The organism is Agaribacterium sp. ZY112, assembly GCF_041346925.1.
GTDB lineage: Bacteria > Pseudomonadota > Gammaproteobacteria > Pseudomonadales > Cellvibrionaceae > Agaribacterium.
Genome location: NZ_CP166840.1, coordinates 229,599 through 287,269, shown reverse-complemented (window position 1 = coordinate 287,269; position 57,671 = coordinate 229,599). Strand labels below are relative to the sequence as shown.

Annotated in this window: 54 protein-coding genes (2 of these 54 cut by a window edge); 36 read left to right on the top strand and 18 right to left on the bottom strand. The window is 44.2% G+C overall.

Features of this window, described 5'->3' with window-relative positions:
* From rimP to AB1S55_RS01220, 19 genes are all read left to right on the top strand, one after another.
* Positions 1-442, top strand: partial view of a ribosome maturation factor RimP gene (gene rimP / locus AB1S55_RS01310; RefSeq protein ID WP_370979972.1) — the 3' portion only. The gene continues 20 nt to the left of window position 1, outside the view; the window shows 442 of its 462 coding nt (coding positions 21-462); the start codon falls outside the window, past its left edge; it ends in the stop codon at positions 440-442.
* 10 nt (positions 443-452) lie between these two features.
* The gene (nusA, locus tag AB1S55_RS01305) at positions 453-1,934 is read left to right on the top strand and encodes a transcription termination factor NusA (protein ID WP_370979971.1); all 1,482 of its coding nucleotides are present in this window, start codon (positions 453-455) and stop codon (positions 1,932-1,934) included.
* A gap of 58 nt (positions 1,935-1,992) precedes the next feature.
* On the top strand, positions 1,993-4,743 hold the full coding sequence (gene infB / locus AB1S55_RS01300) for a translation initiation factor IF-2 (RefSeq protein WP_370979970.1): 2,751 nt from the start codon (positions 1,993-1,995) through the stop codon (positions 4,741-4,743).
* Positions 4,743-5,144, top strand: a complete 402-nt coding sequence (rbfA, locus tag AB1S55_RS01295; RefSeq protein WP_370979969.1) for a 30S ribosome-binding factor RbfA — start codon at positions 4,743-4,745, stop codon at positions 5,142-5,144. Before infB ends, rbfA begins: the two co-directional genes overlap by 1 nt.
* On the top strand, positions 5,144-6,079 hold the full coding sequence (gene truB / locus AB1S55_RS01290; RefSeq protein WP_370979968.1) for a tRNA pseudouridine(55) synthase TruB: 936 nt from the start codon (positions 5,144-5,146) through the stop codon (positions 6,077-6,079). The genes rbfA and truB overlap by 1 nt, the downstream gene beginning before the upstream one ends.
* A gap of 134 nt (positions 6,080-6,213) precedes the next feature.
* On the top strand, positions 6,214-6,474 hold the full coding sequence (gene rpsO / locus AB1S55_RS01285; RefSeq protein WP_370979967.1) for a 30S ribosomal protein S15: 261 nt from the start codon (positions 6,214-6,216) through the stop codon (positions 6,472-6,474).
* Positions 6,475-6,644: 170 nt separating this feature from the next.
* Positions 6,645-8,768 carry a polyribonucleotide nucleotidyltransferase gene (gene pnp / locus AB1S55_RS01280; RefSeq protein ID WP_370979966.1) on the top strand — a complete coding sequence of 708 codons (2,124 nt, stop codon included), beginning with the start codon at positions 6,645-6,647 and terminating at the stop codon, positions 8,766-8,768.
* Between the two features lie 237 nt (positions 8,769-9,005).
* On the top strand, positions 9,006-9,842 hold the full coding sequence (locus AB1S55_RS01275; RefSeq protein WP_370979965.1) for a MipA/OmpV family protein: 837 nt from the start codon (positions 9,006-9,008) through the stop codon (positions 9,840-9,842).
* A 551-nt stretch (positions 9,843-10,393) separates the two neighbouring features.
* Entirely contained in the window at positions 10,394-13,348 is a 2,955-nt protein-coding gene (locus AB1S55_RS01270; protein WP_370979964.1) for a hypothetical protein, read from the top strand.
* A gap of 17 nt (positions 13,349-13,365) precedes the next feature.
* Positions 13,366-17,019 (top strand): DUF637 domain-containing protein, encoded by a 3,654-nt coding sequence (locus AB1S55_RS01265; protein ID WP_370979963.1) that lies wholly within the window; start codon positions 13,366-13,368, stop codon positions 17,017-17,019.
* 10 nt (positions 17,020-17,029) lie between these two features.
* Positions 17,030-17,341 (top strand): hypothetical protein, encoded by a 312-nt coding sequence (locus AB1S55_RS01260; protein WP_370979962.1) that lies wholly within the window; start codon positions 17,030-17,032, stop codon positions 17,339-17,341.
* Between the two features lie 116 nt (positions 17,342-17,457).
* A complete protein-coding gene (locus tag AB1S55_RS01255) occupies positions 17,458-18,456 on the top strand; it encodes a transposase (RefSeq protein ID WP_370979961.1) in 999 nt (332 codons plus the stop codon).
* A 272-nt stretch (positions 18,457-18,728) separates the two neighbouring features.
* A complete protein-coding gene (locus AB1S55_RS01250; protein ID WP_370979960.1) occupies positions 18,729-19,082 on the top strand; it encodes a hypothetical protein in 354 nt (117 codons plus the stop codon).
* Between the two features lie 126 nt (positions 19,083-19,208).
* Positions 19,209-19,553 carry a hypothetical protein gene (locus tag AB1S55_RS01245; protein ID WP_370979959.1) on the top strand — a complete coding sequence of 115 codons (345 nt, stop codon included), beginning with the start codon at positions 19,209-19,211 and terminating at the stop codon, positions 19,551-19,553.
* Between the two features lie 288 nt (positions 19,554-19,841).
* Positions 19,842-20,159 carry a hypothetical protein gene (locus AB1S55_RS01240; RefSeq protein ID WP_370979958.1) on the top strand — a complete coding sequence of 106 codons (318 nt, stop codon included), beginning with the start codon at positions 19,842-19,844 and terminating at the stop codon, positions 20,157-20,159.
* 113 nt (positions 20,160-20,272) lie between these two features.
* Positions 20,273-20,614: a hypothetical protein gene (locus tag AB1S55_RS01235; RefSeq protein ID WP_370979957.1), complete on the top strand. Its 342-nt coding sequence runs from the start codon at positions 20,273-20,275 to the stop codon at positions 20,612-20,614.
* A gap of 20 nt (positions 20,615-20,634) precedes the next feature.
* Positions 20,635-20,970 carry a hypothetical protein gene (locus AB1S55_RS01230; protein ID WP_370979956.1) on the top strand — a complete coding sequence of 112 codons (336 nt, stop codon included), beginning with the start codon at positions 20,635-20,637 and terminating at the stop codon, positions 20,968-20,970.
* A gap of 24 nt (positions 20,971-20,994) precedes the next feature.
* Complete coding sequence (locus AB1S55_RS01225; RefSeq protein ID WP_370979955.1) at positions 20,995-21,336, top strand: hypothetical protein; 342 nt, start codon at positions 20,995-20,997, stop codon at positions 21,334-21,336.
* Between the two features lie 143 nt (positions 21,337-21,479).
* Positions 21,480-21,806 (top strand): hypothetical protein, encoded by a 327-nt coding sequence (locus tag AB1S55_RS01220; protein WP_370979954.1) that lies wholly within the window; start codon positions 21,480-21,482, stop codon positions 21,804-21,806.
* A 129-nt stretch (positions 21,807-21,935) separates the two neighbouring features.
* Here AB1S55_RS01220 and AB1S55_RS01215 read toward each other — a convergent pair whose 3' ends face one another.
* Positions 21,936-22,325, bottom strand: coding sequence for a hypothetical protein (locus AB1S55_RS01215; protein WP_370979953.1), 390 nt, complete (start codon positions 22,323-22,325; stop codon positions 21,936-21,938).
* 84 nt (positions 22,326-22,409) lie between these two features.
* Here AB1S55_RS01215 and AB1S55_RS01210 point away from each other — a divergent pair, with 84 nt between their 5' ends.
* From AB1S55_RS01210 to AB1S55_RS01180, 7 genes are all read left to right on the top strand, one after another.
* Positions 22,410-23,951 (top strand): esterase/lipase family protein, encoded by a 1,542-nt coding sequence (locus AB1S55_RS01210; protein WP_370979952.1) that lies wholly within the window; start codon positions 22,410-22,412, stop codon positions 23,949-23,951.
* A gap of 78 nt (positions 23,952-24,029) precedes the next feature.
* Positions 24,030-24,347, top strand: a complete 318-nt coding sequence (locus AB1S55_RS01205; RefSeq protein ID WP_370979951.1) for a hypothetical protein — start codon at positions 24,030-24,032, stop codon at positions 24,345-24,347.
* 62 nt (positions 24,348-24,409) lie between these two features.
* Entirely contained in the window at positions 24,410-25,006 is a 597-nt protein-coding gene (locus tag AB1S55_RS01200; protein ID WP_370979950.1) for a hypothetical protein, read from the top strand.
* 88 nt (positions 25,007-25,094) lie between these two features.
* Positions 25,095-25,439, top strand: coding sequence for a hypothetical protein (locus AB1S55_RS01195; protein ID WP_370979949.1), 345 nt, complete (start codon positions 25,095-25,097; stop codon positions 25,437-25,439).
* Positions 25,440-25,547: 108 nt separating this feature from the next.
* Positions 25,548-25,871, top strand: coding sequence for a hypothetical protein (locus AB1S55_RS01190; protein WP_370979948.1), 324 nt, complete (start codon positions 25,548-25,550; stop codon positions 25,869-25,871).
* A gap of 219 nt (positions 25,872-26,090) precedes the next feature.
* A complete protein-coding gene (locus tag AB1S55_RS01185) occupies positions 26,091-26,894 on the top strand; it encodes a flagellin (protein WP_370979947.1) in 804 nt (267 codons plus the stop codon).
* A 288-nt stretch (positions 26,895-27,182) separates the two neighbouring features.
* Positions 27,183-28,808 carry a cellulase family glycosylhydrolase gene (locus AB1S55_RS01180; RefSeq protein ID WP_370979946.1) on the top strand — a complete coding sequence of 542 codons (1,626 nt, stop codon included), beginning with the start codon at positions 27,183-27,185 and terminating at the stop codon, positions 28,806-28,808.
* 51 nt (positions 28,809-28,859) lie between these two features.
* On the opposite strand, the gene AB1S55_RS01175 is transcribed toward AB1S55_RS01180, so the two are convergent.
* The 6 genes from AB1S55_RS01175 to AB1S55_RS01150 form a co-directional block, all read right to left on the bottom strand.
* Positions 28,860-29,426, bottom strand: a complete 567-nt coding sequence (locus AB1S55_RS01175) for a hypothetical protein (RefSeq protein WP_370979945.1) — start codon at positions 29,424-29,426, stop codon at positions 28,860-28,862.
* Positions 29,427-29,495: 69 nt separating this feature from the next.
* Positions 29,496-31,523 (bottom strand): TonB-dependent receptor domain-containing protein, encoded by a 2,028-nt coding sequence (locus tag AB1S55_RS01170; protein WP_370979944.1) that lies wholly within the window; start codon positions 31,521-31,523, stop codon positions 29,496-29,498.
* Between the two features lie 181 nt (positions 31,524-31,704).
* Complete coding sequence (locus AB1S55_RS01165) at positions 31,705-33,048, bottom strand: histidine kinase sensor domain-containing protein (RefSeq protein WP_370979943.1); 1,344 nt, start codon at positions 33,046-33,048, stop codon at positions 31,705-31,707.
* Positions 33,045-33,752 carry a response regulator transcription factor gene (locus AB1S55_RS01160; protein WP_370979942.1) on the bottom strand — a complete coding sequence of 236 codons (708 nt, stop codon included), beginning with the start codon at positions 33,750-33,752 and terminating at the stop codon, positions 33,045-33,047. Before AB1S55_RS01160 ends, AB1S55_RS01165 begins: the two co-directional genes overlap by 4 nt.
* Positions 33,736-34,176 carry a hypothetical protein gene (locus AB1S55_RS01155; protein WP_370979941.1) on the bottom strand — a complete coding sequence of 147 codons (441 nt, stop codon included), beginning with the start codon at positions 34,174-34,176 and terminating at the stop codon, positions 33,736-33,738. The genes AB1S55_RS01160 and AB1S55_RS01155 overlap by 17 nt, the downstream gene beginning before the upstream one ends.
* Position 34,177: 1 nt before the next feature.
* The gene (locus tag AB1S55_RS01150; RefSeq protein WP_370979940.1) at positions 34,178-34,714 is read right to left on the bottom strand and encodes a flavodoxin; all 537 of its coding nucleotides are present in this window, start codon (positions 34,712-34,714) and stop codon (positions 34,178-34,180) included.
* Positions 34,715-35,155: 441 nt separating this feature from the next.
* On the opposite strand from AB1S55_RS01150, the gene AB1S55_RS01145 reads away from it, so the two are divergent.
* Together AB1S55_RS01145 and thiH are read left to right on the top strand one after the other, a co-directional pair.
* A complete protein-coding gene (locus AB1S55_RS01145; RefSeq protein WP_370979939.1) occupies positions 35,156-35,968 on the top strand; it encodes a thiazole synthase in 813 nt (270 codons plus the stop codon).
* An 8-nt stretch (positions 35,969-35,976) separates the two neighbouring features.
* Positions 35,977-37,113: a 2-iminoacetate synthase ThiH gene (gene thiH, locus AB1S55_RS01140; protein ID WP_370979938.1), complete on the top strand. Its 1,137-nt coding sequence runs from the start codon at positions 35,977-35,979 to the stop codon at positions 37,111-37,113.
* Positions 37,114-37,173: 60 nt separating this feature from the next.
* Here the strand turns inward: thiH and AB1S55_RS01135 are convergent, their stop codons facing one another.
* The 10 genes from AB1S55_RS01135 to AB1S55_RS01090 form a co-directional block, all read right to left on the bottom strand.
* Positions 37,174-38,580, bottom strand: a complete 1,407-nt coding sequence (locus AB1S55_RS01135) for a hypothetical protein (RefSeq protein ID WP_370979937.1) — start codon at positions 38,578-38,580, stop codon at positions 37,174-37,176.
* Positions 38,581-38,758: 178 nt separating this feature from the next.
* The gene (locus AB1S55_RS01130; RefSeq protein ID WP_370979936.1) at positions 38,759-40,198 is read right to left on the bottom strand and encodes a ricin-type beta-trefoil lectin domain protein; all 1,440 of its coding nucleotides are present in this window, start codon (positions 40,196-40,198) and stop codon (positions 38,759-38,761) included.
* 370 nt (positions 40,199-40,568) lie between these two features.
* Entirely contained in the window at positions 40,569-42,194 is a 1,626-nt protein-coding gene (ubiB, locus tag AB1S55_RS01125) for a ubiquinone biosynthesis regulatory protein kinase UbiB (protein ID WP_370979935.1), read from the bottom strand.
* Between the two features lie 2 nt (positions 42,195-42,196).
* A complete protein-coding gene (locus AB1S55_RS01120) occupies positions 42,197-42,865 on the bottom strand; it encodes an SCP2 domain-containing protein (protein WP_370979934.1) in 669 nt (222 codons plus the stop codon).
* Complete coding sequence (gene ubiE, locus AB1S55_RS01115) at positions 42,862-43,611, bottom strand: bifunctional demethylmenaquinone methyltransferase/2-methoxy-6-polyprenyl-1,4-benzoquinol methylase UbiE (RefSeq protein WP_370979933.1); 750 nt, start codon at positions 43,609-43,611, stop codon at positions 42,862-42,864. Before ubiE ends, AB1S55_RS01120 begins: the two co-directional genes overlap by 4 nt.
* Positions 43,612-43,730: 119 nt before the next feature.
* Positions 43,731-44,102, bottom strand: coding sequence for a gamma-butyrobetaine hydroxylase-like domain-containing protein (locus AB1S55_RS01110; protein ID WP_370979932.1), 372 nt, complete (start codon positions 44,100-44,102; stop codon positions 43,731-43,733).
* A 13-nt stretch (positions 44,103-44,115) separates the two neighbouring features.
* Positions 44,116-45,429: an ATP-dependent protease ATPase subunit HslU gene (gene hslU / locus AB1S55_RS01105; protein WP_370979931.1), complete on the bottom strand. Its 1,314-nt coding sequence runs from the start codon at positions 45,427-45,429 to the stop codon at positions 44,116-44,118.
* Between the two features lie 12 nt (positions 45,430-45,441).
* Positions 45,442-45,981, bottom strand: a complete 540-nt coding sequence (hslV, locus tag AB1S55_RS01100) for an ATP-dependent protease subunit HslV (protein WP_370979930.1) — start codon at positions 45,979-45,981, stop codon at positions 45,442-45,444.
* 86 nt (positions 45,982-46,067) lie between these two features.
* Positions 46,068-46,622 (bottom strand): SPOR domain-containing protein, encoded by a 555-nt coding sequence (locus AB1S55_RS01095; protein ID WP_370979929.1) that lies wholly within the window; start codon positions 46,620-46,622, stop codon positions 46,068-46,070.
* Positions 46,623-46,736: 114 nt separating this feature from the next.
* Positions 46,737-48,941: a primosomal protein N' gene (locus tag AB1S55_RS01090; protein ID WP_370979928.1), complete on the bottom strand. Its 2,205-nt coding sequence runs from the start codon at positions 48,939-48,941 to the stop codon at positions 46,737-46,739.
* A 121-nt stretch (positions 48,942-49,062) separates the two neighbouring features.
* Between AB1S55_RS01090 and rpmE the strand changes: the two genes are divergently transcribed.
* Positions 49,063-49,275: a 50S ribosomal protein L31 gene (rpmE, locus tag AB1S55_RS01085; RefSeq protein WP_370981619.1), complete on the top strand. Its 213-nt coding sequence runs from the start codon at positions 49,063-49,065 to the stop codon at positions 49,273-49,275.
* 52 nt (positions 49,276-49,327) lie between these two features.
* Here rpmE and AB1S55_RS01080 read toward each other — a convergent pair whose 3' ends face one another.
* The gene (locus AB1S55_RS01080; protein ID WP_370979927.1) at positions 49,328-51,826 is read right to left on the bottom strand and encodes a penicillin-binding protein 1A; all 2,499 of its coding nucleotides are present in this window, start codon (positions 51,824-51,826) and stop codon (positions 49,328-49,330) included.
* Positions 51,827-51,965: 139 nt separating this feature from the next.
* Between AB1S55_RS01080 and AB1S55_RS01075 the strand changes: the two genes are divergently transcribed.
* The 7 genes in view from AB1S55_RS01075 to aroB are tightly spaced (at most 9 nt apart) and all read left to right on the top strand, a layout consistent with a single transcriptional unit that may run on beyond the window.
* Positions 51,966-53,033 carry a pilus assembly protein PilM gene (locus tag AB1S55_RS01075; RefSeq protein WP_370979926.1) on the top strand — a complete coding sequence of 356 codons (1,068 nt, stop codon included), beginning with the start codon at positions 51,966-51,968 and terminating at the stop codon, positions 53,031-53,033.
* Positions 53,034-53,035: 2 nt separating this feature from the next.
* The gene (locus AB1S55_RS01070) at positions 53,036-53,599 is read left to right on the top strand and encodes a PilN domain-containing protein (RefSeq protein WP_370979925.1); all 564 of its coding nucleotides are present in this window, start codon (positions 53,036-53,038) and stop codon (positions 53,597-53,599) included.
* Positions 53,596-54,213, top strand: a complete 618-nt coding sequence (locus tag AB1S55_RS01065; RefSeq protein ID WP_370979924.1) for a type 4a pilus biogenesis protein PilO — start codon at positions 53,596-53,598, stop codon at positions 54,211-54,213. The genes AB1S55_RS01070 and AB1S55_RS01065 overlap by 4 nt, the downstream gene beginning before the upstream one ends.
* Before the next feature lie 3 nt (positions 54,214-54,216).
* Positions 54,217-54,738 carry a pilus assembly protein PilP gene (locus AB1S55_RS01060; RefSeq protein WP_370979923.1) on the top strand — a complete coding sequence of 174 codons (522 nt, stop codon included), beginning with the start codon at positions 54,217-54,219 and terminating at the stop codon, positions 54,736-54,738.
* A gap of 4 nt (positions 54,739-54,742) precedes the next feature.
* The gene (gene pilQ, locus AB1S55_RS01055) at positions 54,743-56,932 is read left to right on the top strand and encodes a type IV pilus secretin PilQ (protein WP_370979922.1); all 2,190 of its coding nucleotides are present in this window, start codon (positions 54,743-54,745) and stop codon (positions 56,930-56,932) included.
* A complete protein-coding gene (gene aroK / locus AB1S55_RS01050) occupies positions 56,932-57,444 on the top strand; it encodes a shikimate kinase AroK (protein WP_370979921.1) in 513 nt (170 codons plus the stop codon). The genes pilQ and aroK overlap by 1 nt, the downstream gene beginning before the upstream one ends.
* 9 nt (positions 57,445-57,453) lie before the next feature.
* Positions 57,454-57,671, top strand: partial view of a 3-dehydroquinate synthase gene (aroB, locus tag AB1S55_RS01045; protein ID WP_370979920.1) — the beginning only. The gene runs 874 nt beyond the window's last position; 218 of the gene's 1,092 nt are visible here — the first part of the coding sequence; its start codon is at positions 57,454-57,456; its stop codon lies off the right edge, out of view.

Genomic DNA, 57,671 nt, shown 5'->3' with positions numbered 1-57,671 from the left:
ACTAGAAACACTGATAGAGCCAGTCGCTGAAGCGCTTGGCTGTGAACTGTGGGGTTTGGAATACCAAAGCCACGGCAAGCAGATTATGCTTCGCATTTATATCGATAAAGAAGGCGGTATAGGTTTGAAGGACTGCGAGTCAGTCAGTCGCCAAGTAAGTGCCGTTCTTGATGTCGAAGACCCTATTACTGGAGAATATACTTTAGAGGTATCTTCTCCAGGCACAGATAGACCCCTTTATAAATTAAAGCATTTTGAAAAATATGCTGGTGCAAAAGTACGTTTACGATTGCGCATTGCATTTGAGGGGCAGAGAAAATTTTCCGGCCTGCTTAAAGGCGTCGAGGGAGATGAGGTTGTGCTTCAGGTTGATAAGGAAGAATACATTCTTCCTTATGAATTAATTGATAAAGCCAACGTTGTCCCCACTTTTGAGGATTAGAGGAAGCTCGATGAAAAAAGAAATTCTGTTGGTCGCAGACGCTGTATCCAACGAGAAAGGTGTAGACCGAGAAATTATTTTTGAAGCGATTGAGCTTGCCTTAGCTACGGCAGCCAAAAAGCGCTACGAAGAAGAAAGTAATATTGAAGTCACGATTGATCGCGATACTGGTGATTATGAAACCGTGCGTACCTGGGAAGTGGTTGCCGATGACGTACTGGCTGAATTGGGTACGCAGCTGACAACTGAAGAAGCTGCCGAAGCTGATTCAAACTTAAAGATTGGTGACATTCATAGCGAAGTGATTGAAAACGAAGACTTTGGTCGTATTGCAGCGCAAACGGCCAAGCAAGTAATCGTACAAAAGGTTCGTGAAGCAGAGCGTGCGCAAGTTGTCGAAGAGTATCGTGGACGCCTAGGTGAAATTCTTGCTGGCTCAGTTAAGAAAGTGACCCGCGACAATATTATTGTTGATCTTGGTGGTAATGCAGAAGGTCTACTTCCTCGCGACCAGTTAGTTGGACGTGAAGTGTTTCGCATGAATGATCGAGTTCGCGCAGTACTTAACGAAGTTAGCCCAGAAGCACGTGGTCCACAGTTGTTTTTAAGTCGCGCTGTTCCTGCAATGTTGGTCGAGCTATTTAAAATTGAAGTGCCTGAGATTTCAGAAGAAGTTATCTCCCTTAAAGGTGCAGCTCGTGACCCAGGCTCACGAGCAAAGATTGCAGTATCAACAAATGATGGTCGCATCGATCCTGTTGGTGCTTGTGTTGGTATGCGTGGTGCACGTGTACAGGCAGTTTCAAATGAGCTTGGTAATGAGCGTATCGATATTGTGCTTTGGGACGATAACCCTGCGCAATTTGTTATTAACTCAATGGCTCCTGCTGAAATTGAATCCATCGTTATGGATGAAGAGACCGGCGCTATGGATATTGCTGTTCAGCAAGATAACTTAGCGCAAGCAATTGGTCGCGGTGGTCAAAACGTACGTTTGGCTTCTGAGCTTACCGGTTGGAACATCAACGTCATGAGCGTTGATGCTTGGGAAGAAAAGCAGCAAGCAGAAAGTGGCGACTTAATGAGCACCTTTATGGATGCGCTTGATATCGATGAAGACGTTGCAGGCGTTCTTGTTGATGAAGGCTTTGCATCTCTTGAAGAGGTGGCTTATGTGCCAATGGAAGAATTCTTAGCCATTGACGGCTTTGATGAAGATATCGCTGAAGAATTGCGTAACAGGGCTAAAGACGCCCTCTTAACTCAAGCTTTAGCAACTGAAGAGCAGGCAGAAGGCGGGCAGCCGGCTGAAGACCTGCTTACTATGGAAGGCATGGACGAGCCTTTAGCTTTTGCTTTAGCGGCAAAAGCGATCTGCACAATGGAAGATCTAGCAGAGCAGAGTGTCGACGAGTTAATGGAGATCGACGGCATGACTGAAGAGCGCGCATCGACACTGATTATGAAAGCGCGCGAGCCGTGGTTTGCGTAAGTTTATGTAAACAAACGCCCTTTAACCGAATAAAACCAGAGTAGGTAAGAAAGAATTTATGGCTGACGTAACAGTAAGTGAACTCGCCAAATCGGTCGGCACCTCAGTCGATCGTATTCTGTCGCAAATGAAGCAGGCAGGCTTAACGCACACTGCTGCCGATGACTTGGTTTCTGATGAAGAAAAGCAGACCTTGTTAGGTTTCTTAAAAGCAAGCCATGGTCAAAGCGCAGAAGCCCCAAAGAAAATTACGCTTAAGCGTAAAACCACCACGACCCTTAAAACAGGCAGTGGTGGCTCACGTAAAACCGTTAATGTTGAAGTGCGTAAAAAGCGTACTTATGTGAAGCGTGATCCAGCGGAGCTTGTTGCAGAAGCTGAAGCGGCCGCAGCTGCAGAGGTCGAAGAAACTGCTAATCTAGCGCCGGAAGTTGAGGCTGTAGAACCTGAGCCTGTTGTTGAGCCTGAGCCGGTAGTAGAGCCAGAACCTGAGCCGGAACCCGAGCCTGAGCCAGAACCCGAGCCTGAGCCAGAACCTGTTGTTGAAGAGCCCGTTGTTGAAAAAGAAGCGCCACCTAAGCAAGAAGCAGTTGTTGGTGCTTATAGCGATGATATCGAATTGCTGCGTCAGCAAGCGGCTGCCCGTAAAAAGGTAGAAGCTGAAAAAGTAGCTCAAGCACGTAAAGATGCAGAAAAAGCGAAGCAAGATAAAGCCGCTGCTGATAAAGCGAAAGGCGCTAAGCCTGCTGCTAATACTGCTGCAAATAAAGGTGCTGAGAAAAAGCCTAAGCATTTAAAAGCTGCGCCAACACCTGCTGATAAAGATGAAGAGAACAGCAAACACCACAAAAAAGCGGGTAAAGCTGTTAAGAAAGTTGCAGGGCCTAAGAAGGTTAAATCAGCTCTTGATTACGCTGAAGATGCAGAAGAAGTGAATGAAGTTCTGCACATCGATAAGCGCAAGAAGGTCACTTCTCCTAAGCCTCGTAAGCAAATTAAGCTTGCTAATCAGCACGGCTTTAAAAAGCCAACAGGCAAGATTACCTACGACGTGGAAGTGCCTGAAGAAATCACTGTGAGTGATCTCGCTCAGCGCATGAGTATAAAAGCTGGTGAAGTGGTTAAGACCCTAATGAAGATGGGTACCATGGCCACTATGAACCAAAGCATTGATCAAGAAACAGCGCAGTTGGTTGTTGAAGAGCTTGGCCATAATGTCAAGCTGGTTAGTGCGACTGAAGTTGAAGACAAGTTGGCTGAGTCTGTGCAAGACGTTGACAGTGGTAGTCAGCAAGTGACACGTGCGCCTATCGTTACGGTTATGGGACACGTTGACCACGGTAAAACCTCACTGCTTGATTATATCCGTGAAGCAAAAGTTGCCTCTGGTGAAGCGGGTGGTATTACTCAGCACATTGGTGCTTATCGAGTACAAACTAGCCACGGCGAGTTGGCCTTCTTAGATACCCCTGGTCACGCCGCGTTTACCGCAATGCGTGCTCGTGGTGCCCAGTGTACCGATGTGGTTATCTTGGTTGTTGCAGCCGACGATGGTGTGATGCCGCAAACAGAAGAAGCTGTTCAGCACAGTCGTGCGGCCGGCGTGCCTATGGTTGTTGCTATTAACAAAATGGATAAAGAGTCTGCAGACCCTGATCGTGTTAAGAACGAGCTGTCTGCGAAAGAAGTTATCCCAGAAGATTGGGGTGGTGATACTCAGTTTATCCCAGTATCGGCTCATACCGGTGAAGGTATCGATGCTTTATTGGAAGCCGTAGCGCTTCAGGCTGAGCTGCTTGAGCTTAAAGCGCCTGTTGATGTTCCTGCTCGTGGTGTGGTGGTTGAATCACGTATGGATAAAGGTCGTGGTGCTGTCGCTACCGTTCTTGTTCAAGGTGGTGAGCTTAAGCGTGGTGATATCTTGCTTGCAGGTCAAAGCTTTGGTCGAGTGCGTGCGATGATGAATGAGCGCGGCGAGACGGTACAAGAAGCTGGCCCATCTACGCCGGTCGAACTACTTGGTTTGGATTCTCCGCCGCAAGCGGGTGACGAATTCCTCGTTGTTGCCGATGAGCGTAAAGCGCGTGAAGTGAGCCAGTTCCGTGCAGAGCAAGAACGCCAAGACAAGCTTAAGCGTCAGCAAGCGGCCAAACTTGAAAATATGTTTGCAAGTTTTGACGGCAGCAACGTTGGTAAGAAAGTTTTACCTGTGGTTGTTAAAACCGACGTGCGCGGTTCACTTGAAGCTATTTCGGCTGCGTTAATGGATCTAGGTAATGATGAGGTTCAAGTAAACATCATTGGTGATGGCGTAGGTGGTATCACCGAAAACGACGTAAACCTTGCCTTAACGTCTGGCGCTATCGTACTTGCGTTTAACGTACGTGCTGATAACAGCGCGAAGAAATTAGCCGAAGCAGAATCAATTGAGATTCGCTACTACAGCATTATTTATCAGCTTATTGATGAAGTGAAATCTGCGCTTTCGGGCATGCTTGAACCAGAGCGTGTTGAAGACTTCTTGGGTTATGCTGAAGTTCGCGACGTATTCCGTTCACCTAAGTTTGGCCAGGTTGCTGGTTGTATGGTGACTGAAGGCACCGTATTACGTAACAAGCCTATCCGTGTATTACGTGACAACGTTGTTATCTTCGAGGGCGAGCTTGAATCACTACGTCGCTTTAAAGATGACGTTAACGAAGTGCGCAACGGTATGGAATGTGGTATCGGTGTGAAGAACTACGACGTTAAAGTCGGCGATCAGATCGAAGTCTTTGAAGTTAAACACGTAGCGCGAGAGCTTAGCTAGTGGCACGTGAGTTTAAGCGCGCAGATCGCGTAGCCGATGCTCTGCAGCGTAGTATTGCTGAAATACTGCGCTCAGAGATGCGTGACCCTCGCATTGGTATGCCTAATATCAATGCGGTTCACGTACCTAACGATTTAACGTCGGCCAAAGTATTTACCACCTTTATTGGTTTGTATGAGCAAAAAGACATTGATGCTGCCATTGATGTGCTTAACGAAGCCGCACCTTATATTCGTACTTTAATCGCTAAAGACGTAAAAATGCGTATCGTTCCACGTGTCTTTTTTGTCTATGACAAAGTTGCCGTAGAAGGTCAGAAGCTTAGTCACAAAATCGATCAGGCCATTGCCGCTGATAAGCGTGTTGACGATGATCTTGAAGAGCAGGGCGATAAGGCTTAATGGGGCGTAGACGTAAATTTGGGCGCAAGCTCGATGGTGTGCTAGTTATCAATAAACCGGCAGGTGTGACCTCTAACGGTATATTGCAGCGCGCTAAGCGGTTATTCTTTGCCAATAAGGCTGGCCACACCGGTGCTTTAGATCCTTTAGCAACGGGCGTATTGCCCCTGTGCTTTGGTGAGGCGACTAAGTTCTCACAGTATTTACTTGATGCCGATAAAGCCTACCGCTCAATCTTTGAGTTAGGGGTGGTTAGCGATACGGCTGATGCTGATGGCGACATATTGCAAGAAACCAGTGCGGCACAAATCACCCAAGCTGCGGTCGAAGAGGCCATGCAAGCGTTTCGTGGTGAAATTGACCAAGTGCCGCCTATGTATTCAGCACTTAAAGTAAATGGCCAGCCGCTTTATAAATTGGCGCGTCAGGGCATTGAAGTCGAGCGCAAAGCGCGTACAGTAACCATTCATAGCTATGAGCTTTTAAGTTTTGAAGCTGGTGAGCGCGCTTACGTCGAAGTAGAAATTCACTGCACCAAAGGCACCTATGTGCGCAGTTTAGCTGCCGATTTAGGTGAGGTTCTTGGTGTGGGTGCTAGAGTTAAAACTTTGCATCGTATCCAGAGTGGGGCGTTTGATGAAAGCCAGGCTTTGGACTTAGATGAGCTGGAAGCCGAGCGCGGTGAGCAGCTTGCCGAGGTGCTTGATTACCACCTTCAGCCTATGGATGCCCCGGTCGCTAGTCTGCCTAAAATAGACTTAGACGAAGATGGCGCATTCTACTTTGGCCGCGGCCAACGTTTGATGGACATTCGGGTCTATCAAATTGGTGATGAAGGTGATACCGTGCGCGTTTTCGAAGAATCAGGACGTTTTCTAGGTCTAGCCCAGATAACGGACGATGGCTGCTTGGCGCCAAAGCGTTTAGTGGTCTAGATTCAGTTCTTGTTGAGCTGAATTGAACAACGACCTGCCTGTAAATATGCACGGGTAGGCCGTAGAGCCCAGCATGATTGTTTGTGCGATCGGCTGGTTTTGCATATTCACAGTAATTTTAGAGGTAAAGCTCCATGGCATTGAGCGCTCAAGAGAAACAAGCAATCGTCGCTGATAACGGCGGCCAAACTGGTTCAACTCAAGTACAAGTTGCTTTGTTGACTGCAAATATCAACAAGCTTCAAGGTCACTTCGCTGATCATAAGAAAGACAATCACAGTCGTCGTGGTTTGATTCGTATGGTAAACCAGCGTCGTAAGTTACTTGATTATCTTAAAGGTAAAGACCTCAGCGCTTACGCCGAGCTGATCAAAAAGCTGGGCCTGCGTCGCTAGGAACCGGAAATGCCCGCCTTGCGCGGGCATTTTTTGTTGTTTCATCGGGAAGTTCTGAACAGGGTTTTTAAGGCCAGTTATAGCGGCTTAACTAAGAGCACTGCTCAGAGCTTCCCAGCTTTAAAATTAAATATATAGAAGTAAAAGTAAAACTGGAAAAGGGCAAAATAGTGAATCCCGTTAAAAAGCAATTTCAGTACGGTAATCAAACCGTAACTCTAGAGACAGGGCGTGTCGCTCGTCAGGCTACTGGTGCAGTAGTTGTAAGCATTGGTGAAACTACCGTACTTTGTACTGTGGTAGCCGCTAAAAGCGCCAAAGAAGGTCAAGACTTCTTCCCGCTGTCTGTACATTATCAAGAAAAATATTACGCTGCCGGTAAAATCCCTGGTGGCTTCCTTAAGCGTGAAGCGCGTCCTTCTGAAAAAGAGACTCTGACTTCACGTCTAATCGACCGTCCTATCCGTCCACTGTTCCCGAACGGCTTCCAAAACGAAGTTCAGGTACTGTGTACCGTTGTTTCAGCTGAAAAAGACATCGACCCAGATATCTGCGCGATGATCGGTACTTCTGCAGCGTTGGCTATTTCTGGTGTTCCTTTTGCTGGCCCAATTGGTGCGGCACGTGTTGGTTACACTCAAGAAGCAGGTTACATCCTAAACCCAACTCACAGTGGCTTAAAAGAGTCTGAGTTGGACATGGTTGTTGCCGGTACTAAAGACGCGGTATTGATGGTTGAATCAGAAGCTTCTGAGCTTCCTGAAGACATCATGCTTGGCGCTGTGCTTTACGCTCACCAAGAGCTACAGGCTGTTATCGAAGCCGTTAACGCCTTGGTTGCTGAAGCCGGTAAAGAAAAGTGGGTTTGGGAAGCACCAGCTTCTAACGACGCACTTATCGCCCAAGTTAAAGATGGTTTTGGTGCTCAAGTAGCTGAAGCTTATCGTATCACTGACAAAATGGCTCGTTACGCTCGCTTAGGCGAAGTTCGCGACGCAGCTGTTGCTCAGCTTGCTTCTGAGGAAGTCGATGCTGACGAAGTGAAATCTGTATTCTCTAAAATCGAGAAGCAAACCGTACGTCGCGCAGTTATTAACGGCGAACCTCGTATTGATGGTCGTGACAACAGCACCGTTCGCGGTTTGGCAGTTGAAGCTGGCGTTCTTCCTAAGGTTCACGGTTCAGCTTTGTTCACCCGTGGTGAGACTCAAGCATTGGTTGTTGCCACGCTTGGTTCCGCTCGTGATGCACAAATCATCGACGCCCTTGAAGGCGAGCGCAAAGACCCGTTTATGCTTCACTACAACTTCCCTCCTTACTCTGTAGGTGAGTGTGGTCGTATTGGTGCAACTGGCCGTCGTGAAATCGGTCACGGTCGTTTGGCTCGTCGCGGTATTGCCGCTACGCTTCCTAGCCAAGATGACTTCCCTTACACCATTCGTGTAGTTAGTGAGATCACCGAATCTAACGGCTCAAGCTCTATGGCTTCTGTGTGTGGTACTAGCTTGGCATTGATGGATGCTGGTGTACCTGTAAGCGCGCCTGTTGCTGGTATCGCCATGGGTCTTATCAAAGAAGACGACGGCTTTGCAGTATTGACCGACATCTTGGGTGACGAAGATCACCTAGGTGACATGGACTTTAAAGTAGCTGGTACTTCAGCTGGTATCACTGCTTTGCAGATGGATATCAAGATCGAAGGCATCAACGAAGAGATCATGACCATCGCTTTAGAGCAGGCTTTGCAAGCACGTTTGCACATCCTTGCTGAGATGAACAAAGTGATCGATGCGCCTCGTCAGGTTCTTTCTGAAAACGCGCCTCAGTTCCACCAGACTAAGATCGATCCAGACAAGATCCGCGACGTTATCGGTAAAGGTGGTGCAACCATCCGCGCTATTACTGAAGAGACTCAGTGCTCTATCGATATTGAAGACGACGGTACACTTAAGATCTATGCTCCAGACGGCGACTGTTTAAGTGCAGCGATTGCTAAAGTTGAAGAAATTACAGCTGAAGCTGAAATCGGTGCAGTTTACGACGGTGTTGTTGCTCGTATCGTAGACTTTGGTGCCTTTGTTACCTTCCTTCCAGGAAAAGACGGTTTGGTTCACATCAGCCAGATCGCTCACGAGCGTGTTAAAAGCGTCAGTGACTACCTAGAAGAAGGTCAAGAAGTAAAAGTTAAGTGTCTAGATGTAGATAACCGTGGCCGTATCAAGCTTTCTATTAAAGAATTGCTAGATCCGCCAGCGGCTGAAGAATCTGCTGAAGACGAAGCTCCAGAAGCGTAATTGCCCTGTTGTTTTAAAAAGCCCGCTTCTGCGGGCTTTTTTATGTCTGTAAGAAAGTTGATAATTGAGATGCTTATTACCCTGCGCATTTAGACAACATCGATTTGCTGAAAGTAGACGAGAGCACTAGCAGCATATGGCTATATGGATACACGCCGCATCTCAGTTGTTTTTAGCAAATTCATGTTTTGCACGGTATTGATATTTCCGTCGACCTTTCCTGTTTCTGAGAAATGTATGAACAAATTTGTATTAACGTTTTTATCCTGTTGTTTGTCAGTGCCAGCGCTGGCCGTTGAAACAGGTGAGAACACAAGTGCTGACGACTACGAGCACAAACCTAAAATTGAATTAGGTGTGGCCCTTGGTGCTCAGTATCTAGCCGACTACCGAGGCTCAAAAAGTTACGGCGCCAAAGCTCTGCCGGTGCCGTATTTAATTTATCGCGGAGACCGAATTAAAATTGATAGGAAAGGCCTGCGTGGAGAGCTCATTAAAGAGCTCTACTGGGAATTTACCGTTAGTGGTGAAGTCGCTCTAAGTGGCGGCCGAGATGACAATTATCTACGCCGCGACATGCCCGAGCTAGATTCCACCTTTGAATTAGGTCCTTCATTAAATATCGCTCTCGATGGCAATGTGAATGACGACGGTTGGGTATTGCGCATGCCTGTGCGTGGTGTTTTTGGTGCAAGCCTATCCGGAGTGGAATACGTGGGTTATGTCTTTAACCCCAAAGTCACCTGGACCAAAGAGCAGCACGAAGAAAAAGATTGGCGCTACTCCACCTCCTTAGGTGTGACCTGGGCGGATGAAAGTTACCACGATTATTATTACCAAGTGGATGACGAGTTTGTCTTGCCCGATCGGCCTTATTACAACGCCAAAGCGGGTTATAGCGGAACTTACTTTAAAAGCTCTATTACTCAGCGCCGAGGCCCTTGGCGTTATGGTATTGCTTTGCGCTACGACAACCTAAGCGGAACCGACTTCGCACAAAACAGTCCGCTAGTTGAAACCAATGATTATTTTGCAGTGAGTTTGTTATTGGCTAGGACCTTTTGGACAAGGTAGTTCGGGGCTTACTTAGTGCCTCTTCTTAATTAGACCGAGTAATTTGCCAGTATCCTTATTATGCTCGTCTTAGCTTCCGCTAAGGGTTTTAATTGTGGTGATTATCTGGAAATTATTTCCTTGTCCTGAACATGAGTCTCCGCCTGCATGAGAGAGGGTGGCTGTAAGCGCTAGGATGTGCAGTAGGGTTATATGTTTCATATGGCTCCTTTCTTCTTGAGTTTGTACTTTTCTACTGCTTATTTTTATGTTCGATGTTTTATAGTTTTGCTAATTAAAGTTCTTATGAATAGTACTTTGCAGACATATTGTTAATACTATATTGGGTGTGTCGTGTCTGTTGTCTGATTGGCGTTTTTTCTTATATAATCAGATTTTCTAGGAAGGCTTGACGATCAAGGTGTGAGTGTTAATCAAAGAGCATGTTTTATGTTTTTGATTAAGATCAGGCAATATTTGTAGGGTTAGTGTTCTATTAATCTTTCTCTCCCCTTTAGTGTTTTGAAGCTATATCCGCTCTTATATTCCCCACCATAATGGACAACCCTGTTATGCCGAGCTGGTCTCACTCCCGTTTGATAATACTAGCCTTTTGTGGGTTTTTATTCTCACTTAATGCTTATGCTGTAAATTCTCCAAATGTACCTACATTTGATAGTGATGGAGATTATATAATTTCTTATGGTGGGGACAACTATATTGCTGTCCCTGAAGAAAAAGCTCCGGGAGGTGCTTGGGGAGGTATTGCAAATACATACCCAAGCCCGGATAGGCTTACTAGTATCGCAATTGATGACCGATTGCCCGGCATTTATCAATACCGGATGAGAGTTGTTTATGGCAATGGTGTTGGAACATATAGCCCTGTTGTTTCAGTGGAGGTTAGAGATAACTTGGGACAAGCTCCTTCCGTCAGTTTGGGAGGGGTGCCACAAGCTCCTGTTCTTTCAACGAACGGTTTAGCAACAACAATTACTCCAATATCTGGTGCTCGTTTTGAATCTGAGGGCATGTCTGGTCGAGATATTATTTACGTTGCACCACCTAATGAACACGGTATATCGATTAACGAGTTTTCAGATTTTGGTGTGACTTCCCCGCTCTTTATCTCTAATACGCCCAGTTATGACCGCGTCACTGGTGAAGCCATTTCGTCAGCTAAAACTATTGTTTTCTTAGTGCGTGGTGCCAACCTTTCCTCTGTGATTGATATTGTTGGCCCAGCTTCAGATCTCGTGTTTATAGCAACAGATTCAAATATGCTGGCTTGTAATAATTGTGAGATCAACAATGTCCTGCGCCTGTCATTGCTTTCAAGTGAGGGTAAGAATATTCCCTCGGACGCATCCGCCCTTGGTATATTTGATTCCGGCCCGGCTCGGATATGGCTAAAAGGACTTTATGCACCAGGAGCTATTGGTTTAGATGTTGTTGCACAAAATATAACGATCAATGGTGTGGTCGATATCAATCAGCCTGCAATGAAGAATATAAGTGGAGCTGATATTGCCTACAGCGCAGTTCCTCATGGTTCTTATAAGTTGGGTACAGGAGCTATCGATGTGGTCTCCGGCGGGTTTACATGGGAATACGAATACGCTTCTATCGTAAATCTTACTGGTGATGGAGAGACATTAATTAATGGGGTCTTAAAGGCGCCAAGAGTTAGTGTTAGTTCAGCGGGAAGTTTATTTTTTACAGGTACAGTAGATAGTCGCGTCGATGCCTTGAGTGGTGTCAGTTATAACGGTGAAATTAATCTGCCTAGCCCTGGCGTGACTTTACAGAGTTTGTCTCTGGGGGGGCGGGTTGATGTTTCAGGGCGAATTCTAGATGAGTCACACCTAGTCATTCGCTCGGCTGAGAATGCAGTACTTCGTAGTACAGCAAGAATCACGACGCCTAAAGTACAACTAATCGCGCGTGGGGCCATTAATAATTATGCAGATTTAAATGCACCAGTAGTAGAGATGGCCTCAGGCTCATTTACCAATGAAGCTAATGTTTCGGCAACAAACAGAGTATTTATAACGACAGAAGATACATTGGTCAACCAGTATGGAGGTGTGATTCAAGCCCAGTTGATTGAGCTGGAATCTTCAGGTGGTGTTGTAAGAAATGGTTCCAGAACCCCTTATCGAACGCCAATGGTAAGCTTTAATGGAATGTTGAACTTGGAGAGCTCAGAGTTTTTACAGGCTTTCCTCGCTCCCAATTCTATGATTGCATCTTATAACTATAACAGTACTGAGTTGGGGGCTTTTTATCTCGTCCCAAATAAAGTATCCGTTGTACAAAGCTCTGCGCTTACTATGGCAAGTGAAAATACCGCACACATAATCGGTCGTGATGTAAAGATTAAAGCCAAAGCGTTTGAAAATATAAACCCTTATTACTCTCGACTAGGAGAGGAGCAGTCTGCGGTTGAGTTAGATCGTAGACGTATTACTCAGGTTGCAGTTTTAGCAGATAACGAACTGGCTATAAGTGGCCCTGTTAATAGTTCTAATATTGCTACAGCAGCAGAATATATCCTGAACGCTTCAGCTATTTTATTGCAAAATGGACCTGATGGTATTGTCAATATTAATACTAAGCGTTTAATTAATCAGCGCTATCGAGTAGCTACGTATTTAACATCGAGTTTTGAAGAGCTCAATAAAGAGTATTGGGACTACGTTCAGTCGACTAAAGAAACCTATACGACAGTAACGGCTGTTTATTCACCTCCTGGATTTTTCTCGTCAATGGGGGCGGTAAATATACGGGCAAGCCACTTCTTTGCCAACATGCTTGGCTATGTAGAGTTTTTTAAAGGTGGCGCTTTAACTTCACCACTATTAAAAAGCGTAGGTTTAGAAAATCAAGGTATTAGCGAGCATAGTACAGCGGTTACTAATGATGCAAATGCAGGTGGTACACGCAGCATTGTTAAGAATCCTAGAGAGCTGGACGCCTTGTTTTCTATTGGAGGAGGATTTGACGCTGATCAATCAATTTATTCTGCAGAAACAATAAATCCATTTGAATATTTATTAAAACAAGCCTCTAACGAATACAGAATTCCTAGTCAAACGTCTAAAACAACTACTTATTATAGTGAAGCTTATATAGGCGCGCAGGGGAATATTCCAGGGAAAACTACCTTGCAGTCGCACAAATACAATGGGACGGCATATCGCTCTAGGGGGGTTACTCAATACGGTTGGGACTTTAATATGGGGCAGGCTATTAATACTGGTAGTGTGATTTTGAATGGAATAAAACAAACTACTTATACAGATACGTATTACGATGAAGATGAGGAGCTTAGTGGTCTGAATGGGCGAACTGTTAATCATGGGAGTCCTTCCGATGTTGATACAACACCATATACTGTGGCCGGTACAACAGGCGAAACAAAACAGGTGTCTGTTTTCTCATTGATTAAAGGATATTACAGCTCGGTAAAAGAGAAGTTTACCGCCGTATTTGATGAGTTTGATTGGTGGGGGCTGGCATCGTGAGTAAGGGAAACAATAACGTGAATATAGTTGCCAAAGAACAAGGTTCTGTGAGTAAAAAAATTATTAAACGTATAACCGCATATGCATTAAGTGCACTTGTGCTCATGAACCCGCTCACTCCAGCGCTAGCCCAAGTGCTTAATACACCAGTGATTCAGAGCGACTTTGCAAGCAACCCAATATACCTTGATGCAAAAAACTCAAGTTATGAATACGAAACACCACATTATTTGGAGTGGTCGAGCAGTGGTTTAAAAAGCTCGGAGTGGCTATATCAGGAAACGCTTAAAGCTAATTCAGATTTAATCAGCCCTACTACCTACGTGCCTATCGCAGTGGGCGATATCACTACGTTTATAACAACCCATAGACAGTATGATTATGTTGGCACCGTATCGGCACAGGCCCGTTATGTACGTACACAAATACAAGCATTACTTGGGCGAAGTATAAAAAGAGAATTCAGTAATGAAGCTGCCCAGTTAGATGAGCTGTATTCAAATGCCTATGACTATTTAAATAATGAGGCGCGGCCGCCACATGTGAAATATGGTGTGCCTTTAAGCCTAGATCAAACCGATAGTGGTTTAGGTAAAGACATGGTGTGGCCTGAGCTTAGAACGATTAATGGTCGTTCGGTTATTGTGCCTATTGTTTATCTCACTAAAGAAACCGTTAAAGATCAAAAGATCACAAGAAACACAAATGAAATAAGTGGTTGGGCAAACTTTGAAGCGTTTGATGCAACTAATGTTGATATTAGGACTGCTCGTAATACATTTATAAATGCTACTCAAGGTATACAGTTTACGAACTCCAGATTGACCGGTGAAGGCAACTTAAAAATTGTTGCAGGCGGAACCTTTGATAACGCATCAAGCATTATAAGTGCTAACGGTAACTTAGATATTTCTGGGAAAAGTATTCATAACCATACTATCGTATACCGTTATGATCTGGGTTATGAGCAAGGGACTTCATACGGCACGATCGCCAGCATTAACTCGACTGATGGTAGTATTACTTTAGAAAGTACAGTTGAAGATATTAAAATCCTTGGAGCAAAGGTCTCTGCAAATGAAGGCAGTGTCACTTTAAGCTCAGCTGGCGATATTGTTGTTGCTGGCTTGCCTATCTTTAGTAGTAGTTCATCTCGTTATGGTTCGGCGCAAGAGAGCCGCTCTGCTACCTCATATTTACAGTCTTATATTACCGCTGAAGATACCATCGAGTTAATGGCCGCTGGTAAAATATTAATTGATGCTTCTGAAATAATTTCCGACTCTGGGCATATTAGTTTGTTGGCCGGGATGGGGATAACTGTCCAGGATCAGTTGAGTTCAACGCAGAGTTATTATCAGCGGGGAAGTGAGACTGAAGAGGCCTACAAATCGGTTGCTATTCGATCTTTCTTAGATGCGGGTAAAGGCATCACTATTCGCAGTGAGTTTGGTGATATTACTTTAAGGGCTGCTGATATTACTTCGGTGGATGGTACCAGCGTATCTGCTGCAGGCGGTGCGCTGAAGTTATTGTTGGCTAAAGAAAATGATCATTATAGTTACAGCAATGTAAAAGAAAACTTGTTTACCACCTCAACAATAAATCGTGGTCATACACGCGAAACAGCAGTTTATAACAGTATTGTTGGAGGCTTCTCGGTTGAGGCAGCACAATCAATCCATATTCAATATGGAGGTAAAGAAGGCTTAAGCCTTAAAGATCAGGTCGATGCATTTCAAGAAATTGAGGGCATGGAATGGGTTGCTGATCTCTATTATGACGAGACAACGGGTATTGATTGGGAAGAAGTAGATGTTGTTTATAAGAGTTGGGATAAGCACGATACCTCACTGAATGCGGCAGCTATGGCAGTTATTGCCATCGTGGCTGCAGTAGCGACGATGGGGGCTGGTGCGGCTTTGGTAGGAGCAGCACATGGTATGACAGCCGCAGCGGCTGCAACCGCGCATGCAACAACAGTAGCTGTTACGCAGGCGGCGGTAGCTTCTATGGCGACCTTGGCTGCTCAAGCTTCCGCCAATGCGGCGGTAAATGGAGAGAATCCATTGGAAGTGTTTGAGGCCGCGTATGAGTCCATTCTTAGTGAGCAAGGTGCAAGAACGATAGCCACCTCCATGGTAACTGCTTGGGCTATGAACCAAGTTAGCGCCGAATTCTTCACTGAAGTTGATGTAAATAAAGTAGATGATTCATGGCTGTTTTCAGCGCCAAGAGAGTTATCGCTTACTGGCCAGGCAACTCAAGCATTTGCTAATTCTGTGGTGTCGGCGGGTGTGCAAACGGCTATTAATGAAGGTGATTTCTCTGATTTTGGCGATGCTCTAGGTCAAAGCATTGCAATGACTGCTGTCAATACGATAGGTCAGAAAATGGCTACGGCTATTGGTGATGCCGCAGAGAATGGGCATATTAATACCGCGATTCAATATGTTGCGCATGCAGGTGCAGGCTGTATATCGGGTGTTGCTAGTGCTTCTATTTCTGAGGGTGAAATAGATTCCAATATGGCTTGTCAAAGTGGAGCAGGTGGCGCTGTGGTGGGCGAGTTAGTGGGGCAATATTACAGTGAGGGCTTAGATGAGGATATGTTGGAGTGGGCTAACGAGGCTATAGGGCCCGATGGAGCCCTTCCTCTTGACGAGGTTATGTATCAGGCGGATTTACTCGTTGCTCGTGGTGCAGATATGGCTAAGCTGTCGGCTGCTGTTTCAGCATTTGTTGCTGGTATGGATGTGAATATTGCTGCAACTGCTGGATACACTGCAGCACGTTTTAATGCTCTTGATGACAGGGAAACTCTTCTGGCTGAGAAGGTTTCCAGTGGGTATAGATGGCAAGATGAAGAGGGTAAATGGCATTTTGGGAGTACTTACCCTAATGGCTACGATGTAAAAGAAGATCCCGATCTGGTGGCTAAACTGGAGGCCGCTGCAGCTGTAAAGTCGGAATCAAGAGCTCGCCACTTAGATAAGGAAACGGCATGTGCTATGAGTGGGCAGTTTAATGGTCAGCCTTGTGCCTGGACTGAGCCGGTAGGGTTTGATTTGGATACGCCAATAGTTTTTTCAGAAGGAACTCCAGGGCAGCAGGGAATGTTGGGAGCACTAAATTTTCTGGAAGATTTAGGGGAGGCTGTAGAGAGTCTTGGGGCGTTTGCTTGTGATATGACTGGGTGCTCAACTGTAGTTGAAATTAAGCGCATATCTGGGGGAGGGGCAGTAAGTTACGAGACTGTGTTGCTTGCAATTCCGATTGTTGGCAAGTTTGCGGGTAAGTTTTTTCTAAAGAGTAGTAACCAAGTTACAGATCTTAATAGCCCCGTTAATCATTATGGGGTGACTAATGAAAGTAAGGCGTTATTGAAGCGTCAGTTAAAAGCCCAGGAAGAGTCTGTAAGGCTTGCAAATGGTCATGCGTTTAAGCATGTGACTGACGATGGATACTTTCCGTTTGTTGAGACAAGGGAGGAGTTTGCAAAGCATATCGAGAAAGTTATGACATATCCTACTCATCAACGGCTTGCTAATGGAGGGCGAGAATATTTTTATGATCTTCCTACTGAAACATTTGTTGTTTTAAACCCTAGGGATCCTGATGGCGGTTCAGTATTTAAAGAGACTTTAGATTATTTTATTAATGAGCCGTAAGGGAGGCTTCATGATAGATGTTAATCCAACAAATCTTCGAAGTAAGATTGCGCTTGTTTTACAAGACCTGGAGTCTTCTGGGGACATAGTTATAACGACGGCGTTACCAAATTTAGTGGTAGACAAGTTGCTTTCTTCTATTGGTGGTGATGCCTTGTCTTTGCTCGGAGATGATGAGTTTTATGCGGTATTAAGTACGATAAACGCATTAATTCATGGTGTTCAACTGAATGAGCATGACTTCCCAAATGTTATAGGGCTTAGTAAAGAAGAGATGAGGTCTGTACAAAAAAAGTTGATTGAATTAAGAGGTAATAACTAAATAAAAGGGACCAAGAAAATAAAAGCACGAAAATAAAAGGACACCCACTAAGTTGTCTGTATTTTATAATTTGGTCTAGTCTTCAGTTATTCTCAACTAGCTGATGACTAGATCGTATGACCAAAGCGCGCGAACAACAGATATGTTTAGATGCCACGCCTTACTATCACTGCGTTAGCCGCTGTGTACGTAGGGCGTTTTTGTGTGGTAAAGATCAACTAACAGGCTGTGATTATGAGCATCGACGTTTGTGGGTAGAAGAGCGTATCCTTATGCTTGCCAAGACCTTTGCCATTGATGTTTGCGCCTATGCGGTGATGTCAAATCACTACCATGTGGTGCTACGGGTTGATAAGGCGCAGGCGCTTAGTTGGTCAAATAAAGAGGTTGTTGAGCGTTGGCACTGTATTTTTAAAGGTAATTTGCTTAGCCAGCGCTTTATTCGAGATGAATCGCTCGATAACGCTGAAATGAGTGTTTTAAAAGGGATTATCGAAAATTGGCGTGAACGCTTATTTAGCATAAGCCAGTTTATGCAATTGATTAATGAAGGTGTCGCTCGCGAAGCTAATTCCGAAGATCAATGCACTGGGCGTTTCTGGGAAGGTCGTTATAAAAGCCAGGCCTTATTAGATGAAGCCGCATTGGCTGCTTGTATGGCGTATGTTGATTTAAATCCTATCCGTGCAAAGATGGCTAAAACTCCAGAAAGCTCAGATAATACAAGTATTAAACGCCGAATAAAAAAAGCTAAATCGTCCAACTCTCCGAACCAAGCCCGACAACAACCAGCCGATTTACTTGCCTTTGTTGGCAATCCGCGCAAAACAATGCCTAAAGGCTTGCCGTTTCGACTGCAAGATTATATAGAGTTAGTTGATTGGACGGGTAGGCAGGTTCGTGTGAATAAGCGTGGGCGTATTTATGATGATTTGCCTAATATATTAGAACGTCTCCATATTGATCAAAACAGATGGTTAAGTGTAACTACGGATTTTGAAGTAAGATTTAAAGGGCTTGTTGGTCGAGGTCATGTAGTTAGAATATGTGCAGAGCAGTTTGGCCTTAAACAAGCTTCTGGTGTACGTAGTTGCAAGGCCTTATTCGGTTCTTAGTGTTTACTTGGTTTAGCCTATCCTCACTTTTAGTTTTTCTCTTGCCTGAAATGGAAGGCTAATTTCTCATGTCTATTCTTTGGTAATCTTATAGATCTGGTTAACTCTTATACGCTATTATTACGGCTTGCGTCATATTTTTTAAGTAATAACAAAGTGGGTGCCCTGATGTAGTTACATATCTTGCTGCTCTTTGGAGTGTGTAGGTTTTAACTTTAATTGATCATCTGTATTTTGTTTTTTTAATGTAGATAAATAAAGGTGAGTTATAAATGGCTAGGTTACTTGTTGTTACTTTATTATTTTTTGGTATTTCGGCTATAGCAGAAACAGGAGAAGTGAAAGGTGTTGTTGAATACGTTCGTATTCATGATGGAGAAGTGCACCCAAGTTGGTCGCCCCCAGTATTTTGGTTTACTTTAAAAGGGGTTGCCGAAGTAGGGGAGTGCGGTACATGGAAGGGGCGAGCCCTTTTTGCTATGGATAGTAGTGAAGCATATTCGATGGCTTTATCTGCGCATATGGCAGGTAAAGAAATTGGTGTGCATTATGATGATTCAAAAAGAGCAGCAGCTTCACATTACTGCAAAGCAACATATATAACCGTGGGCTCGCCTGTTCTTTAATCTCGTTGTGTCTTGCTTAAGCCGTTTATTACTGAATTGGTAGAGTAAAGATCTAAGGTGGGTTTTTATGCAGTGTTTTGTGACCAGTGTTTTGAATAATTGTACTTTGGTCTTATAGGGAGTGTTATGAGAAAATTGATATTTCTAGTTGTTTTGTCTTGTGTTTTGAATGTATCTAATAGTTATGCGGTAACTCATACATGTAAGTGCACAGTTAATCAATTGCATGCTGGATTTATTGGTGGTACAGGGAATAGCTCTAAATCAAAAATAGAGTGTGGTAATGGTGTATCGTACTATATCGGAACTTTTGATAATGAGCTGGTTAGAGTTCGGCACTCTATGGCTCTTGCCGCACAAATGGCCAATAAGCAAGTTGTTCTTCAGTATTATAGCTCGGATGGAGCAAAGAGCTGTGATGTGGCTTCGTCTAATTCAACAGTCTTTCCCGATGGTATGTACATAGAGTAGCGATAGCACGCATTTATCCATGCGTGCTATCGCTACTAGCTTTCTAATACGTTAAGCCAAATATAGCGAGATATAAGGAATGTTGTAAGTGCGAAATAGTTAATATCTTTTTATGGGTATGCTTTATTTTCGAGTAAGCAAGGAGTGCTTTGTTATTAAATTTTATCGTATGTTTTTTCGCTTCTCTCCCTCCTTGTTTGTTTGGCTGAATTACTTATTGGTCGATATTTTCGATTGGTAGGTTTTTTTGATTGTGTTTTGTGTGATTAAAATATTAAGGAGATGTTTGTGAAGAATCTGTTGGTTTTTTTCTTAGCTTGTTCGGTTTCTATCGCTTCAATGGGAGTGCATGCCAGTGGGGCGGGGTTAAAAATTGAGCAAATATATTACTGTAGTAGTGATTTTGCTCTTAAGATGAGTAATGGGGAGTGGTATCTCGTGCAGAAGTCTAGAGTGGGTGAGCAAAAGCTTTCTCATTTCTTGTCAATGGCAATGTTTATGATGGCTTCGGGTAAGCGAACTGCAAATGTATATCCGGGAGAGCCTATATCGTGGTGTGGGTCAAATAATATGAAGCCTATTACCATTCTAAGTGTTCAAAATTAATGTGTCTGTATGTTTGTTTTTTTCTCGTAATTTGTTTGTGCTGCTGAGGTTTAATCTTAGTTATATTTATTCTCTGTTTAACTTTGTTGGTTTTTTTGTATAGAGAGTGTGTCGTGTTTTTTAAGAGATGTTGTTTTGTTTTTTTTGTGGTGTTCTTTTCGTTTAGTGCTTTTGCTGATAAGTACACATCGCCAAAGAAAACCTCTAATGTTGAAGTTAAAGGTGTAGAAGTGCTTTCTAATGGTGATTTTCGTATCACTTCTAAAACCTCAATGATCGGGTCTGGGTGTTTTGAAAATGAAACTTTGTTTAAGGTTTATGCAAAAGATGATTTAGGTTCTGAAGGTGTAAAGAGCATGTTGAGTGTGGTTATGCTTGCATATTCACTTAATAAACCTATCCGTATCAACCATGACGATAGTCCTAACTGCTTGGTTGATTCTATTCAGATGTAATATGTATATAAGGAAGTTGTATGTTTTTTAAAACCATAGCGGTGCGTTGTTCTATATTGATGCTGTTAGTAGTTTCTGGAGTTGCAAGTGCAGCATCTAGAATGGTGATTGATGTTGTAGAAGTGGGTCTGTCAAAAAATACTAACAGAGTATTTATAAAAGGCGATCAAACTGCTGAAGGGACGAGCTGTGAAGATGGGAAGGTATACTCTATGCTGCTAGAGGGGCCGGAAGCGTATTTGTTTTACTCTGCGGCTTTAACGGCTATGAATGAGGGGCGAAAAATGCGTGTTCAGTATGAGCAAGACGCATGTATCAATGGTGCTGCAAAAGTTGATGTTTTTTGGAATTTATAGGTTAAGTTGTTCAGGGTGATTAAAATGTTAAAACGTATTTTTTTACTTTTTTGTTTGCTTCCTTGTTTTGTTTATGCTGATTCTTGGACGGGTAAAGAAAAGGTAACAGTTATTTATGCCGGTTATAGTGGCTTTATTCTGTTTGAAACAACAGGTGCAATTATCAATCCAGCTTCTTGCCCAGATGCTACTAAATATGCTTATGAAGGTAGTGAAGGCGAAATTAATCGAGTTCTTTCAGTGCTATTAGCTGCGCAGAAAAGTGGTTCATTGATAAAGGTTGCGGAAAGCTCGAGTCAATGTGGTACTGGTGGTGTGGCATTTTTATCCGGTAAAGTGGTCGCTTCACGCATTGCCGCTTATTAACCTTTCGTGTTTTATGACTTTGTTATTTTTCTATAGTAAGTATTGCTTTGTTTTATATTAGATGTGCTTTGCATTGGCTTTTGTATGTTTGTGATATGCCTTGGTGCCATTGACTGCAATAAATTTATTTAAAAGGAGTTTTTATGAAATTTTGTTGTGTGTTGTTTTTGCTGTTTTTTAGCTTTAAATCTTATGCTGGTTACAACGCTAATATAGTTGGCAAGGTAACCCATGTGCTTACTTATACCTATACCAATCATATACTGATAAGGCTAGAAAATCAGCCGTCCTCTCACCCAGCTTGCCAGACGGACTATTTTTCTATCGATGCATCAACACCTGATGCAACTAGGCAGCAGGTCCTTTCCCGTTTACTTTTAGCCTACGCAAGTGGTGAGCCAATTAATATTGGTTATGATGCAGAAGGTGGTTGTTCCCATGGTCGTATGAAGGTGTACCGGGTAGGTTGATGGGGAATCTAAAAAAGCTTAAGTGTGATGCGTTCAGTACAACAGCGTGTGCCGGTTTTTCGTTGTTGTACGGTTGTCGGTTATTATCTAACTACTCTTAATATGCTTCTGTATGCGCTCGGGTTGTTACTAAGGTACGCAGAAGCTGGTGAAGTCGTATGCAATAGTGTCCTTTGTTCCTGCTGTTTTTTCAGAAAGTAATGCTGCAATCATTTGACTTCTTCTTGCTTCAGGCGTGGTTCCATCAATAGCGAAGTAATCTTTGCTTGAACATGCATCCACAGGGATTCCTGGGCCTTCAAGCTTTACTAGCACGGTGTCTGTCGTAGCATAAAAATTTATGTGGGTTATTTCGCCAGTCAAGTTGTGCCAGGCAGCATGAGTGTTTAATGATGATGCTAGAAGTAGCATGGTTGCTATTTTTTGTACATATTTTTTCTCATTAAGGAATGGTTGGGAAAGGATATGGTCATTTAATTTGTAATGAATTAAATTTTTTATTGTATAGGTGTTTGGCACGTAATAGATCTTTGTTTGTTGGGCCGGGTGTTATAGTTAGGTGGTCTTGTTGTTTCGGATTAATGGTTTCATTTAGGGGGATGTATGAGGTTTTTATTAAAGGTTTTTAGCTTTGTTGGGCTTTGCTTGTTTTTGGTGGCTTTAAAGGCTCACTCTGGTACCTGTGAAAATGTAGCGGATTTTTACGATCCGTCTGGGTGTTCAGTTGATGCAAAAGAGTCCTATGTTGATTTTGGTTCTTTAGATGTAAAGATAGTGCCTGCTGATAACGGGGCTAATCTGAATAGAATTCTCTATGTGGTGGGGCCCTACGATTTAGATTTTTCCGAGGGATTAGAACCGCTGGGGCTAGGTAATATCCCTCGGGATTTGCTAGATAAGGCCAAGGCTTCAAATGTCGATGTTGTGTATTTTGATTTTTCTAATAACAATGAAGATTATCTTCAAAATAAAGGTTTGGCCTTAGTTCAAGCAATAAAGAAAATTGAATCGCTTCGTACTTCTAATCAGGAAGTGGTGTTGGTTGGTTTGAGTTTGGGCGGCGTTGTCGCTAGGTATGCGCTGACTACTATGGAGCAGCAGGGGGTGGTTCATAATGTAAGCCATTATATTTCATATGATTCTCCTCATTTAGGTGCGCATGTTCCTCTTTCTCTTCAGTATGTTCCAATCTTCCTAAGAGATGCTACGGAGAGAGCCAAGGCTGATAATACAGGTTGGTTATCAGACAAATTGATGGATATAGGTGAGTGGCTTGTTGATGATTTCGCTTTTAACCATGATTTACTCTTGAGTGAAACGGCTCATGAAGAGTTGAGAAAAGCTAAGTCGACTATTACCACAGCGCAGCTTTTGATTACTGAGAGTATTGATTCGAATGCAGGCAAGCAGTTACTTATACAAAACAAACTATATGGTAATGAAATGCATTCTCTAGGGCTTGCGCTTCAGGCTGAGCTGGCTGCTTTGGGCTTTCCTAAAAACACAAAAACTAATTCCGCCATCGCGAATGGTTCAATAAGTGGAGGGTATCAAGCCGGGGTAACCGGTGATAAGTACTTATATTATAAGTCTCACTCAGATAGTGTTAATAGCTATAACAAGCTTTGGCTGAATGTACACCAAGCGCGTCCGAACTCAGGTCCTGTTATGTTTTGGGGGAGGATGGATTACCAAGATGCAAGCGAAGAATTGTCGTTTGGTGACGGAACGGACAAGTACGAAAAAACTATCTATTGGGAGTGGGCGCCTCATTTAGATGACATCCCTTGTTCGACTGTAGATGTACCTAAACAGCTTGGTGAGCGATTAGGTGATGTGCTTAGTGAAACATGGCCAAATCCATACAGTGATGGAATTGAAGTGCATCGAGAAAGCTCGTGCTTTATACCAACATTAAGTGCTTTGGCTATTAATACGGTTCCAGTTGACACTGTTTCCCCTGTTGACTTATCTCAAAGCCCCTTTGACGTGGTTGTTGCTAACGGTGTAAATGATTTTCACATGTCCGAGTATGGTGTGGGTGGGGCAATGTCCAGCAATATTAGTGATTTATATGATATGGCTATTAGTGATACTTATAACTATCCATGGCTTGTTCCTGTTATTTCTTTAATTCTTAATTAGAGTTTTGGCTATGTAAGGTCTTTTTGATGGTAATGACTCCTCGCATGCTTGTATGTTTTTTACTGACTTAGGTGTTTTATGAAGTTTATTTCTGCGTTCTTATTTCTTTTTTTGTCATTTCAATCTGTAGCTGACACGCAAAAGTTTTGTGGTCCTATCGATACATTTAGAATATGGGCTAATGGTAATGATACCTATGGTATTTGGGTTGAGTATGAGGAGAATCCTTCTTTGTGCCCAGGTGGATTTTATTTAAAGCATGACTCAAATAATAAAGATTATGTGATGAGTTTTCTTCTTGCAGAAAAAGCTCAAAATAATAGGGTATGTATTCAGGCGGTAACGAGCTCCATGAATGGTAGTCGTTGTAGGATTAATTACGTTTACAACCCCTAGTTGACGTAGTTTCTATGAAAGCGGTGAGCGCGCCTTTGAATGCTTTTCTTAGGCGCGTGTTTGTGTTTAATAGGTTTTTAATTGAGGTTGTTATGGGGTTGTCTCGATTCTTTTTTCTCTCGACTATTTTAAGCGTTTTTTTAAGTGCTTGCTCTGGCTTTCCCGGTGAAAAATCGATTAAAGCTGATGTCTCTATAGCAGAGCCGGATCGCATTAGGTTTTCTGGTAAAGGTGCTGGGGCGGGCTTAATGCTCAGTTCATCTATGGGCGCCATGGGTATCGCCATTGGTGTTGCGATAGATGAAGGCATCGCTAAAGAGATTGATGCTAGCGCTGTTAAAGCGGGTTTTAGTGCTAAAGACGAAGTTTTGTCGGCGCTCAGTCAAACCAGTATCGGCTATGTAAGCGGGTTTAGTCTGATAGTAAAAAAATATGGGTTTACTTTAGAGCCTGGTAGTGATGATCAGATGTATGCTTACTGGAGCTTAGAAACTAACTTTGATGATGGGGGGCGTTCGTGTGAGTGGCTCAGTGATAGAGCGGCTTCCACTATTTCTCTAGATAAATCTAAGGCGGAAGCTGATGAAGTAAAGCAGGCCTTAAAGTTGGAGTTACAAGCATTATTAGTTAAAGTTGATCAAGCGTCTGGGCGTTGCTAGTAAATACTTATTATGCTGTTTTTGAGTGTTGCTCGTTAGCTTGCTGTACTGTTTATTTTTTTATAGTGTTTAAGTTTGTTGGTGTTTTATGAAGTATTCTATTTTCTTGGCTCTGGTGCTTAGCAGCTTTTCTTGGGCTGAATCTATCGTGATTGGTGATACAAATATTACTCGTATATTGGTTAATGGTGGTCAAGATTCACCTAACTCTGGAGTGACATGTTTAAAAGTGAGTAGTGAATTATCTGCTGAGTGTTCAGGTGGCTATGTTGCTATAAGAAATAATAATAGCGCCTTACTTTCAGCAGCTCTTCATGCTAAAGCTACAGGAAAGAATGTTTGGTTTTATTACAGTGATAATAGTGGTGATACTAATCACTGCCCTGGTGTTGTATTTACACCGTGCAGTGTTATAAGTATTGGTTTGAAGTAATCATAGTGACTTTTCGGCTTCTTGTCTCATTGCTATGAGTTGGTGTGGTAGTTATGTGTTAAGTATGGCCTGTAGGTTTATAGCGTTTTTAACTTTCGGAGGATGGCGGTGAAACTATTGTTGGCATTAGTTTTTTTATTTGGAACATCATCGGTACTGGCTGCTTCTTGGTCTGGCGAGGTTGTAATGATTAAAGCTATGACGCCCTCTGAAGCTGTTCTTTTTCAGCTTTCTAGTGAGTTAAAAGAGCCTGCGCGTTGTAATGAGCATAAGGCTTACGCTATAGATTTAAGTGCGCCAGGCGGTATGGCTTTGTTTGATCTGGTTCGTCATGCTTATTTAAATGGACTTAGAGTCGAGGCTGAAAGCTTAAACACCTGCGCTGTGTTTTGGAAAGCTGAAGGGGTGAAGTCGATAACGTTAAAACGTTAGATCTGTTCAGAAGATCGGAGCTTATTGCCCTATTGTTCTCATGCTAAGGGGGTATACATAACCAAAACGTCTTAGCAGTTTTTTTTAATAAATTAATACCCTTTCTATTCACTTTACTATCGGCGTAAGCTTGCGGATTAGCGTTCTATTTTGTTTGGCTGTTCTTGGGTGATTAACGCCCTATTTTTAGTCGCTACTTGTCTTATAGGGTGATGCTTTATGGCTATTAATACTATCGGATCAAATACGCTTACACAGACGGCGAATAATATCCAGCAGACTTCTGAGCGTATTGCTTCTGGCAGCCATATTAACTCTGCCGCAGATGATGCCGCTGGCTTGGTTATTTCCAATCGTTTAAGCACGGAGATCCAGGAACAATCACAAGCGGGGCGCAATGCGAATGACGGTATCAGTTATTTGCAGGTTGCTGGTGGCGCTTTTGAAAATATTACGCAAGGCCTTGATCGCATTCGTGAATTGGCTTTACAGGCATCTAACGGGGTGCTGAGTGAATCAGATAGAGGTGCTTTAAATACAGAGGCTCAAGAGCTTAAAGCCGAGATCCAAAGTAGTGTTAAGAACACCAGTTTTAATGGGCAGACTATTTTAAATACGAACCAAAGTGTCAGTATTGTTTTAGGCAGTGATGAGGGTGCCGAAATTGACATTAGCTTGGCTAATTTTGAGCAAAGCTTAGAAGAGCTTGATTTCGAAAACATCGATCTTTCAAGTGTGGCTTCGGCCCAGCAAGCCCTTAGTATTGTTGATGATGTTCAAACTGAGGTGGATAACTCTAACTCTCAAATTGGCGCTCAAACTAATCGCTTAGAGTCTTCGATTGATGGCTTGTTTAGTCGTGAGTTAGAAGCGGTAAGTTCGCGCTCACGGATTCAAGATGCCGATCTTGCTAAAGAGATCTCTGAGCTAAGCGCTAATCAAATTCAATCTGAAGTGGCTATTGCGCTTAGGGTTCAGGCTAACGAGCAAGCTAAAGGTGTTTTACGTTTACTTGGTGAGTAGCGGTTAAATTAATGAGCCTTAATATCTGCGCCTTGCTCTTAGCCATTATCTCGTAAAGAATTGGTCCCACCTATTAGCCCTTAAAAGTATCTAGTGTTTGTCTGTTGGTGCGTACTAGGCTTTGCTTTACTTAGGGCTTCGCCTTGAGTTTTTTTGAAGGCTTTCACATATTCTACGAATTTTATTATTTTAACTATTAATCTGTGCTTATTTGCACTTTTTGTATGCATTAAGTTTGTAGTATGGATAAGTCGTATGACTTTCATGCAAACTTTAAGGATAAAAATAATGGAAAAGAAGCTTGTTATATCGGATATTTGTCATCGTAGACGGCTTAAACCTATCACGGCGCTTGTAGGCCTAAGTACTCTGTTGTTTAGTGGCGTAAGCAGTGCATTATCATGTGATGTTGATTACACAATTACTAATGAGTGGAATAGTGGCGCGCAAATTAACATTAGCATTAACAATACAGGTATTGAAAGTATTAATGGCTACGAATTGCAGTGGCAACTCGGTGAAGGTGAAACGTTTGCTAACGGTTGGAATGCAAACTTTAGTAATAGTGGTAAAAATATAGAAGCTGCTAATAAATCAAATTCATGGAATGGGCGAATTGCTGTTAATGGCAGTTCAAACTTTGGTTTTCTAATAAATAAAAGTTCATCAAAAGCGGTGCAGGTAAATGAGTTTCGTTTAAATGGCGAGTTGTGTGGCTCTTCTGTCATGCCAAGTCCTGAACCAAGTGTTATACCTAGCCTTACTCCGACTCCTAGTCCTTCACTAAGCCCAAGCCCTGTGTCAAGTGTAAGTCCTTCGCCTGTCATTAGCCCCTCACCTGAATCTTCACCAAGTCCTATCCCTTCAAACTCGCCAGAGCCTGCAGGCATTACAGCGCATGTTGCGATAGAAGCAATGGGCAAAGGTTTTAATTTAGGTCAAATGTTTGAAAGTGATCAGCATCCACGTACGTTTACGGCAGCTAAAGCAAAAATAGATGCCTATTATGCTTTAGGGCATCGAAATGTACGTATCCCCATCACGTGGACGGAAAGTATTGATGGCTCGAATCTATTAACAAGTGCTAATAATGGTCAAATTAATCGTCAACACCCTCGTTTAGCGGAAATTACAGCAACCATTGATTACGCCCTGTCACTATCGGGTATGCATGTTGTTATTAATGCGCACCATGAAAAGGGGCTTAAGGATCAAGAAAATGCGGTTATGCTAGAGCGACTCTGGAGTGATATTGCCGATTTATATATTGATAGAGATTACCGTCTGACTTATGAAATTTTAAATGAGCCGCATAAATCTACCGGTAGTAATGAAGGTATGGACCCTGCCGCTTTACGTGATATGACGGGTAAGGCCTATCGTAAAATTCGTGAACTTGATCCTAAGCGTATTATTTTAATCGGCGGTAACCGCTGGTTTGGTGCTCACGAGATGGCTGAGACTTGGCCTCATCTTGATGACGTGGGTAGAGGTGAAGATCCTTATCTGATGGCTACCTTCCATCACTACAACCCCTGGTCTTTCCACGGTAATCATCAAGGTGATTACAACGATAACTGGACTGATAGCCATATTTATGAGCCCATGGATCTTATGATCCAGTGGTCGACTAGTGTGGGCAATAATATGCCGATTTATATTGGTGAGTGGGGCAGCGGCTGGGGCTCGCGTTATCAAGCGATGAACTGTAATAATATTCGCTACTGGTATCAAAAGTTTGATGCGGAATTTGCCTCTGAAAAAAATCAGGCTACGGCCGTTTGGGATGATGGTGGTTGGTTTAAGATTTTTGATCACGCAACGAATCAATTTGATAATAACTTATACCAGTGCATTGATGGTCAGTGTACTTGGGAAGAAGGTGGGCAGCGTTTTAATAGTGGCTGTGACTAATCTTTAACGATTTAGTAAGGCCAGAGAACGAAGATTTTCTGGCCTTACTTGTTAATTTCCTAGTAAATACGCTAGTAATAAAGTAGCGCAACCAATAACTAAGCTAATTAGAGAGTTTGATCTAAATTTTTTGCTTGCTATAGCAATGATCAAACCGCTTGTTAGGCTAAATAAGAGGCTTAAACCAAAGGCAAAGCTTAGGTACCAAAAAAAAGGCCCAGCATAGCTTTTGTGGATAAGCAGTAAACTTTTCCAAAAATCATGTTCAATTACTTCCAGTGTGTATTCACCAGGATCTTCAGTAGGGAAGAGAGTGATGGCGCCTTTGTAGCTATACCAGCTTAACCATTTTCCCTCTTCGTTATAAAAGTCGGTTGGAAAAGGGCCTAGTTTATTTTCTTTAATAAAAGGCTCGAGCTCGGCTTTAACTTTAGCTTCGTCGATGGGCCAGGTTTTATTCTCTAGTGTAAAAGGTTGATGTAATAATTCACTTTCTTCTCCCTCATAACCGAGCATATAAACAAGCCCGGTAGCTAAATAAAGTAGAGCAATAGGAAGAAAAAAACAGGCGATGTAGCTGTGTAAATGCATCCACAGTAAACGGGTTTTTGATCTCATAAAAAATAGGAGCAGCACCGTTTGGGGCGGCACCACTCCTTAAACCTTTGAAGGAAGAAGTTTAGAAGTTTAGAAGTTGTAAGTTACGGTTGCGCGTACATCGCGGCCGGGCTCATAAAGGCCTTTAACCATATTCCAGCCAGGTACGCTACCGTAGTCGGCAACACTGCTTTGGTCACGGTAGTGTTCGTCAAATAAATTCAGTACCGCTAAGTCTACGTTGAGGCTGTCGCCAAGAGGTTTCCAGCGTACAAATATGTCGTGCACTTGGTAGCCGGGCTTCTCAACTTGCTGAATATCGTCTATCCAACCTATTTCTTTGGCTCGATAAAGTGTATTGACGGTGATGTCTTGGGTGTAAGTGAATTGGTATTCAAATTCCCATGCTTCAGAAAGAATGTAGCTTGCACCTAAGTTCCAAGTGTCCCCTCGGCTGTTTGCCAGGCCAATCTCTTCGTAGCCTTCAACATCGTGGCCGTTAAATTGTGGGTCTTCTTTACTGTAGTTAGCTGTTACACGCAGTGAATCCCATTGGTATGCTGCTGCAAGTTCTAAACCTTGGGTTTCGAATTTACCAGCGTTTTCATAATAAGTACCACGGCCAATTTGATCCATAATCACATCGGTGATTTCACTTTGGTAAACCGCCGCACTTAAGAAAAGGTTTTCGTCGGCGTACTCAATACCAAGTTCGGTATTGTTAACTTTTTCTGGCTCAAGGTTAGGGGCGATAATACTGCCCTCTAGGGTGAAACCATCACCGACTTCTTTACCGCGCATAGCTTCGGCGTAACCGATATTCATAGTCACATATTCGTTTGCTTTAAAATTCAAACCAATATTGGGGCTAAAGCCATCACTCGAAACTTTGGTATCGGTCCCGGGTTCCAAAGCAGCTTTTTTCTGGTCTAGGTCGTAGTTGTCGTAGCGCACACCGGCACTAAGTAATAGTGCATCGGTGATGCTCCAGTGATCCTGAATGTAGGCGCCCATTACGGTGCCTTCTTCGGAGTCTTTACTTGCTGGGTATAGACCTTTGCCGTCGCCAGTGCCTGTGACTTTATCTTGGCGGTAGTCCACCCCGTAGGTCAGGCTGTTGCTGCCAAAGCGTGAGGTATTGCGAATATCCGTACCGATGGATTCAACTTTAGCACTGTAGGTACCCCAGTTTTCTGGGCCCGTATCTTGAGCTAAAGTCTGCTCGGTGTAATAAACGGTCGTTTCTAAATTAAGGGCTTGGTTGGGGCTCAAGCTGTAATTAACAACACTGGTTTCGCGTTGAACGTCCATCGGGAAGAAATTGGTTTGTTGGCTTGGGTCCCAATTAGGGCGCTGAGCGTAGTCGCCACTTTCATCTCTGTTTTCGTAGCTTAAACTCAGGTGTTGGTGATCACCAATACCACCATCGGCTTTAATAAAACCTAAGCGCTGTTCGGCACCAGTTGCTTTAATGTCATCGCCATTGCCATCGACCATGTCGTCGCTATTTACTGCTACATAAGAGCCGAGTATGCCCCAGCTATCACCTAAACGGCCATAAAGTGAGGCTACGCCTTTTCTGGAATTACTGTTGGAGGCGTAAGTGGCTTTGGCTGTGCCACCGAAGGTGCTGTCCTCAGAAAGTAGGTCGGAAGCGCTTTTAGTTTTAAAGCGAATGGCACCACCAATAGCACCTGCACCACTGGTTGCTTCACCGGCACCGGCTTGTACTTCCACCTGCTGTAACAACTCAGGTTCAATGTTTACCCTGCCTATGTGGTGGAACATCGTGCTCGTTTGAGGTGCGCCATCAACTGTTACGTTTAGGTAGGTGTCTTCCATACCGCGCACATAGACTTTTTGTGCAACACCTAAAGAGCCGCCTACCGATACCGATGGAATGTAGCGAAAGATGTCACTAAGGTCGATAGCTTGTTGCTTTTCAAGCTCTTCGGGAGTGACTTCGGTGTTGGTCATACGGCCTACGACAATGACTTGCTCAGTGATTTCTTTGTCATTTGTAGTTTGGGTTTGCGCTAGGGCCGAATTACCCCAAATAATTGCAGTAATAGCGGCGCTTAATGAAACCGCTGCCTTTTTATGTAAAAGGTAAGACATGAATGTTCCTTCAGTGTGAAGTTAGCTATAAATCTAATTGCGAATTATTCCCATTAAGGCTTTGTTGGTACAGCACTGTTGCATTTGTTACATATGCAACAGTGCTGTTACGGCTTAAATTCAGGGCGCAGAAAATTTTTCGATATTTATACTGATGTGGGTAATAAGTCTTATGTGTGAATCAAAGTGCTTTAGGTAGCTCTATAGAAATACACAGCCCAGTAGAGCGGCGATTACTTGCATGAATACTCGCACCAACTAGGGCGAGTTGGCGACGGGCTAAAGCGAGACCAAGACCAAAACTGGAGTTGTCTTGTGAGCGGGCTTTATCGACACGAAAGAAGGGTTCAAAGATGGATTCAAGCAGGTTTTCAGGAACACCAGGGCCGCGGTCTTTTACTCTGAGTAGGTAAGTACTGTTGGTATCGCTTAGTGACAGTTCCACTTTTTTGCCATGTGGAGTAAAACGTAGGGCGTTACGTAGCACATTCTCTAAGGCTTGACCTACCGCTCTATGGCTGCTGTTTTGTAAAATTGCATGTTTTGGAAGTTGGCAGTCTATTTCTTTGTGAGGAAATTCGAAGTGAGCATCGTCTACAATTACATCGCATAGATCAACTAGATCTAATGTTTCTTTATCGTGTTCCGGTGTTTCATTTTCTAACCACGCCAAGCTTAGGGCATCATTAACCAAGCGCCTTATATTTTTTGATTCGCGTTCAACACGATTTAAATTTACTTTACTGTTCTGCTTTTTTTGTGCGGCGTCTAAAGCGATGTCCAAGCGAGTAAGTGGTGTACGTAATTCGTGGCTTAAATCGGCAATAAGCTGACGTTGATTAACTAATTGTTTACCAATATGGGCCGCCATTTGGTCAAATGTTTGAGCCAGCTCGCTTAACTCATCGTGAGGTCTAAGCATGGATTGACTTGCTCTTACATCATAATTACCGCGAGCAAATTCTTTGGTCGCTTTTTGTAAGTGGCTTAAGGGCTGCATAATATAAGCGTAAAGACGGATAGCGAGTAGGGCAAGTAAGGCCATTGGTAAAACAATATGTAATAACCAGCGTGTTGTCTGCCAATAGGTTCCGGGGTGCATGCGCTCGGGAAGCTGGATTAAAAAGCTACTCTGTCCTTGGCTAAAGGGCACTTCCATAACAGGGCTGTCTTTGAAATGTAGATGAATTTTCCAGTCGACACTCCGGCCGAAATTATAAGCTGTGTAGCGATCACGGTTTAGTTTATCTCCGGCTACTAGCTTTATGTTATGTTCCAGAACAGCAGCTTGGCTTTGCTCCTGTTGCTCAAGCTTGAGTAACCATTGTTTTAGTTTTTCGTAATCTCCACTTAGATATAATTGCTCCGCCTCTAAACCCCAGGTCTTTAATTGCTGGCGATCTTCTTCGGCTAATAAGCTCATGTCTTGCTCTGCTTGTATTGCCAAGAGGTTGATTACATAAAAGAGCGCAACAATGCCCGCAGCAAAGAACAAACAAAGCCGCCAAAAAAGACGACGACTCATATGTAGCAATACCCTTTTCCGTGAATGGTTTGTAGTTGACCTTGCCAGCCTATTTCATTGAGCTTGCGCCGAATACGGCTTAGATGCATATCCAAGCTTCTGTCGTAAGCGCCAAGGTGACGCTTGAGAATTTGTTGGGATAGATAGGCCTTGCTTAGTACTTGCCCTTGGTTGATACCAAGTTCCCATAATAATTGAAATTGTATTTGGCTAAAATTAAGGTTGATACCGTTAAATATGGCACTTTGTTGTTTTGAGTTTAATTCTAGATTGTGAAGCTCTTGTATGAGTTTATGCTCGATTTCGCTTGTTTGACTTCGTCTTAATAAAGCTTCAATACGAAGTAGCAGTTCGGTACTGTTAAAGGGTTTGCTTATATAGTCATCCGCACCATTTTGCAGACCAAGAATACGCTCTTCTTCAGCCCCTTTGGCTGTGACGATAATGACAGGAAGTTGGCTTTTTTTTCGCAATATATTTAAGGTGCTTAAGCCGTCTCGCTTAGGTAGCATTAAATCTAATAACAACATTTGATAGCGATTATTCGATGCAAGAATTAAAGCCTCGTCACCATCAAAACAGCTGTCTACACAGTAGCCGGACTCCTGCAGTAATTGGCTCATTTGAGAATTTAATTCAGGGTCATCTTCGGCAATGAGAATGTGTGCCGTCGTGGCGCTGTTTGTATTAATGCAGGACAGCATTGGCTTTTTCATCTTGGGCGAATAGTACTTTAAGCCAGACGCCTGCTTTATTCAGGCATAAACTGTTCATTTTATTTAGTGCTTTAATATAGTTTTGGCTAACTGTACTGCCAAGTTCTTTACGTAATTGCCAAGAGTGAAGCTTCACTACAGAGTTAGAGGTGTTGACCTGCTTGCAGCGTCTTAAACTGTAAATTAGCTCAATACTTATTCTACAAAACTGTTGAGCTAAGATGCGTTTGCAGTTTTCACACTGGTTACTTGAGAGCTGTTTTTCTAGAGCACTTAGGCTTTCGCTATAAAAAAGAACGGCTGTATCCCAGTTATTTTGTTTTAAATAGTGCCGAGCTTGTTTTAAGTGGGGCTTGTAATTTACTTGTTGCTTGGGCTTTGGGCTGATTATCTGATGATGTTGGCTTAACATATTAAGCAGCCTCGATTTCATTAAGTTCAGCTAATAATTGCAGTACCCAGCGTTCTATTCGTTCATCTGTTAAATCAAACTGTTGGTCATCATCAATAGCTAATCCACAAAATAGGCTGTTATCTTCATTGACGGCAAGAGAGGCGGCGAAGTCATAACCTTCTGTTGGCCATGCGCCAATAACCCTTGCCCCACTTTTTGCAACTCGTTCATACAGCCAGCCCATAGCATCTACAAAATAGTCGCCATAGCCTAGTTGATCACCCATGCCGTAAAGTGCGACGGTTTTCTCTTTAAGTTGGCAGCGCAAGATGTCTTGCTCGAATTCTTCCCAGTCTTCTTGTATGCCGCCAAAGTCCCAGGTTGGTATGCCCATGATAATAAAATCAAACGTCTCAATCTGTTCAACGCTGCAGTCGCTAACATTTATCAGCTCTAAACTAAGCCCGTGCTGTACAAAGGCATCGGCTATTTTTTCGGCCATTTCTTCGGTGTTACCTGTGTCAGTACCAAAGATAAGAGCGCAATTTAGGTTCATGGGTATTCCTTTGTTGTTTACTGGGTGAAGCTGTTTCTCTGTGACTAAATAGACGAAGTTCTAGGGCTAGCCTGTTGTGACGAGTAATCAATAAGTTTGAGGAGTACTAACATAAGCCCCATTAAGCCGAGCCCTAAGGTTAGGTAAATAAAACTACTTTGCGTGTTGATGCAGCGTATACATCAGTGAGCTTGTGGTAAGCGCAAAGAAGCTAGTGAGCAAGAGTTTAGGCCGGTAGGTCATAGGGCGTGAATAATACATGCAAACAATAATGATTCGCATTATGCTTTTGTGAGTCTAAGGAGTCAAGTTATACATGGAGGTTCGACACTCAAGTCTTGGGTGAGGGGCATAAGTCGTGTGTGAGCTTCTGCCTTCCGCGGTCTTTTTGATATCGGCTAATGTGAACGACAAAATCGAAGTTAGGATAGCTGCCCTTATATGGTCGACTTTGGCAATCTTGGGGATGGGCTTGCAGTGAAAAAAACGAACTTAAAAATACACGATAGAAGCTTTGATTCTCGCCTGTTTATGGGGACGGGAAAGTTTGGGTCTTTTGAGCAGATGAAGCACGCCATTGCTGCTAGTGCGACGCAGTTGGTCACCCTAGCTTTCCGTCGGGTGAATCCAGATAAACCTGAATTTGATTTAGCCCGAGCCTTGATCGATTTGGGGGTCGATTTATTACCCAATACATCAGGTGCAAGAACGGCCGAAGAGGCTTTTAAAATCGCCCTGATGGGGCGTGAGATGTTGGGTACCCAATGGCTTAAACTCGAGATTCATCCTGACCCTCGCTATTTATTACCCGACCCCATTGAAACCTTAAAGGCCTGTGAGTTATTAACCGAACAAGGTTTTGTTGTTCTGCCTTATTGCAGTGCTGATCCAGTTTTGTGTAAGCGCTTAGAGGAAGCGGGGGCAGCGGCAGTGATGCCTTTAGCCGCACCTATTGGTAGTAATCAGGGCTTAAGCACCTTGAGTATGTTGGAAATTATTATTGAGCAAACACAGGTTCCGGTTGTGATTGATGCGGGTTTGGGGGCGCCTTCACATGCGGCTGCAGCTATGGAGTTAGGCGCTGATGCAGTGCTTGTTAATAGCGCGATTGCTGCAGCTGGAGACCCCATTGCAATGGCGGCGGCATTTAAACAGGGCGTAGAGTGTGGTCGAACGGCATTTGAAGCAGCCTTGCCGGCTGTTAGTCGGCAGGCGGTTGAAAGCAGCTCTTTAACTGCTTTTCTTGAGCTGTAGGTGCCAGTGTGAGTTTTGTAAACGAATTTGAAAAGCACAGCTGGAGTGAATTAAAAACACGTATCTATAGCTCTAGTACCGCTCAAGTTGAGCACGCTTTGTATAAAAAAGGTAGGCGCAACTGGCAAGACTTCCTAGCTTTGATCTCGCCTGCAGCCGTAGATTATTTAGAGCCTATGGCCCAGCTAAGCCAGCAGCAAACACGTAAGTGTTTTGGTAAAACCATTCAGCTTTATGTACCGATGTATTTGTCAAATAAATGTGCTAATCACTGCATTTATTGTGGCTTTAGTATTAAAAATCGATTTAAGCGTCGTTCTTTAAAAGACGGCCAAATTTTAATGGAGGCCGAAGCTTTAAAAAATCAAGGCCATCAACAGTTGTTATTGGTGACGGGAGAGACAATTAAGATTGGCGTGGATTATGTAGCGAATGCGCTTGATCTTCTGTCTCCATTATTTAGTTCTGTCAGTATAGAGACCCAGCCTTTTGAGCAAGATGAGTATGAGTATCTAAGAGCTAAGGGCTTACATGGTGTCACTTTGTATCAAGAAACATATAACAAAGAACGTTATGGCGCTTATCACCTAAGTGGTAATAAAGCTAATTTTAACTACCGTTTAGCATCACACGATCGAGTGGGGGCCGCGAGAGTTCATAAGATTGGTTTGGGAGTACTTCTAGGCTTAGAGGATTGGCGAGTAGACAGTGCGTTTGCTGCCTTGCATTTAACGTATTTAGAACGGCAATATTGGCAGAGCCGATTTAGTGTTAGTTTTCCTCGCTTGCGTAATGCCGAAGGCTTTAAACCTGAAAATGAAATCAGTGATAAGGAACTATTGCAGCTGATCTGCGCGTATCGTTTGTTTAACCCCTTTGTGGATCTGAGCTTATCTACCCGGGAGTCACAACACTATCGTGATCATGTATTTAAACTAGGTATTAGTAGTATGAGTGCTGGTGCAAGAACTTCTCCTGGCGCTTATAGCCTAGAAAATGAAGAGCTGGAGCAGTTTGAGATTTGTGATGAGCGCAGTGCAAGTGACGTAGCTACAATGCTAAAGCAAAGTGGCTACGATGTAGTTTGGAAAGATTGGAGTGAGGCTTTTATCGGTTTGGATAACGAATCAGCCACTGGTGTTTAAGATTGCTCTTGTTTAATAAACGGTTTCAATAGGTGAATGTAATAGACTTTAAGAGTTAAGTTAGTTTGTTAACTGTTTTAAGATGCTTTGCTTCTGTTCAGGATTAAGCACATTTGTTGTTTCTATTGCTATTCTCGCTTGGGCGGGGGATTCATTCGCCCAAGATTTGGCCGCTTGCGCTAAATAGTTTTTCCTGCTTTGAGAAGATATGACGTTCTCAGCATATTTAAAGGCCAGCTGTGGCCGCTTACGTAAGTTAGCGTTAATAGCAGCTACGCTTGCGGCTTCCCTTTGTGCACCATTGCTAAGATTTTGATACCAAAGTTCAAAGTCATTAACATGATCTTGGCGCATAAAAGCGTTAGCTATTTCTTGTACGACGATAACTTTGTTTGATTCATTAAATTCAGATAGTCGCTCGATTAATAAATAGTGATCGTGGTTGGCAATATTACTCACTGTAGCAACTAAAACATCGCTGTTAGATTGAAGGTTGTTATCTGCTAAAACATAGTCTAGAGCCGCTTCTGGAATGCCTTGCGAAGCCCAGTCGTTCATCACTGTTGAGAGTGCAATCGCGCGCTCATTCCCTTGAAGTGTTTCTGCCCAGTCTAGGGCGCCATAGATATCTTGTTGTGCTAAAGCATTTGCAGTAGCAGAAATGAGTTGGTTTTTGTTATCGCTTGCATTAAGTTTTGTCACGAGCAATGCCGCACTACTTGGATCTTGCTGAATATATTGGTTTATGGCCCGATTATATAGCTCTTGTGTAAGCGTATTGGTTTGTTGTTGATCTAACCAGTTAAGTGTGGCGTCAATATTTAGTTTGGCCCAAGCATCAATGATGCTGCTTAGTAGGTCTCCTCGTTCATCCGCACTGTAATGTTCATTTAAACTCTGTAGTGCTGCTTCTGGGGCGCTGTGGGCATAGCTATGATAATAAGCTTGTGCCCAATAAGCGTGCTGCTTGTGTTGTTTGTTCTGTTGAAGCCAGTTCTCTATAAAGTTATTTTTATTTTGGCCTGCCACAGCCATAAGTACAGGTATTAGTTTTTGCTGTTCTTGATTGTTTAAAGTGAGTAGGTGTTGTAGGGCTTCTTCTGGGGATACTTGTGCCCACTCAGCAATAGAGATGTTTAGTATGGAGTCGTTTAAGCTGTTGTTCGGTGCCTTGTTTAGTTGAGTTATCTGTTTTTTTATTTGTTTGGCACTTTTAAATACGGGTTGATGGTGGGCTTTAATTGTTAGGCCGCTAGATTCTTGTAAACTTTTGTTGTAACTGTTTGTGCGCTGATCACTTGTTGTGTTGTTGATTTTGGATTGTGCAAACGATATTTTTCCATTGGGGATTAGATCACTATTTTTTGAAAACAAGGTTGCGTGACATAAAAACCCCAGTGTGAAGCAGGCCAGGGTCAAAATGCCTAGTTTCCATGTTTTAATATTGAGTGATCTTACTGTGTTCATACATGTTTTTAAGGTTGATGGGTATAAAAAAAGTAGGGCTAAATCGGCAGCTAGAAACAGCTTATTATGAACGGTTGTTTAGCCACCGTTCTAATCAGTTTTTAGGCTGCCGCTTATTTGTACTTTGTCTTAAGAATTAGCTTGGTTTAAATGCTGCGCTTAAACCAAGCTAAACAGGTTAGTTACTAATAATCCACTGTTGGTTGCCGTTACCGCTATTCGATGACCATAAATAGACATTCTGGCCCGCAGCGCCACCGTTATTGCCATCTATCGAGTAGGCACTGGCGTTACGTTTTTCTAATCTATATTTGTTATTGCCTAGGGCTATCTTTTTCCAGTGTTGGTTATGGTTGTTATTATTGCAGGTCCATAGATATAGGTTTGCAAGATTAGAACCGCCATTGCCTCCATCGATACAATAATTGGTGCTGTTTTTTTGGTAGCTGTAATAGCCATTGCCACGGTCTATTTCTAGCCACTGCTGGTTAATGTTATTGGCGCTGTAATTCCAAAGAGCAATGTTTTGGCCGTTGCTACCACCATTTCCTGCATCAAGGGCGTAGTTGCTGCTGTTTCCTTTTCTTAGACTTACGAGATTAGAGTCGCCTCCATTGGAGTCGTCAGAAGTGTCATCATCTGAGCCGTTATCACAAGGGCTTGTACCACACATACAAATACTATTTGCACTTGCACTGTTTTTACAATCGTTGGCTAAGTTGCCATAAGTGGCTTTACATTGGGCGGTAGTATTACATTGATCGACTAGTGGCGTAGATCCTCCGTTAGTGCCATCTGACCCATCAGAACCGTCCGAGCCATCGGAATTTTTATCTATTAGCTCGTAGGTTTTAATAAAATCAAAATAAGAGGTATTAATGCTGTTGTTATTTAAGTCGGCGACTGTGGGTAGACCCGGGCCCCAAGTAAACGGTTCCATATCAAAAAACACGTACATGTTGTCGTTAAAGTTGGCCTTAGGTGTAACTCGGCCTGCCTCTACGCCATCGCGATAGAAAATAACGGTCTGCGCGTCTTTCCACCACACACCATAGGTGAAGTAGCTGTCTGCATTGCGTGCTTTATTAGGATTGGTGTAGTGGCCAGGGGTGACTTCGTCTGTTGCCCAGTTATTAGTGAAGTAATGGGTATTGCTCATCATGGTGTAATCAAGATAACGCCAGCGGTCATTTTTTACGGTACCGTAATTTTCAATGACATCAATTTCACTGTATGTCGGCTCTTGCATCCAAAACGCAGTGACAGCAGATAGATTTGCAATTTTAACTCTTGCCTCAGAATACATGCCTTTTTTAAAGGCTTTTGTTTTTGAGGTGACAACAGGCGCCCAAATCCAGTTGCCTTGTTGGTTTGAGTTTTTAACCGTCATTTTTAATTGTAAGTGGCCATTGGCTACAGAGACATTATTGCTGTTGTACTGACTGGGCTGTCTGCCGTTCCAATAAGGGTGTTTTTTTTGCCACTTATTATTGTCAAAGTGATTAAAGTCATCGGATAGATTGTTAACCGTTTGCCACTGTTTTCCGTTGGGGGCTTGAGGCAAGCTGAGCGCGCTATGGCTTATAAGTAATACGAGTACCGATATTAGATATTTCATGGTAATTCCCTACTATTTATTGTTTTTAATAAAGTAATGAGATGTATCCAAGAATGGATGCTTAGCTACTTCTAGGGCTCTAAGTAGCAGTCTTTATATTTTAATAGGCTATTTTGGAGCACAGCTAAGTTGCCAGCATAATCTACTTAAGCATACGATCCCACGTGAACGTGAAGGCTTCGTGAGTCTAATCACAGATTCCTCTTATGGGTTCTTGGTACTTATAAATACAGGCTTTAAATTTAGTACTTTATGGTTAGTGTAAGGCTTGCTAAGAATAATCAGAAAGCAGAATGAGGGTGGGGGGGAAGTAAAGGCAAAGCAAGTCGTCGTATATTTAAAAACAGCGACCTGCTTATTGTTGAACCTATTAAGCTTGAATAAACGTTAAGGCCGCAATCGCGACAAGAATGGCTGTAATCGCACTGGTGTCAATGGAAAGGTCGCCAGGCAGGGTGTAATGGCAAATGGCTGCAGCGCTAAGGACAAGGCTTGCGAGTAGCTTTTTCTTAAATCTCATCCTTTTTTGCTGCTTGTTAAAGGCTTGGCTTGCTGCTTTAAGTTCCGGTGCTATACGTGTGAGCTCTTGCCCTTGTTCTAAACTTTGCACAAGCATGGCGGGAATAGCCGGAGCCTTCTCTAACCATTCTGGTGCGTTGTACTTCAGCTCTTTGTATAAGTTTTTAACACTGTATCGTTGCTTAATCCATCTTTCTAAAAAGGGGTGAGCTGTGGCCCATAGGTCAAGCTCAGGATAAAGCTGGCGCCCTAGACCTTCAATATTCAGCAGGGTTTTTTGCAGTAGTACTAGTTGGGGTTGCACAGGCATTTCAAAGCGTTGGGCTGTTTTAAATAGGCTAATTAATGCCTCGCCAAAGCTAATTTCTTTAAGTGGTTTTTGAAAAATAGGTTCACACACAGAACGTATTGCGCTTTCAAATGCTCCTGCTGAAGTATGAGAGGGTACCCATCCGCTACTAATATGTAGTTCGGCTACTTGGCGGTAATCTCGTCGGAACATGGCAATTAAATTGCGCGCTAGATAGTACTGATCTTCACGACTTAATGAACCACAAATAGCGCAATCTATACCAATATAACTAGGACTTTGTTGTGCATTCTCGCGAGAGACAAACACATTACCTGGGTGCATGTCCGCATGGAAAAAGTTATGGTCAAAAACTTGTGTGAAAAATACTTCTACTCCGCGTTCGGCCAGCATTTTCAAATCGGTTTTTTGGGCTTTTATTTGCTCAATATCATTAACGGGAATACCGTTGATACGCTCCATGACCAAGACATTATTTCGACACCAAGGCCAGTAAACCTCAGGAATATAAAGAGTGTCGTCGTCTTCAAAGTTACGGCGTAGCTGTGAGGCATTGGCCGCTTCTTTCATTAAGTCGAGTTCATCAAGTATGGTGAGCCTGTAATCTGCGACTACGTCTACGGGGCGTAACCTACGGGCATCTTTACTTAACTTTTCTAGCCATTGGGCAATATTGGCTAAAAGCTCGGTGTCTCTGGCAATGGTTTGTTCTATACCGGGGCGCACGACTTTGATAACAACGGCTTGCCCGTCTTTTAATTTTGCTTCATGCACTTGTGCGATGGATGCCGAGGCAAGTACTTCGTGCTGGTAGTCATCAAATATTTCTTCAACTTTTGCTCCGAGCGCTTGTTCTACTAGCCGCTTAAATTGCTCTTGGTCGAAGGGGGGTACTTGATCTTGTAAACGACTTAATTCTTTAACTAAGTCGTGCGGCAATAGGTCGGGGCGAGTCGAGAGTAACTGGCCAAATTTAATAAAAATAGGGCCGAGTTCTTCAAGCGCTAAGCGTAAACAAACTGCGCGATTGTGTTTGGGTTTTGGGTAGAACTTTAAAGGTAAAGTCAGTAGGCGCCAGCGCAATTTATTCGGCTGAGGAATTAAATCAAAAAGTCGGTATTTCCCTATCGTATGGGCAATACGAATAGAGCGGCTAAAACTGCGCACAGTTAGTCCTTTTTATTGTGGTTAGCCAATTGGCTGGTTAGCTGGTGTAAACGTGCTTCTAAGCGTTCGGCATCACGGCGCAGTTCATTAACTTGGCTTTGGAAGTACAGCACTTCTTCTGGATGAGGTACAAGCTGCCACTCGGTATGAAGTAATTGGGCAAAGTGAGCCTGAGTCTCTACTAGCTTAAAACTTGGTAGTACTTGCTTAAGTGTTTTTAAGGCAATGCTTAACGCAGAGCTTAATTCTGGGCCTAGTTTGTCAGAGGCTGCATCTTGCCAGTCGATGTCTATATCGCTTACTAGATCGGCAAAGGCTTGCAGTAGGGCGATATCACCTTGGGCATGAACGCCACTGCCCGCTAAACTGTGTTTAGCTTCGCTGGCAAGCTTCTGGAATTGCTTTAATTCACCCTTTAAACACAGGTCTGCCTGTTCAAGAAAGTCTTCGTTGTCAGGTAGGAGGGCAAGCTCGCAGTAGGATTCAGATATTCGCAGGCTGATAATAAGCTGCTGATCACTAATTACTAAACAGCAGCGCTTGTGTTTAAGTTGCTCTAGACGTTTAAGGCTGGCCGGATCGTAACGTAAACATTCGTTTATCGCTTTTTCTATTATTTTGGCTGCCAGCGCCAAAATACTCGGGTCTAATAGGCCCGCTTTTACGCTCACGCTTTAATAGCCTTGTGTAGGGCGACGATACCGCCGGTCATATTGTGGTAGCTACAACTATTAAAGCCTGAGTCGAGTAGCATTTGTTTGAGTGTCTCTTGATCGGGGTGCATGCGAATACTTTCAGCGAGGTATTGATAGCTTTCTGCATCGTTGGCAACCAATTTACCCATCATAGGCAGAAGGCGGAAGCTGTAAGTGTCGTAAATTTTTTCTAAGGCTTTGTTTTCTGGCTTGGAGAATTCGAGTACGAGTAGTCGGCCGCCGGGTTTTAAAATACGTAACATTGAGCGCATTGCCAGTTCTTTGTCTGTGACATTACGAAGGCCAAAAGCGATACTAATACAGTCAAAATAATTGTCTGGGAAGGGTAGGTATTGGGCGTCTGCCTGTACATAGGATAGATTGCCAACAAGCCCTTTATTAATAAGCTTGTCACGGCCAACCTTAAGCATGGATTCATTAATGTCGGCCAAAACCACTTGGCCTTTCGGTCCAACTATACGGCTGAACTTCGCACTTAGGTCGCCTGTGCCGCCAGCTATATCAAGTACTTTTTGGCCGGGGCGTAGAGCAGAGCTTTCAACGGTAAACATTTTCCATAGTCGGTGTACACCACCCGACATCAAATCATTCATGATGTCGTATTTAGCTGCAACGCTGTGAAAGACGTCGGCCACTTTAGCGGCTTTCTCGCCTGCGTTGACGGTCTCGAAGCCAAAGTGGGTTTTTTCTTGATCTTTCATGCTGTTGCCCAAGTAAATTTCTAGAGGCGCTAGTTTATTCGTCTAGAACACTTTGGTACAGGCTTGGCTTTGATTCAGGCCCGCTTTGTTGGTGCTTTGGGAGGGCGGTGGTGTTTGGCTTATGGCTGAAACTTAATGACTTGCACTCCGCTTAGTTCTTGGCGGCGCTCTTCGGCTTCGACTAGATAATCGCGCCATAGCGGTTCTTGCTCTAAGCAAAGTTTGCGCAAATAAGCCCAGCTGTAAATGCCACTGTCATGGCCATCATCAAAAATCAGGCGCAGGGCATAATTCCCTTGCCGTTCGATATCGGAAATATTGACTTCGTGCTTGTCGAGAGGCACTTTTTTTTGTCCCGGGCCATGCCCCTGAACTTCTGCGGATGGGCTTAATACCCGCAAAAGTTCGGCGCTTAGACAATAACTCTCGGCGCCATAGCTTAATTCAAGCTCGGCGCGTTTAGAGTGTAAGGTCAGCTTAGTGGGTTTCATCAGAGTTTGTGCCCTAAAGAATAAAGCGGCTTAGGTCTTCGTTTTTGGCGAGTACCTGTAGTTGGCTTTCAACTTTTGCTGCATCGATGATGATTGTTTCATCACCTGCCTTACATTCAAAGCTAATGTCTTCGAGCAGTTTTTCCATGACGGTGTGCAAGCGACGTGCACCGATGTTTTCAGTGCTTTCGTTTACTTCAAAAGCAATTTCAGCAATTTTGCGAATGCCGTCTTGGCTAAATTCAAGCTCAATACCTTCGGTTTTAAGTAGGCTCTGGTGTTGGGTAGTTAGAGCCGCTTTAGGTTCGGTTAGGATGCGCTCAAAATCATCTGGGCTGAGGGCTTCTAGTTCAACGCGAATTGGTAGGCGCCCCTGAAGCTCAGGGATGAGGTCGGAAGGTTTGGCAAGGTGGAACGCGCCCGAGGCAATAAACAAAATATGATCTGTTTTTATCATGCCGTGTTTGGTTGAAACGGTGCAGCCTTCAATAAGGGGGAGTAGGTCGCGCTGTACACCTTCGCGGCTTACATCGGCGCCAGAGCCACTTTCGCGTTTACAGACCTTGTCGATTTCGTCGAGAAAGACGATGCCGTTTTGTTCTGCTGATTCAATCGCACGCGCTTTAATATCGTCTTCATTAACGAGTTTGGCGGCTTCTTCTTCGCTGACTTTTTTAAAGGCTTTGGCGACACTCATTTTTGACTTTTGAGTTTTGCCTTTACCCATATTGCTAAACATATTTTGCAATTGGCTGGTCATGTCTTCCATGCCCGGAGGGGCCATGATCTCTACGCCAACGGGGGTGGCGCTAAGTTCGATCTCGATTTCTTTATCGTCGAGTTGGCCTTCACGCAGTTTTTTACGGAAAAGTTGACGGGTGCTGTTATCGCTTTCAGCTTCTGTGCCGCGAGCAGGAGGTAGGAGGGCGTCAAGAATACGTTCTTCAGCAGCTTCTTGAGCACGGAATTCTACCTTGTTTATTTCTTGTTCGCGCAGCATTTTAATGGAGCCATCGACAAGATCGCGCACGATGCTTTCAACATCGCGACCAACATAACCCACTTCGGTGAATTTGGTCGCTTCTACTTTGATAAATGGGGCGTTGGCAAGCTTCGCTAAGCGGCGGGCGATTTCAGTTTTACCAACGCCGGTCGGGCCAATCATTAAAATATTTTTAGGGGTGACTTCAGCGCGTAAGCTTGGCTCGAGCTGCATGCGGCGCCAGCGATTGCGCAGGGCAATGGCTACGGCTTTTTTGGCGCTGTTCTGGCCAACGATATAACGGTCGAGTTCGTGAACAATTTCACTTGGAGTCATCTGGCTCATGTAATGCTCTGCCTAGTATTCGAGTTCTTCAATGGTGAAGTTGTGATTGGTATAGACGCAAATATCGCCGGCTATGGTCAGGCCTTTTTCAACGATGTCGCGAGGGTCTAAGTCGGTGTTGTCATATAGGGCGCGCGCGGCACTTTGGGCAAAGGTGCCACCGGAGCCGATGGCCATTAAGTCGTCTTCGGGCTGAATGACGTCGCCATTACCACTGATAATAAGTGAGGCTTCGGCATCGGCGACACAAAGCAGGGCTTCGAGTTTGCGCAGGGCTCTGTCGCTGCGCCACTCTTTGGCGAGTTCTACCGCTGCGCGAACTAATTGGCCGCCGTGGGCTTCAAGTTTTGCTTCAAAACGTTCAAATAGGGTGAAGGCGTCGGCGGTACCACCGGCAAAACCTGCGATAACTTTATCTCTGTATAGGCGGCGCACTTTGCGTGCATTGCCTTTCATAATGGTATTGCCGAGGCTGACCTGGCCGTCGCCGCCGATGACAACTTTGTTGCCTCGGCGTATGGAAAGAATGGTGGTACCGCGATATTGCTGCACTGCAGGGCCCTTTCAAAAGTGATTCTAGTTTGTGATCTTGCTGCAGAAGTGGGGGCCCGGTTTTATTTTTCAAGCTTTATCGAGCGCTATTTTTTTATCTCACGTTTTAGAGTGAGGTAATCAAGGCGGTTATCAACTAGGGTTTGGCGGGCCTTGGCGAGCTTGCTTTTATTACGATAAGGGCCGACAACAACTCGGTAGCGTGCTTCACCACTTTTAAGTTTGCTGGTTTCAATAACAGCATCCATATTCATGAGAATAAGCTTGGCGCGTAACTTATCGGCATCACTTTCTTTGCGGAAGGAGGCGACCTGTAAAAAATACTCGTGGGTGGCTGCTTTGCTTATTTCAGCTTCAGTTGGTGCTTGGTACTCTGGTACTTCTACTTGTTGCTCTTTTAGGCGGTCGTAAAACTCAAATACGGGCTCGCTGACGTCATCTTTGATGTTTTCTATTGGTTTGCTTATTTTTTTTGTGGCCTCAGGTAGCTTTTCGGTGATGTCCTGACTTTTAAAGCCATTGAGCTGAACTAGAAACATAATAAACATGCCCGAGATAAGGCCTGCCAAAAACCAAAACCATGAGGGTTTTTGGCTTTTTTGTGTGTTGCGCTTGGCGTGGCTAGTACGTTTTTTAGTCATGTTTTGAAGGGCCTGTGCTAACTTTTTGCTGGCGTATTGCAATGGCTCGGCATGCTAGCCTATGTGCTTCAGCTTGTGAACGACACTTTACTCAAAAACTAGGTTGGTTTCTGTTTAGTTCGATTCTTGGGGGTCTATATCTAGGCTCCAGCGCACTCTTTTACTTAAAGCGTTGTTTTCAATGGCTTCTACCAAAGGGCTGGTAATTTGTCTGAGCTGAGTGCGACTCTGACTCTTGATAAGCAGTTGAAAGCGATATCGGTCTTGTATGCGCTCCATTGCGCAGGGCATGGGGCCAAGTAGGCTGTGCTCCGCCGAGGGGGGATTATTGCGTTGGTATAAGGCGGCGATGTGCTCTAGTAGCGCAGTGGCATTTTCAGGTCGTTTACACTCCGCTTTAAATAGTGCTAAGTGGCTATAGGGGGGCATGCGGTTGTGTTGACGCTCAGCCAGTAATTGCCTGGCAAAGTTGTAATAGCCTCGCTGGCAGAGTAATTGTAAAAGCGGGTGTTCGGGCCTGTGACTTTGCAATAATACTAGGCCGCGCTCTTGTTCTCGCCCAGCTCTGCCGGCAACTTGCATTAAAAGCTGCCCCATTTTTTCCATGCCACGAAAATCTGGGCTGAGGAAGCCTTGGTCGGCGTCGGTGATAATGACCAAGGCAAGGTTTTTGAAATGGTGGCCTTTGGCGAGCATTTGTGTGCCCACTAAAATACAGGGTTTGCCGCTGTGAATACGTTCTAGGTTTGCGGTAAAGGCTTTTTTAGAGCGGCTGCTGTCTCTGTCTATTCGAATAACGTCACTATCTTCAAAGAGGCGATTCAGCTCCTGCTCTATTTGTTCTGTACCTATGCCGCGACTTTCAAGTTGATCGTGTTGGCAATTTGGGCACTGTTGTGCGGGCCTAGTGCGCCAATCGCAGTGGTGACAATGCAGCCGGGCTGGCCTGCTGTGTAGAGTCATGCTGGCTGAGCATCGAGGGCATTCACTCATCCAGCCGCAGTGGTGACAAAGCTGTACGGCGGCATACCCTCGACGATTCTGAAAAACGAGAACTTGTTTACCTTGGCCGAGTGTTTGTTTTATCGCGGTTAAGCTTTGTGCGCAAAGCCCCGCTTGTTGAGGTTGGTCTTTTAAGTCTAGGCAGCGTAACTCTGGTGCTTGAGTGCCGGCGGCTCGCTGTTTTAGAACGATATGCTGGTAGTGTTTGTTTAGTGTTTGCTTGAGTGTTTCTAAGCTCGGTGTTGCGCTGCCCAATACGATAGGGATGTTTAGCTTGTGAGCTCTATAAACGCAAAGGTCTCGCGCTGAATAGCGCAGGCCGTCTTGCTGCTTGTAAGAGTTATCGTGTTCCTCATCAACAATAATCAATCCAAGTTCTTTCACTGGGCTGAGCGCAGCTAAGCGTGTGCCGATAATAATACGGGCATGGCCGTTTTTTGCGTCGAGCCAGTTACGCGCGCGTTGAGCTTCACTAATACCGCTGTGTAATTCCACAAGTGGGCTGTTAAAGCGGCTGCGAAAGCGGCCAACGGTTTGTGGGCTTAGGCCGATTTCGGGTACGAGGATAAGTACCTGCTTATCTGCTTCGAGTGCTTGCGCGCACAGTTGCAAATACACTTCGGTTTTTCCGCTACCGGTAGCGCCATGTAATAAAGAGGCCGTTGCTTGCTTGAATCGAACAGCTTTGACGGCTGCTTCTTGCTCGCTATTTAGCTTTAGGTGTGGTTCTTTTAAGAGCGTGCTGCTATTTACGGCCCTTGCTTGTGCTTCGCATTTTTCTATCAGTTTTTTGTCTGTCAATGCTTTAAGAGTGCTGGTGTTGAAGCCGATTTCTGAGCGCTGCTCATCTAAAAAATAGTGGTGCTTTTGTAGATATAGGAGGATTTCTTGTTGCTTGGGGCTGCGCTTTAGCGCTGTTTCGGGCAGGCCTTTACCTTCTGTGGTGAGTTGCCATTGTTGGCTCGCTGTTGGTGTTTTACCTTGTCTTAATTGTGGGGGAATACTGCTTTGCAGTACTTCACCTAGAGGGTGTTGATAGTAATGTGTCAGCCATAAGCACAATCTGAGTAATTCCTCAGGTATGGCCAGTTCAGTGTTGTAGCAGCTTTTAAGTTCTTTGAGTTTAGTGTGGTCGTAGTTGTTTTTATCTGTCTTCGGGATAACAACTCCTACCAAATCTCGACTCCCAAAAGGAGCGAGTACTAACTGACCAGTTGTGGGGGCGGCTTGGCCTTTGGGGGCGAGGTAACTAAAACTTTGGCGTAGGGGCACTGGCAGTGCAATCTCGACGACATTGGTTGGGGCAATTGACTGCATTTTGGCCTATTTACTTGCGGTTTATTTCTGGTACTATCCGCGCTCCTTTTAACCCGTAACCAGTAGTTGCGCGGTGCCCAACTTGAGCTTGGGTGGCGGCGTACAAATCGTGGGGCGTATTATGCAAGCAGATATTCAACCAAGCTACGGTGAAATGACAGCAACTTGTAGCTGTGGTAACACCGTTCAAACTCGTTCGACTTTGGCAAAAGACATTCACATTGATGTATGTTCAAAGTGTCACCCTTTCTATACCGGTAAGCAGAAAGTTGCTGATAAGGGCGGTCGTATCGACAAGTTCAACAAGCGTTTTGGTCGTCTTTCGGCGAAATAAGATCTGCTTGTCAAGCTGCCGAATTCCTTCGGCAGCTTTTGTTACCTCTCTTCTAGAACAACTCTTCTGTAAATGTTTCTAACGCTGCTTCTGGCGTTTCTTGGTTATCTTCGCCGAATTCGGGTACGTTTTCTGCTCTAAAGAATTCGAAGATCGCATCGGGATCTCCTGTCCGTGCACGCTTCCCAGTTTCTGGGTCTATTCTCACCGTTACAATACCTGTAGGTTGTTTGCGGGCTTTATCAGGGCTCCCTTGTAGTGCTACGCGCATAAAATCCATCCAGATGGGAAGTGCCGCACTGCCGCCGTACTCTCGGTTCCCTAAAGGACTGTTATTGTCAAAGCCAACCCAAGCTGTTGTGATGACATCGGGGTTGTAGCCGCTGAACCAGGCATCGGTAGGGCCGTTAGTTGTGCCGGTTTTACCTGCTAGGTCATTACGCTCTAAGGCTCTTGCCCTGCGCCCAGTACCTCGTCTAATGACGTCTTTGAGCATGTCGTCGAGGATAAATGCCACTTGGGGATCGAGGATTCGAGGGGCTTCTGGATAATCAGATGTTTCGAGCCAGCCTAGGCTTCGTTTGAGTTCGACAGGTAGGTCGAGCCAGTCGTGCCATTCTTCAGCTTCGGTTGGGCTTTCTTTACTTGCTTGCTCTTCATGTGGTGCACTACTGCATTCTCTGCACACAACTTGTGGTAAGGCTTCATAAATGATCGTGCCATCGGTATCGGTTATGCGATCAATCATGTGAGCGTTAACTTTAAAGCCACCATTGGCGAGCCCTGCCCAGGCAGTTGCCATATCAATGGGTGGTACCGCGTGTGTTCCTAGGGCAAGGCTGAGATCTCTAGGTAGCGCTTTGGCATCAAAGCCGAAGCGGGATACGGTTTTGATGGCTTTATTGATTCCTAGTTGTTTGAGTATGCGAATACTTACTAAGTTACGGGATAGATAGAGCGCTTTACGCAAGCGAATATCGCCAAGAAATTTATTGCCATCATTTTTCGGGCGCCACGCGCCTTCAAGCTGCTGGTCATCGAAAACGATGGGGCTATCATTGATTAATGTGGCTGCTGTCATTCCGCTCTCTAGCGCGGCGGCATAAATAAAAGGTTTGAAATTCGAGCCCGGTTGGCGGTTAGCTTGTGTCGCTCGATTGAAGTTGCTTTGATAGAATGAGAGTCCGCCTACTATGGCCAATATACTTCCATCATTGGGTTTGAGTGCAACTAAAGCCGCTTGTGCTTCCGGTACCTGGCTCAACTGCCAGCTCTTGTCTTTCTGTTGTTGAATTCTTACAACATCGCCTATTTCAAATAATTCATAAATTGTTTTAAAGGCTGGGCCTGTGGTGCTTTCGGTAATGTAGGGGCGTAGCTTATTTAAACCTTGCTCCCATACGAGTTGAACTGTCTCCCCCTTTTTGTTTAACAGTTCTACTTGCTGTTCGTTGATATCGGTGACAACAGCTGGCAATAATCCCACAAAGTCACTTATTTCTTGCAGTTGCTCAAGCCATTGGGCATTGCGTTTCTCGGGTGGGAGTTGAGTGTCGTCTTTGTTGTTTAAGTTTTGCTCCGCTCCTCTCCAGCCGTGGCGCTTGTCATAAGCGAGAAGGCCCTTGCTTACGGCCTTTTGTGCGGCAACTTGCATGGATGCATTAATGGTTGTGTAGACTTTGTAGCCTTCGGTATAGGCTTTTCTTCCATATGAGCGAACAGCTCGATCTCTTGCCATTTCTGCGACATAAGGGGCTCGAGCGTCTAGTTGGCTGCCGTGATATTTCGCTGTAACAAGCTCAGTGGTTGCAAGCTGATAAGCGTCTTTGTCGATTTTATTTAATTCGAGCATGCGTCGAAGTATCCAGTTTCTTCGTTCAACTGCGCGTGTAGGGTTAACAATGGGGTTTTGTGTTGAAGGCCCTTGAAACAGTCCAGCAATCATGGCTAGTTGGGCTAAACTTAGGTCGCTAAGGCTTTTGCCGTAATAAACTTCTGCGGCGGCTTGTATACCGTAGGCGCGTTTTCCCAAGAACATGTAGTTGACATAGAGTTCTAGGATTTCGTCTTTACTGAGTTCGCGCTCAAGTTTGAGTGAAAGTAAGATCTCGTTGAATTTACGAATGAAGTTTCTGTCGAGAGAAAGAAATACATTGCGAGTAAGCTGCATGGTCAAGGTACTGCCGCCGCTACCTCTTTCTCCGGTCAGTAGTAGCTCGGTTACTGCACGGGCAAGGCCTCGGAAGCTGACGCCGTTGTGGGAGTAAAAATCGGCATCTTCAGCGGCTAAGAGAGCATCGATAAATGGCTGAGGAACTTCATTAAGTGTGACGGGCGTTCGTCTTTTTTCGCCGAATTCGCCGATAAGTGCACCGTCAGACGAGTATATTTGCATCGGAGTTTGCAGGCGGACGTCTCGAATTGACTCGACACTGGGTAAGCCAGGGCTAAGGTAAAGGTAGATGGCCGCGAGACCTAATACACAAGCGGTGGAGGCCAGTAAGGCAAGGGTTGCAAGGGTTGTAAGCAATTTTTTGTAGTTGGAGTTCATGTGCCTTAAGGGCCAAAGTGAGAGAGACTGCTCATTATAAAGCTTTTTTTGTGCATTATTTAACTGTGCTGCCGTTGCAGCCAAGAGTTAAAGTGCTATAACATGAACATAAGCTAAGTATCCGAAATAGATAGAAAAAATGGGCGCTCTAGATTTTCTAAGTAAAAAACACAAACCGCTGATTGGGCTGGATATCAGTTCCACTACCATTAAGCTGTTGGAGTTTAGCAGGCATGGTGGAGGCTATCGCGTTGAAAACTACGCTGTAAAGCCACTTCCACCTAATACTGTTGTTGAAAAAAATATCAACGAGCCAGAGGCCGTTGCTCAAGTTTTAAAGGCGCTTGTTCAGTCCGCGCGCAGTAAGACGAAAGACGCTGCGGTTGCTGTTTCGGGATCGTCTGTGATTACTAAGTTGGTTGAAATGCCCGGTGATCTAAATGACGAGCAAATGGAGGCTTATATCTCCACTGAGGCTGATCAATATATTCCCTACCCTCTTGAAGAGGTTGCTCTGGATTTTGATGTACAGGGGCCTTCATCTAAAAACCCCGATCAAGTCGAAGTGTTGTTGGCTGCTTGTCGCAGTGAGAATGTCGAAACTCGCGTAGCGGTTCTAGCCGAAGCAGGGCTTAATCCAAAAGTTGTTGATGTTGAAGCCTACACGATGGAGCGTGCTTTTGAGTTGATTCGAGAGCAGCTTGAAGATCAGGATGAGCAAGTGGTCGCTGTGCTTGACATAGGTGCAACGATGACAACGCTCAGCGTTTTAGTTGATGGCTCGACGATCTATACGCGTGAGCAGCTATTTGGCGGCAAGCAGTTAACAGAAGAAATTCAGCGACGCTATGGTTTATCTGCCGAAGAGGCCGGGCTTGCCAAGAAGCAGGGGGGGCTTCCAGATGATTATGAGGGGGAGGTGTTGGAGCCGTTTAAAGATGCGGTTGTTCAGCAGGTGACGCGCTCGTTACAATTTTTCTTTTCTTCAAGTCAGTACAATGATGTTGATCACATTATTCTCGCTGGTGGTGTAGCTGCTCTTGATGGACTGGCCGGTTTGATTGAGGAGAAGCTTGGAACGCCAGCTACTGTAGCTAATCCATTTGCGAATATGTCTATAGCTTCTCGTGTGAATTCAGCTGCGTTAGATGGCGATGCTCCTTCGCTAATGATTGCTGCAGGCTTGGCTTTAAGGGGGTTTGAGTAGCGATGGCGCGTATTAATTTATTACCTTGGCGTGAAGAGCTACGCCAAGAGAAAAAGAAAGAATTTCTTACCCAGCTGGTTGGGGTTTGCATCTTTGTGGCACTGGCTTGTTTTCTTTGGGTGCAAACTGTTGACGGTGCTATTCAAGGGCAGGAAGCCCGCAATAAAATGCTTAAAGATGAAATTGCTGGTTTAGAAAAACAAGTTGAAGAGATTAAAGAGCTCAAGAAGAAAAAATCTGAGTTAGAAGCGCGTATGAGAGTGATTCAAGACCTTGAAGGTAAGCGCTCTATTATTGTTCATCATTTTGATGAGTTGGCGCGACGTATTCCTGATGGCGTTTATTTCACTAAATTACAGCGCAGTGGCGGGAAGTTTTTTGTTTTTGGAGTGAGTGAGTCGAATCAGCGGATATCGGCTCTAATGCGAAGCCTTGATGAGTCTGATTATTTTTCGAGCCCTAATTTAAAGTCGGTAGTTGCGCGCCCTGAGCTGGGAGCTCAAGTTGGTTTTTTTGAAATGGAGCTTGAGGCCAGCTTGCCTAGTACAAAAGGGGGTGAGAAATGACTGATGTCGCTAAGTTTATCGAGCAGTTACAAGAGTTTGATGTAAACGACCTTGATTTTAATAGGGTGGGCGTCTGGCCCTTGGCTGGCAGAATATTTCTTTGTGTGCTGGCATCTCTGGCGTTGGTATCCGCTTGTTATTTTCTTGTGGTTAAAGATAAGCAGTTACGCCTCGAGACCGTCTCCTCTCAGGAGCGAGGTTTGCGTTCGGATTTTGAAGCCAAGGCGCATGAGGCTGTGAATTTAGATACTTACAGGGCTCAGATGGTCAAGATGGAAGAGGGGTTTGGCGCCTTGATAGCGCGCCTACCCACTAAGACTGAGGTTCCAGGCCTGTTAGAAGATATCGATGACAAGGGGGTCGAGAGCCGTTTGGAGATTAATCGCATTGCTCTTCAGGAAGAGGTTGTTTCCGATATTCATGTTGAACTGCCCATTCGAATTGAGGTTGAAGGTGGCTTTCATGAGTTTGGTGCTTTTGTGAGTGGTATTGCTGGTATGCCTAGGATTGTTACTCTTCATGATTTTTTAATTGAGCCTGCGACCAAAGATAAGGCCGGTTTGTTAAAAATGCAGCTTCAGGCTAAAACATATCGCTACAAAGGAGAGGAGTAGGTTATGAGAACTGCATTCCTTTTTATATTATTTGCCGCGTTGTCTGGTTGTGATTCTGGGGGGGGAGACTCAGATTTGAGAGGTTACATCGCGCAGGTTAAGGCAAAACCAGCGGGTCGAATCGAGCCTATTCCAACATATCCACCTTATGAGAGCTTTATTTATGCATCGGCAGCATTACGCAGCCCTTTTGATAAGCCTGTGGATATACTTAAGAGGGTTTATCGCTTATCTGCTGCGGATGTAAGCCCTGACTTAAATCGCAAAAAAGAATTTCTTGAGGGTTTTGATGTGGCCAGTTTAAGTATGGTTGGGACATTGCAGCAGGGTGATAATTTTTGGGCCTTGGTTAAGGATTCTTCAGGGGGGATTCACCGAGTTGATAAGGGGGATTACCTGGGTTTGAATCACGGTAAGGTTGTAGAAGTTGATAAAACAAAAATAGAATTGATTGAGGTGGTGTCTGATGGTCTTAGCGGTTGGGTTGAGCGTCCTCGGATACTATCTTTAGCGGAGAAGGACTAACAATATGTTTAAATTTATTGTCAAAGTATGCGCCCTTTGGCTTTTGGCTTCTGTGCTATGTGCGAGTGAGCTTAAAGATATTCAGTTTGCGGAGCTTCCCGGAGGTAAGGCTGAGATTATTATGGTCTTTGATGAGGCCCCTTCAAGCCCTAAGGGTTTCTCTATTAATCAGCCCGCTCGAATTGTGCTTGATTTTGCCGATGTAACTAATGCTCTTTCTCAAAAGAAATTCCCGGTAGATGTTGGTGGTGTTAGCAGTGCGGTTGTTGTTGCAGGTGGTGGGAGAACTCGCTTAATTGTAAATTTAGATACTGTTGCTCCCTATACTACACGTATTTCGGGAAACAACTTGATTCTTGATGTTGGCGCTAATAATGATGCTGTTGTAGTGGCATCTGCAGTTGCGCCCTCTATGAATAAGTCTGCAGAAAGTAATTCTACAGAAACTGGCTCTACGGAGTCGGTTTCGGCCGTTTCCTCTGCAGGTAAAGCGGTTCGTAATTTGGACTTTCGGCGTGGTGATCAGGGTGAAGGTAAGGTCATTATTTCTCTTTCTGATTCTAATGTTGGCGTAGATATTGAAGAGGTTGCTAGTGGGGTCGAGGTGCGATTCTCTAATATGGCTATGCCGATGGAATTGCGTCGCAAATTGGATGTCCTTGATTTTGCAACGCCGGTAAGCACACTTGCTTCCTCTCAGGATGGACGGGATTCTGTTGTTCTTATTGAGGTTTCAGGTGACTATGATTATTTGGCTTATCAGGCAGATGATGAATATGTGGTTAGCGTTAAGCCTCTAACCCGTCGTGAGCAAGAGGAGAAGGAAAAAGCATTTGCTTATACAGGTGAGCGTCTCTCTCTAAACTTTCAGGATATTGAAGTCAGGTCTGTGTTGCAGTTAATTGCCGATTTTACTGAGCTAAACTTGGTGGCTTCGGACACAGTTGCGGGAAGCATTACTCTTCGCTTGGAGAATGTTCCTTGGGATCAAGCCCTCGATATCGTCCTTAAGAGTAAGGGCTTGGATAAGCGCTTAATAGGGAATGTCTTAATGGTTGCGCCTGCAGCAGAAATCGCAGAGCGTGAGCGTCAGGAAATTGAGACTCAAAAGCAGTTGGAGGAGTTGGCTCCATTAAGAACTGAATATATTCGTATTCGTTATGCAAACGCTCGCGAGTTGTTCCGTTTGTTTGTTGGTTCTGAGGGCGGTGGCAGTTCTGGTGGTTCATCTGGTGGTGATCAAAATACTACGGGTAGTATTCTGTCAGAGCGCGGACAGGCTATTGTTGATGAGCGAACCAACTCAATTATTCTGACCGATACGGAAGATAAAATTTTAGCCTTTAAGTCGTTGATTGATCGAGTTGATATCCCTATTCAGCAGGTCATGATTGAGGCGCGTATTGTGATTGCAAATACGGATTTTCGTCGTGAGCTAGGTGTTCGGATGTCGGGGGACTCTGTTGAGACCTCAAGTACTGGTAGTCATAAATATGAATTTACTGGTCGCATGGAGGGTTTGACCAATGCTGATGGTTGTGGTCCTGAGTGTAATTTTATTGATAGCGATGGCGATGGTATTACTGATGATGAGCGAAATACACTTACATCGAACTTAGTTGACCTTGGGGTGTTTAATCCGACCGGCGCTTTTACCGCTAATGTTATTAGCTCAAATTTCTTATTAGGTTTAGAGTTGAGTGCTTTGCAGAATAGTGGTTTTGCCGAGATTGTTTCTCAGCCTAAAGTCATTACAGGCGATAAGCAGCAAGCTTCTATTGAGTCTGGTACTGAGGTGCCTTATCAGGAAGAGAGTGCGAGTGGTGGTACAACAACTGCGTTTAAGGATGCGGTGTTGAAGCTCGATGTAACGCCTCAGGTAACACCTGATGACCGGGTTATTTTGGATTTGGTGATTAATCAGGATAGTATCAGTGAGATTGATACTGCCAGTGGTGTGCCCGTGCTCGATAAAACTCAGCTTGAAACGCAAGTCTTGGTAAGTGATGGCGACACCGTTGTTTTGGGTGGTATATATACGACTGAGAACATTGAGGGGCAGGAGAAAGTGCCTTTGTTGGGAGATATTCCTTTCTTGGGTGTGTTGTTCCGCCATGATATCCGTCGTGAGCAGAAGCGAGAGATTCTTATCTTTATTACTCCTAAAATCATGTCTAACGATTACGTGCAATAGTGAAAGCTCGAACTGTTTTATTAGTCGGCCCTATGGGGGCCGGCAAATCAACCATTGGCCGCTTATTAGCGGCCAAGTTGTCTTATGAATTCCTAGATACAGACCATGTTATTGAGGATAAAACTGGCGCTGATATAGCTTGGATTTTTGATGTGGAAGGTGAGCAGGGCTTTCGTGAGCGGGAAAACCAGTGTTTAGCTGAGTTGGTGTCTCGACCACAAACTGTACTTGCAACTGGTGGCGGTATTGTTTGTCGTGAGGATAATCGAGCGCTTATCTCTGCCGCTGATGTTGTCGTTTATTTGAAGGCAAGTGTTGAGCAGCTACTTGCTCGAACTGCTAAAGATAAGAAGCGTCCTCTGCTGCAGGTGGATGACCCGAGAGCGAAAATAGTCTCTTTGTTGGAAGAGCGTGCCCCTTTATATGAAAGTGTGGCAGACTACAGTGTAGATACTGATGGCAGCGGCCCACGCGCTACAGTTCAAGCTATTTTAAAATTACTTCAAGCATAGTTGTGCCTCATGAGAGAGTTGCGTGTCGATCTTGGTGATCGCAGTTACCCTATTTTTATTCAGTCTGGTTTATTAGCTAATACCGATTTATTGGCTAGCTATCTAAGCAAGCAAATACTTATTGTTACTAATGAGACTGTCGCCCCTCTTTATGGGGAGGGTTTGAGGGTCGCCCTAGCTACTAGGTCTGATTTGACGGTCGAATTATTGGCCTTGCCTGACGGTGA

What these genes read in the sequence shown, in the direction of transcription:
- ubiE (WP_370979933.1), bottom strand. Translation starts at nt 43,611, where the DNA reads ATGAAAGATCAAGAAAAAACCCACTTTGGCTTCGAGACCGTCAACGCA.
- rpsO (WP_370979967.1), top strand. Translation starts at nt 6,214, where the DNA reads ATGGCATTGAGCGCTCAAGAGAAACAAGCAATCGTCGCTGATAACGGC.
- AB1S55_RS01245 (WP_370979959.1), top strand. Translation starts at nt 19,209, where the DNA reads ATGAGAAAATTGATATTTCTAGTTGTTTTGTCTTGTGTTTTGAATGTA.
- AB1S55_RS01180 (WP_370979946.1), top strand. Translation starts at nt 27,183, where the DNA reads ATGGAAAAGAAGCTTGTTATATCGGATATTTGTCATCGTAGACGGCTT.
- AB1S55_RS01060 (WP_370979923.1), top strand. Translation starts at nt 54,217, where the DNA reads ATGAGAACTGCATTCCTTTTTATATTATTTGCCGCGTTGTCTGGTTGT.
- AB1S55_RS01250 (WP_370979960.1), top strand. Translation starts at nt 18,729, where the DNA reads ATGGCTAGGTTACTTGTTGTTACTTTATTATTTTTTGGTATTTCGGCT.
- AB1S55_RS01205 (WP_370979951.1), top strand. Translation starts at nt 24,030, where the DNA reads ATGAAGTTTATTTCTGCGTTCTTATTTCTTTTTTTGTCATTTCAATCT.
- AB1S55_RS01175 (WP_370979945.1), bottom strand. Translation starts at nt 29,426, where the DNA reads ATGAGATCAAAAACCCGTTTACTGTGGATGCATTTACACAGCTACATC.
- AB1S55_RS01220 (WP_370979954.1), top strand. Translation starts at nt 21,480, where the DNA reads ATGAAATTTTGTTGTGTGTTGTTTTTGCTGTTTTTTAGCTTTAAATCT.
- rpmE (WP_370981619.1), top strand. Translation starts at nt 49,063, where the DNA reads ATGCAAGCAGATATTCAACCAAGCTACGGTGAAATGACAGCAACTTGT.
- infB (WP_370979970.1), top strand. Translation starts at nt 1,993, where the DNA reads ATGGCTGACGTAACAGTAAGTGAACTCGCCAAATCGGTCGGCACCTCA.
- AB1S55_RS01155 (WP_370979941.1), bottom strand. Translation starts at nt 34,176, where the DNA reads ATGTTAAGCCAACATCATCAGATAATCAGCCCAAAGCCCAAGCAACAA.
- AB1S55_RS01080 (WP_370979927.1), bottom strand. Translation starts at nt 51,826, where the DNA reads ATGAACTCCAACTACAAAAAATTGCTTACAACCCTTGCAACCCTTGCC.
- AB1S55_RS01230 (WP_370979956.1), top strand. Translation starts at nt 20,635, where the DNA reads ATGTTTTTTAAAACCATAGCGGTGCGTTGTTCTATATTGATGCTGTTA.
- AB1S55_RS01095 (WP_370979929.1), bottom strand. Translation starts at nt 46,622, where the DNA reads ATGACTAAAAAACGTACTAGCCACGCCAAGCGCAACACACAAAAAAGC.
- AB1S55_RS01065 (WP_370979924.1), top strand. Translation starts at nt 53,596, where the DNA reads ATGACTGATGTCGCTAAGTTTATCGAGCAGTTACAAGAGTTTGATGTA.
- AB1S55_RS01255 (WP_370979961.1), top strand. Translation starts at nt 17,458, where the DNA reads ATGACCAAAGCGCGCGAACAACAGATATGTTTAGATGCCACGCCTTAC.
- AB1S55_RS01270 (WP_370979964.1), top strand. Translation starts at nt 10,394, where the DNA reads ATGCCGAGCTGGTCTCACTCCCGTTTGATAATACTAGCCTTTTGTGGG.
- hslU (WP_370979931.1), bottom strand. Translation starts at nt 45,429, where the DNA reads ATGAGCCAGATGACTCCAAGTGAAATTGTTCACGAACTCGACCGTTAT.
- nusA (WP_370979971.1), top strand. Translation starts at nt 453, where the DNA reads ATGAAAAAAGAAATTCTGTTGGTCGCAGACGCTGTATCCAACGAGAAA.
- AB1S55_RS01145 (WP_370979939.1), top strand. Translation starts at nt 35,156, where the DNA reads ATGGTCGACTTTGGCAATCTTGGGGATGGGCTTGCAGTGAAAAAAACG.
- AB1S55_RS01070 (WP_370979925.1), top strand. Translation starts at nt 53,036, where the DNA reads ATGGCGCGTATTAATTTATTACCTTGGCGTGAAGAGCTACGCCAAGAG.
- AB1S55_RS01275 (WP_370979965.1), top strand. Translation starts at nt 9,006, where the DNA reads ATGAACAAATTTGTATTAACGTTTTTATCCTGTTGTTTGTCAGTGCCA.
- AB1S55_RS01210 (WP_370979952.1), top strand. Translation starts at nt 22,410, where the DNA reads ATGAGGTTTTTATTAAAGGTTTTTAGCTTTGTTGGGCTTTGCTTGTTT.
- AB1S55_RS01135 (WP_370979937.1), bottom strand. Translation starts at nt 38,580, where the DNA reads ATGAACACAGTAAGATCACTCAATATTAAAACATGGAAACTAGGCATT.
- AB1S55_RS01150 (WP_370979940.1), bottom strand. Translation starts at nt 34,714, where the DNA reads ATGAACCTAAATTGCGCTCTTATCTTTGGTACTGACACAGGTAACACC.
- truB (WP_370979968.1), top strand. Translation starts at nt 5,144, where the DNA reads ATGGGGCGTAGACGTAAATTTGGGCGCAAGCTCGATGGTGTGCTAGTT.
- AB1S55_RS01160 (WP_370979942.1), bottom strand. Translation starts at nt 33,752, where the DNA reads ATGCTGTCCTGCATTAATACAAACAGCGCCACGACGGCACACATTCTC.
- AB1S55_RS01075 (WP_370979926.1), top strand. Translation starts at nt 51,966, where the DNA reads ATGGGCGCTCTAGATTTTCTAAGTAAAAAACACAAACCGCTGATTGGG.
- AB1S55_RS01165 (WP_370979943.1), bottom strand. Translation starts at nt 33,048, where the DNA reads ATGAGTCGTCGTCTTTTTTGGCGGCTTTGTTTGTTCTTTGCTGCGGGC.
- AB1S55_RS01110 (WP_370979932.1), bottom strand. Translation starts at nt 44,102, where the DNA reads ATGAAACCCACTAAGCTGACCTTACACTCTAAACGCGCCGAGCTTGAA.
- AB1S55_RS01225 (WP_370979955.1), top strand. Translation starts at nt 20,995, where the DNA reads ATGTTAAAACGTATTTTTTTACTTTTTTGTTTGCTTCCTTGTTTTGTT.
- pilQ (WP_370979922.1), top strand. Translation starts at nt 54,743, where the DNA reads ATGTTTAAATTTATTGTCAAAGTATGCGCCCTTTGGCTTTTGGCTTCT.
- AB1S55_RS01195 (WP_370979949.1), top strand. Translation starts at nt 25,095, where the DNA reads ATGAAGTATTCTATTTTCTTGGCTCTGGTGCTTAGCAGCTTTTCTTGG.
- AB1S55_RS01170 (WP_370979944.1), bottom strand. Translation starts at nt 31,523, where the DNA reads ATGTCTTACCTTTTACATAAAAAGGCAGCGGTTTCATTAAGCGCCGCT.
- AB1S55_RS01260 (WP_370979962.1), top strand. Translation starts at nt 17,030, where the DNA reads ATGATAGATGTTAATCCAACAAATCTTCGAAGTAAGATTGCGCTTGTT.
- AB1S55_RS01130 (WP_370979936.1), bottom strand. Translation starts at nt 40,198, where the DNA reads ATGAAATATCTAATATCGGTACTCGTATTACTTATAAGCCATAGCGCG.
- AB1S55_RS01185 (WP_370979947.1), top strand. Translation starts at nt 26,091, where the DNA reads ATGGCTATTAATACTATCGGATCAAATACGCTTACACAGACGGCGAAT.
- AB1S55_RS01090 (WP_370979928.1), bottom strand. Translation starts at nt 48,941, where the DNA reads ATGCAGTCAATTGCCCCAACCAATGTCGTCGAGATTGCACTGCCAGTG.